52 protein-coding genes and 1 riboswitch (1 of these 53 running past the window's edge) are annotated in these 57,671 nt (G+C 70.1%); of the genes, 23 read left to right on the top strand and 29 right to left on the bottom strand.

Going from position 1 to position 57,671, the window contains the following annotated elements:
- Positions 1 to 148: 148 nt before the first annotated feature.
- Entirely contained in the window at positions 149 to 601 is a 453-nt protein-coding gene (locus UA74_RS08625; RefSeq protein ID WP_075739798.1) for a type II toxin-antitoxin system PemK/MazF family toxin, read from the top strand.
- Positions 602 to 1,022: 421 nt separating this feature from the next.
- Here UA74_RS08625 and UA74_RS08615 read toward each other — a convergent pair whose 3' ends face one another.
- From UA74_RS08615 to UA74_RS08585, 6 genes are all read right to left on the bottom strand, one after another.
- On the bottom strand, positions 1,023 to 3,182 hold the full coding sequence (locus UA74_RS08615; RefSeq protein ID WP_075739796.1) for a flavin monoamine oxidase family protein: 2,160 nt from the start codon (positions 3,180 to 3,182) through the stop codon (positions 1,023 to 1,025).
- Positions 3,183 to 3,333: 151 nt separating this feature from the next.
- Positions 3,334 to 4,470 carry a sensor histidine kinase gene (locus UA74_RS08610; protein ID WP_075739795.1) on the bottom strand — a complete coding sequence of 379 codons (1,137 nt, stop codon included), beginning with the start codon at positions 4,468 to 4,470 and terminating at the stop codon, positions 3,334 to 3,336.
- Positions 4,467 to 5,186, bottom strand: a complete 720-nt coding sequence (locus UA74_RS08605; RefSeq protein WP_075739794.1) for a response regulator transcription factor — start codon at positions 5,184 to 5,186, stop codon at positions 4,467 to 4,469. The genes UA74_RS08610 and UA74_RS08605 overlap by 4 nt, the downstream gene beginning before the upstream one ends.
- Positions 5,187 to 5,469: 283 nt before the next feature.
- A complete protein-coding gene (gene dxs, locus UA74_RS08595; RefSeq protein WP_075766051.1) occupies positions 5,470 to 7,458 on the bottom strand; it encodes a 1-deoxy-D-xylulose-5-phosphate synthase in 1,989 nt (662 codons plus the stop codon).
- Between the two features lie 397 nt (positions 7,459 to 7,855).
- On the bottom strand, positions 7,856 to 9,244 hold the full coding sequence (locus UA74_RS08590; protein ID WP_083683032.1) for a class I SAM-dependent RNA methyltransferase: 1,389 nt from the start codon (positions 9,242 to 9,244) through the stop codon (positions 7,856 to 7,858).
- On the bottom strand, positions 9,244 to 11,253 hold the full coding sequence (locus UA74_RS08585) for an APC family permease (RefSeq protein ID WP_075739793.1): 2,010 nt from the start codon (positions 11,251 to 11,253) through the stop codon (positions 9,244 to 9,246). Before UA74_RS08585 ends, UA74_RS08590 begins: the two co-directional genes overlap by 1 nt.
- Positions 11,254 to 11,883: 630 nt before the next feature.
- Here UA74_RS08585 and UA74_RS08580 point away from each other — a divergent pair.
- Entirely contained in the window at positions 11,884 to 12,549 is a 666-nt protein-coding gene (locus UA74_RS08580; RefSeq protein WP_075739792.1) for a potassium channel family protein, read from the top strand.
- Positions 12,549 to 13,229, top strand: coding sequence for a potassium channel family protein (locus UA74_RS08575; protein WP_075739791.1), 681 nt, complete (start codon positions 12,549 to 12,551; stop codon positions 13,227 to 13,229). The genes UA74_RS08580 and UA74_RS08575 overlap by 1 nt, the downstream gene beginning before the upstream one ends.
- Before the next feature lie 156 nt (positions 13,230 to 13,385).
- On the opposite strand, the gene UA74_RS08570 is transcribed toward UA74_RS08575, so the two are convergent.
- From UA74_RS08570 to dut, 4 genes are all read right to left on the bottom strand, one after another.
- Positions 13,386 to 14,186, bottom strand: a complete 801-nt coding sequence (locus UA74_RS08570; RefSeq protein WP_198042968.1) for a DUF3159 domain-containing protein — start codon at positions 14,184 to 14,186, stop codon at positions 13,386 to 13,388.
- Positions 14,183 to 14,563: an OB-fold nucleic acid binding domain-containing protein gene (locus tag UA74_RS08565; RefSeq protein WP_075739790.1), complete on the bottom strand. Its 381-nt coding sequence runs from the start codon at positions 14,561 to 14,563 to the stop codon at positions 14,183 to 14,185. Before UA74_RS08565 ends, UA74_RS08570 begins: the two co-directional genes overlap by 4 nt.
- A gap of 122 nt (positions 14,564 to 14,685) precedes the next feature.
- Complete coding sequence (locus UA74_RS08560) at positions 14,686 to 15,381, bottom strand: DUF3710 domain-containing protein (RefSeq protein ID WP_075739789.1); 696 nt, start codon at positions 15,379 to 15,381, stop codon at positions 14,686 to 14,688.
- A gap of 3 nt (positions 15,382 to 15,384) precedes the next feature.
- The gene (gene dut, locus UA74_RS08555; protein ID WP_075739788.1) at positions 15,385 to 15,888 is read right to left on the bottom strand and encodes a dUTP diphosphatase; all 504 of its coding nucleotides are present in this window, start codon (positions 15,886 to 15,888) and stop codon (positions 15,385 to 15,387) included.
- A 24-nt stretch (positions 15,889 to 15,912) separates the two neighbouring features.
- Here dut and UA74_RS08550 point away from each other — a divergent pair, with 24 nt between their 5' ends.
- Complete coding sequence (locus tag UA74_RS08550) at positions 15,913 to 16,503, top strand: DUF3093 domain-containing protein (RefSeq protein WP_083683031.1); 591 nt, start codon at positions 15,913 to 15,915, stop codon at positions 16,501 to 16,503.
- 124 nt (positions 16,504 to 16,627) lie between these two features.
- On the opposite strand, the gene UA74_RS08545 is transcribed toward UA74_RS08550, so the two are convergent.
- The gene (locus UA74_RS08545; RefSeq protein ID WP_075739787.1) at positions 16,628 to 16,930 is read right to left on the bottom strand and encodes a DUF4193 domain-containing protein; all 303 of its coding nucleotides are present in this window, start codon (positions 16,928 to 16,930) and stop codon (positions 16,628 to 16,630) included.
- A gap of 547 nt (positions 16,931 to 17,477) precedes the next feature.
- Between UA74_RS08545 and cei the strand changes: the two genes are divergently transcribed.
- Positions 17,478 to 18,188 (top strand): envelope integrity protein Cei, encoded by a 711-nt coding sequence (cei, locus tag UA74_RS08540; RefSeq protein ID WP_083683030.1) that lies wholly within the window; start codon positions 17,478 to 17,480, stop codon positions 18,186 to 18,188.
- A 525-nt stretch (positions 18,189 to 18,713) separates the two neighbouring features.
- Here cei and UA74_RS08535 read toward each other — a convergent pair.
- Positions 18,714 to 19,568, bottom strand: coding sequence for an inositol monophosphatase family protein (locus UA74_RS08535; protein ID WP_232237678.1), 855 nt, complete (start codon positions 19,566 to 19,568; stop codon positions 18,714 to 18,716).
- 156 nt (positions 19,569 to 19,724) lie between these two features.
- On the opposite strand from UA74_RS08535, the gene ppgK reads away from it, so the two are divergent.
- The 4 genes from ppgK to UA74_RS33405 all read left to right on the top strand — a co-directional run bounded on the left by ppgK (position 19,725) and on the right by UA74_RS33405 (position 23,605).
- Positions 19,725 to 20,486: a polyphosphate--glucose phosphotransferase gene (ppgK, locus tag UA74_RS08530; RefSeq protein ID WP_075739785.1), complete on the top strand. Its 762-nt coding sequence runs from the start codon at positions 19,725 to 19,727 to the stop codon at positions 20,484 to 20,486.
- Positions 20,487 to 20,680: 194 nt separating this feature from the next.
- Positions 20,681 to 22,084, top strand: a complete 1,404-nt coding sequence (locus UA74_RS08525; RefSeq protein WP_075739784.1) for an RNA polymerase sigma factor — start codon at positions 20,681 to 20,683, stop codon at positions 22,082 to 22,084.
- Between the two features lie 235 nt (positions 22,085 to 22,319).
- Complete coding sequence (locus UA74_RS08520; RefSeq protein ID WP_075739783.1) at positions 22,320 to 23,066, top strand: SDR family oxidoreductase; 747 nt, start codon at positions 22,320 to 22,322, stop codon at positions 23,064 to 23,066.
- A 359-nt stretch (positions 23,067 to 23,425) separates the two neighbouring features.
- Entirely contained in the window at positions 23,426 to 23,605 is a 180-nt protein-coding gene (locus UA74_RS33405) for a DUF7455 domain-containing protein (RefSeq protein ID WP_075739782.1), read from the top strand.
- A gap of 134 nt (positions 23,606 to 23,739) precedes the next feature.
- Here UA74_RS33405 and UA74_RS08510 read toward each other — a convergent pair whose 3' ends face one another.
- The 4 genes from UA74_RS08510 to UA74_RS08495 form a co-directional block, all read right to left on the bottom strand.
- Positions 23,740 to 24,903 carry an ROK family protein gene (locus UA74_RS08510; protein WP_075739781.1) on the bottom strand — a complete coding sequence of 388 codons (1,164 nt, stop codon included), beginning with the start codon at positions 24,901 to 24,903 and terminating at the stop codon, positions 23,740 to 23,742.
- Positions 24,904 to 24,911: 8 nt separating this feature from the next.
- Complete coding sequence (locus UA74_RS08505; RefSeq protein WP_083683027.1) at positions 24,912 to 26,351, bottom strand: sugar ABC transporter permease; 1,440 nt, start codon at positions 26,349 to 26,351, stop codon at positions 24,912 to 24,914.
- Between the two features lie 103 nt (positions 26,352 to 26,454).
- Positions 26,455 to 27,234, bottom strand: coding sequence for an ATP-binding cassette domain-containing protein (locus UA74_RS08500; RefSeq protein WP_075739780.1), 780 nt, complete (start codon positions 27,232 to 27,234; stop codon positions 26,455 to 26,457).
- 77 nt (positions 27,235 to 27,311) lie between these two features.
- A complete protein-coding gene (locus UA74_RS08495; RefSeq protein WP_075739779.1) occupies positions 27,312 to 28,433 on the bottom strand; it encodes a sugar ABC transporter substrate-binding protein in 1,122 nt (373 codons plus the stop codon).
- A 348-nt stretch (positions 28,434 to 28,781) separates the two neighbouring features.
- On the opposite strand from UA74_RS08495, the gene UA74_RS08490 reads away from it, so the two are divergent.
- A complete protein-coding gene (locus UA74_RS08490; protein WP_198042967.1) occupies positions 28,782 to 29,588 on the top strand; it encodes an FkbM family methyltransferase in 807 nt (268 codons plus the stop codon).
- Positions 29,589 to 29,867: 279 nt separating this feature from the next.
- Here the strand turns inward: UA74_RS08490 and UA74_RS08485 are convergent, their stop codons facing one another.
- Positions 29,868 to 31,616 (bottom strand): DEAD/DEAH box helicase, encoded by a 1,749-nt coding sequence (locus UA74_RS08485; protein WP_075743555.1) that lies wholly within the window; start codon positions 31,614 to 31,616, stop codon positions 29,868 to 29,870.
- Between the two features lie 271 nt (positions 31,617 to 31,887).
- Between UA74_RS08485 and UA74_RS08480 the strand changes: the two genes are divergently transcribed.
- Positions 31,888 to 33,234: a YihY/virulence factor BrkB family protein gene (locus UA74_RS08480; RefSeq protein ID WP_075739778.1), complete on the top strand. Its 1,347-nt coding sequence runs from the start codon at positions 31,888 to 31,890 to the stop codon at positions 33,232 to 33,234.
- A 104-nt stretch (positions 33,235 to 33,338) separates the two neighbouring features.
- Here UA74_RS08480 and UA74_RS08475 read toward each other — a convergent pair whose 3' ends face one another.
- Positions 33,339 to 33,602: a DUF3039 domain-containing protein gene (locus tag UA74_RS08475; RefSeq protein ID WP_075739777.1), complete on the bottom strand. Its 264-nt coding sequence runs from the start codon at positions 33,600 to 33,602 to the stop codon at positions 33,339 to 33,341.
- A gap of 39 nt (positions 33,603 to 33,641) precedes the next feature.
- Between UA74_RS08475 and UA74_RS08470 the strand changes: the two genes are divergently transcribed.
- The 3 genes from UA74_RS08470 (at position 33,642) to UA74_RS08460 (ending at position 36,474) form a co-directional block, all read left to right on the top strand.
- Positions 33,642 to 34,565 carry a pseudouridine-5'-phosphate glycosidase gene (locus UA74_RS08470; RefSeq protein WP_075739776.1) on the top strand — a complete coding sequence of 308 codons (924 nt, stop codon included), beginning with the start codon at positions 33,642 to 33,644 and terminating at the stop codon, positions 34,563 to 34,565.
- Positions 34,562 to 35,485 carry a carbohydrate kinase family protein gene (locus UA74_RS08465; protein ID WP_075739775.1) on the top strand — a complete coding sequence of 308 codons (924 nt, stop codon included), beginning with the start codon at positions 34,562 to 34,564 and terminating at the stop codon, positions 35,483 to 35,485. Before UA74_RS08470 ends, UA74_RS08465 begins: the two co-directional genes overlap by 4 nt.
- A 167-nt stretch (positions 35,486 to 35,652) precedes the next feature.
- A complete protein-coding gene (locus tag UA74_RS08460) occupies positions 35,653 to 36,474 on the top strand; it encodes a sporulation protein (RefSeq protein WP_075739774.1) in 822 nt (273 codons plus the stop codon).
- 207 nt (positions 36,475 to 36,681) lie between these two features.
- Here the strand turns inward: UA74_RS08460 and UA74_RS08455 are convergent, their stop codons facing one another.
- The gene (locus UA74_RS08455; RefSeq protein ID WP_075764176.1) at positions 36,682 to 37,008 is read right to left on the bottom strand and encodes a DUF3099 domain-containing protein; all 327 of its coding nucleotides are present in this window, start codon (positions 37,006 to 37,008) and stop codon (positions 36,682 to 36,684) included.
- Positions 37,009 to 37,188: 180 nt separating this feature from the next.
- Here UA74_RS08455 and UA74_RS08450 point away from each other — a divergent pair, with 180 nt between their 5' ends.
- From UA74_RS08450 to UA74_RS08440, 3 genes are all read left to right on the top strand, one after another.
- Positions 37,189 to 37,857: a lysophospholipid acyltransferase family protein gene (locus UA74_RS08450; RefSeq protein WP_075764174.1), complete on the top strand. Its 669-nt coding sequence runs from the start codon at positions 37,189 to 37,191 to the stop codon at positions 37,855 to 37,857.
- Positions 37,858 to 37,991: 134 nt separating this feature from the next.
- Positions 37,992 to 38,417 carry a D-aminoacyl-tRNA deacylase gene (gene dtd, locus UA74_RS08445; protein WP_075764172.1) on the top strand — a complete coding sequence of 142 codons (426 nt, stop codon included), beginning with the start codon at positions 37,992 to 37,994 and terminating at the stop codon, positions 38,415 to 38,417.
- A 275-nt stretch (positions 38,418 to 38,692) separates the two neighbouring features.
- Positions 38,693 to 39,667, top strand: coding sequence for a sigma-70 family RNA polymerase sigma factor (locus UA74_RS08440; RefSeq protein ID WP_075739770.1), 975 nt, complete (start codon positions 38,693 to 38,695; stop codon positions 39,665 to 39,667).
- 1,041 nt (positions 39,668 to 40,708) lie between these two features.
- Here the strand turns inward: UA74_RS08440 and UA74_RS08435 are convergent.
- Positions 40,709 to 41,176: a hypothetical protein gene (locus tag UA74_RS08435; RefSeq protein ID WP_232237677.1), complete on the bottom strand. Its 468-nt coding sequence runs from the start codon at positions 41,174 to 41,176 to the stop codon at positions 40,709 to 40,711.
- A 214-nt stretch (positions 41,177 to 41,390) separates the two neighbouring features.
- Between UA74_RS08435 and UA74_RS08430 the strand changes: the two genes are divergently transcribed.
- Positions 41,391 to 42,113, top strand: a complete 723-nt coding sequence (locus UA74_RS08430; protein WP_157434062.1) for a hypothetical protein — start codon at positions 41,391 to 41,393, stop codon at positions 42,111 to 42,113.
- A gap of 101 nt (positions 42,114 to 42,214) precedes the next feature.
- Here the strand turns inward: UA74_RS08430 and UA74_RS08425 are convergent, their stop codons facing one another.
- Positions 42,215 to 42,598 carry a VOC family protein gene (locus tag UA74_RS08425; RefSeq protein ID WP_075739767.1) on the bottom strand — a complete coding sequence of 128 codons (384 nt, stop codon included), beginning with the start codon at positions 42,596 to 42,598 and terminating at the stop codon, positions 42,215 to 42,217.
- Between the two features lie 192 nt (positions 42,599 to 42,790).
- Between UA74_RS08425 and UA74_RS08420 the strand changes: the two genes are divergently transcribed.
- From UA74_RS08420 to UA74_RS08410, 3 genes are all read left to right on the top strand, one after another.
- Positions 42,791 to 43,708, top strand: coding sequence for an SPFH domain-containing protein (locus UA74_RS08420; protein ID WP_075739766.1), 918 nt, complete (start codon positions 42,791 to 42,793; stop codon positions 43,706 to 43,708).
- 4 nt (positions 43,709 to 43,712) lie between these two features.
- Positions 43,713 to 43,955, top strand: coding sequence for a hypothetical protein (locus UA74_RS08415; protein WP_075739765.1), 243 nt, complete (start codon positions 43,713 to 43,715; stop codon positions 43,953 to 43,955).
- Between the two features lie 388 nt (positions 43,956 to 44,343).
- Positions 44,344 to 45,432 carry a 3-deoxy-7-phosphoheptulonate synthase gene (locus tag UA74_RS08410; RefSeq protein ID WP_075764170.1) on the top strand — a complete coding sequence of 363 codons (1,089 nt, stop codon included), beginning with the start codon at positions 44,344 to 44,346 and terminating at the stop codon, positions 45,430 to 45,432.
- A gap of 206 nt (positions 45,433 to 45,638) precedes the next feature.
- Here UA74_RS08410 and UA74_RS08405 read toward each other — a convergent pair whose 3' ends face one another.
- Together UA74_RS08405 and UA74_RS08400 are read right to left on the bottom strand one after the other, a co-directional pair.
- Complete coding sequence (locus UA74_RS08405; protein ID WP_075739763.1) at positions 45,639 to 46,109, bottom strand: hypothetical protein; 471 nt, start codon at positions 46,107 to 46,109, stop codon at positions 45,639 to 45,641.
- A 93-nt stretch (positions 46,110 to 46,202) separates the two neighbouring features.
- Positions 46,203 to 47,009 carry a sulfite exporter TauE/SafE family protein gene (locus UA74_RS08400; RefSeq protein ID WP_232237676.1) on the bottom strand — a complete coding sequence of 269 codons (807 nt, stop codon included), beginning with the start codon at positions 47,007 to 47,009 and terminating at the stop codon, positions 46,203 to 46,205.
- 253 nt (positions 47,010 to 47,262) lie between these two features.
- Here UA74_RS08400 and rpsT point away from each other — a divergent pair, with 253 nt between their 5' ends.
- Positions 47,263 to 47,523 (top strand): 30S ribosomal protein S20, encoded by a 261-nt coding sequence (rpsT, locus tag UA74_RS08395; protein WP_075739762.1) that lies wholly within the window; start codon positions 47,263 to 47,265, stop codon positions 47,521 to 47,523.
- Between the two features lie 314 nt (positions 47,524 to 47,837).
- Here the strand turns inward: rpsT and holA are convergent, their stop codons facing one another.
- Complete coding sequence (holA, locus tag UA74_RS08390; RefSeq protein ID WP_075739761.1) at positions 47,838 to 48,818, bottom strand: DNA polymerase III subunit delta; 981 nt, start codon at positions 48,816 to 48,818, stop codon at positions 47,838 to 47,840.
- A 379-nt stretch (positions 48,819 to 49,197) separates the two neighbouring features.
- A riboswitch (SAM riboswitch) is annotated at positions 49,198 to 49,327 on the top strand.
- Between the two features lie 11 nt (positions 49,328 to 49,338).
- Here holA and thrC point away from each other — a divergent pair.
- Positions 49,339 to 50,601 (top strand): threonine synthase, encoded by a 1,263-nt coding sequence (gene thrC / locus UA74_RS08385; RefSeq protein ID WP_075739760.1) that lies wholly within the window; start codon positions 49,339 to 49,341, stop codon positions 50,599 to 50,601.
- Positions 50,602 to 51,937: 1,336 nt separating this feature from the next.
- On the opposite strand, the gene UA74_RS08380 is transcribed toward thrC, so the two are convergent.
- From UA74_RS08380 to UA74_RS08360, 5 genes are all read right to left on the bottom strand, one after another.
- Positions 51,938 to 54,307: a ComEC/Rec2 family competence protein gene (locus tag UA74_RS08380; protein ID WP_075739759.1), complete on the bottom strand. Its 2,370-nt coding sequence runs from the start codon at positions 54,305 to 54,307 to the stop codon at positions 51,938 to 51,940.
- Entirely contained in the window at positions 54,304 to 55,278 is a 975-nt protein-coding gene (locus tag UA74_RS08375; RefSeq protein WP_083683023.1) for a ComEA family DNA-binding protein, read from the bottom strand. The genes UA74_RS08380 and UA74_RS08375 overlap by 4 nt, the downstream gene beginning before the upstream one ends.
- Positions 55,279 to 55,423: 145 nt before the next feature.
- Positions 55,424 to 56,284 (bottom strand): DegV family protein, encoded by an 861-nt coding sequence (locus UA74_RS08370; protein WP_075739758.1) that lies wholly within the window; start codon positions 56,282 to 56,284, stop codon positions 55,424 to 55,426.
- Positions 56,285 to 56,287: 3 nt separating this feature from the next.
- The gene (octT, locus tag UA74_RS08365; protein ID WP_083683960.1) at positions 56,288 to 57,115 is read right to left on the bottom strand and encodes a diglucosylglycerate octanoyltransferase; all 828 of its coding nucleotides are present in this window, start codon (positions 57,113 to 57,115) and stop codon (positions 56,288 to 56,290) included.
- 5 nt (positions 57,116 to 57,120) lie between these two features.
- Positions 57,121 to 57,671, bottom strand: partial view of a histidine phosphatase family protein gene (locus UA74_RS08360; protein ID WP_075739756.1) — the 3' portion only. It continues 64 nt past the right edge of the window; only the last 551 of its 615 coding nucleotides appear in the window; its start codon lies off the right edge, out of view; it ends in the stop codon at positions 57,121 to 57,123.

Raw genomic sequence — 57,671 nt, 5'->3', positions numbered from 1 at the left:
GACGACGCACCCGCAGAAGCAGGCGCGGTGGTGGTCGACGGCCACTGAGCACGAGCGGACCGGGCGGCCCATCCCCGCCAGAGCAGATCCAGCCCGGCCTGCGAACGAGTCGATCACCGTCTGGTCCTCCCCCTTTAGGGTGAGGCGCGTGACAGACGTCTATTCCGCTCGCCCCCATCATCTGCAGGGCGAGGTTCGCGAGATCCCGACCAGACAGGGCGCCACCAGGCTCGCCTATGCCCCCGACCTCGATGGAAAGGCCGATCCAGGCGAGATCGTCTGGACCTGGGTCCCCTACGAGGAGGATCCGAACCAGGGCAAGGACCGGCCGGTGCTGGTGGTGGGACACCGGGGCAGGCGGCTTCAGGCGCTGATGCTCTCCAGCAAGGAGCCCGACCACTGGGAGGAACACGACTGGTTCGAGCTGGGCGAGGGGCCGTGGGACCGCTCCGGCCGCGAGTCGTATCTGTGCCTCGACCGGCTGTTCGAGTTCGACGAGGACGACATCCGCCGCGAGGGAGCCGTGCTCGACGGCGAGCGCTTCGTCCGGGTCGCACTGGCCTTACAGCAGCGCTACGGCTGGGAGGCGGGCTCCGCCTGACGGCGCCCGTGCCGGGTTCGCCGGATCAGCGTGCCTGCCTGCCCGTCAGCGCTGCGAGCATCGCACGCAGACCGGCTAGGCCGGTGAACAGAACTCCCGAATCCCGGCCGTCCTGCGGCTGCGACGCAACGGCTGTGGTGCGGGCATGACCAGCCCGCGCACCGTCACCCGGTCGTCTCGCGTCCCGATCGGCACACCCGTTGCGCGACCGGCGTCTCAGGCGGAGGCGAGGAGGACTCCCGCGCATCCGAGCCGGGCAGTCGTCGAGTCGACTCCCCGCCGCCGTCGAGACGGCGGCGGGCTCCGTCGGGATCGCCTTGGTCCGCCGGGTTTCTCGCCTCGCCGACCTCGTCTGCACGATGCTCGTCGACGAACCGAGGGTGATCCGGCAGCCGGATCACCCTCGGATCAGCGCCGGGGATCAGCGGACCTCGCCGGTGTGCACCTCCAAGGCAGCGCGCACGGCCGACTCCAGTGCTCCCTCGATCCACGCGGGCTTGATCGAGGTGTGGTCGCCCGCGAAGTGCAGCGGCCCCTCGGGAGTCCGCACGCCTGCCTGGAGCCTGCTGAGCTGGCCGGGGGTGAGGACGGCCGCCTCACCGAACGCGTAGCGGTTGCGCAGCCAGCTCTGGGTCTGGCCCGCACCGGTGTAGAAGACCTCGATGCGGTTGCCGTGCACCGCCTCCATGCCACGCAGCGCGTAGACGTATCGCTCGTCGTCCTCCATCGAGTCCCATCGGGCGGCGTCGTCGGCCCAGACGTAGGCCGCGAGCACGACGCCGCCCGCGCTGCCCTCGATCTGGTGAGAGGGGTAGTAGATGAACCGGTTCGGGTTGTCCGTCGCCGAGCCGCCGCCGAAGACGTGGTCGGCAGGCCGGGTGTCGGGCTCGTCGGCCTGCCGGTGCCGGGCGTAGAACTCCTTCTGTCGTTCCGGGATCGCCGAGGCGTCCACCGAGCGCGCCGCACCGAGCCATCGGGTGGTGTCGGCCACCTCGGCGGTACGCGACTGATAGCGCCGATACAGGCCGGGGCTGATCGCGTCGAGCTCGCGCCGCCAGTCGTCCTCGGTGAACTCCCACCAGCGCCTGCTGAACTCCAGCAGCACCTTGGAGGCGGAGTCGTAGTGAATCTCGATGACGGCGCGCCGCTTGGTGTAGGACATCAGGGGCTCGACCTGGACGTGGCGCAGACTCGACAGCGGCAGGGTGACGATGGCGACGTCGGCGGTGAAGGCCTCCCGCTCCGGCAGGGTGTCCCCCGCGTCCGACTCGTCTCCCCCGGTCTCGGTCGTGGTCTCGACCCAGACGGCCGGACCGTCGGGTCCGACGTTGTCGGTGGCCGACTCGGGCCGCTGCGGGTCGTAGTACTCGATGCGCACCGCCCGTCGGTTCATCCGGATCTCGTCGACGAGTCCGGTCCGCAGCGCCTCGGGAAGCCGCCAGCTGCCGCCGTCGAGCTCCCAGTAGGTCGCGGAGGGACTGATCAGGGCGAGGCCTCGGAAACTGTGCACCAGGGACAGCGGGAGGCGTGAGGTGACGTTCTGGAGGGTGCCGATCGCATCGACGGTCGCGTCGCTCAGTCCTGCCTCCTCGCGCAGGTACCGGTCCATGCTGTGGCCGTCGAAGTCGTAGATCAGCCGCGCCCAGCCCTCGACCTGGTCGGCAATCGGGCGGTCGACCCGGACACCGTCCGGACCGAGATCGGAGTAGTAGTCGCGCAGCGGGTCGACGGCGGCGTCGAGCAGCGCCCCCGCCGTCCGGGGCAGGTCGGACGCGGGCACGCCGAACCCGCCGTTGATCCCTCGGGGGTCGGCGGCGTACTCGGACCGACGAGCCTGGACGCCGTTGGCGTCGAGCCAGGTGTTCGAGGCGGGATTCGGGGCGCGGAAGTCGGTGTTCACCGGTCCGCGTCGCCACACCTCACCGGTGTGCGACCGGTAGACGACGGCGGGCAGCGGGGCGTTCTGGTTGCCCGTACCCGGCACGACGTCGACGTTGAAGAACAGCCTCCGATGCAGGCCGAGACGGTCGGCGAGCGCAAGGGTCAGCGGGTGGAAGTCGGGCAGGCGCATCGCACCCGCCTCGGCGTACTGCCGGGGGTCCCGGAAGGGTGCGCCACCGCCGTCGGCGGCGGTGCGGAACGTCTTGATCCGCCCGCCGACGCGATTGGCGTTCGCCTCCAGGATGGTCACGCGATGCCCGGCACGCTTGAGCAGCGTCGCGGCGGCGAGGCCCGCGATGCCCGCTCCCAGGATCAGGACGTTCTTCGGCGCGGTCGTCCTGGGGAGGCCGTCGTCGATGAGGATCTTGAGGTATTCGAGCTTGAGGTCCTCGTTCTCCGGCCCCACCACCAGCAGGTCCCGTGCGACCTGCAGACAGCGCGCCCACTTCTCCGGATCATCCACGGGGGGCTGCATCCGAGCGGGCGTCCGTACGGCCGGTGTCGGGCCTCCGGTCTGCGGCTGGGCCGTAACCGGGATGCCTGCCATCACGCCGAGAGCGGGTACTGCGCCCGCCACGCCCGCCGCCTTCAGGAAGGAGCGGCGGCCCACTGCCTCGCCCGGCCGTCGTGCATTGCCCATGAGAACTCCTTGCGGCTCATGGTGTGTGATCGTCGATCACGAGGTCACCGTCAAGGTCATCGGACCCTGCGGACCCTGAGTGCACCGCGACCCCTCGTTCGCCAATATGCTTAGCTGAATCGAGTGACGGCATGATCACTTTCCGCAGCGCTCACGGCGCCACGGGGAGCGACACGCCGACCGCCATTCCTCCACCGGGGATCGCATCCACCGTTACCCGCCCGCCATGCGCGCCGACTGCCGCCCGCACGATCGACAGGCCGAGTCCGGCACCCGACTGCGCCGTCCGACCGGTGCCGCCCCGACTGAAGGGCTCCAACAGCTCGGTCACTCGTTCCGGCGACACGATCGGACCAGAGGCCGCGACCGTCAGCCGGGCATTCTCGGCATCGCTGTCGGCGTGCACCTCGATCCAGCCCTGCTCGACGTTGTGTCGCACGGCGTTCTCCAGGAGATTGCCCGCGACCCGCTCCAACAGCGCCGGATCGCCCATCACGAGCACCGGCTCGGTGTGCATTGCGACGCGCAGGCCTCGGGACTCGGCCTCGGCCCGCGCGGCCCGCCAGGCGCTCTCCACCACCACGGCCAGGTCGACCGGCTCACGAACGGCCAGCCCGACGGCATCCGTCTTGGCCAGCAGCAACAACGCCTCCACGAGCTGCGCGGCCCGTCGAGTGGCGTCTTGGACCACCCCTGCCATCCGACGCAACTCGGCGATGTCGGCGTCGCCGTCGGCCAGCGTGACGTCCAGTTCGGTCCTGATGACCGCGAGCGGGGTCCGCAGCTCATGACTCGCATTGGCCACGAATCTGCGCTGCGAGTCGAAGGCGGCCTCCAACCTGGCCAGCATCTCGTCGAAGGTGTCCGCGAGTTCGGCCACCTCGTCCCGAGCGCCTTCGAAGTCGATCCGCTCGCCCAGCGACTCGGCGGAGAGGCGCCGGGCCGTCGCGGTGACCCGATGCAACGGCGAGAGCACCCGACCGGTGATCGACCAGGCCAAGGTCAGCACCGCCAGCACGACGCAGAGGAAGGCCACGGCACCGACCTCGAGCACCTGTGCTCTGGCGTTGTCTCGCAGGATCGTGGCCAGTCTCGTCGCCTCGACGTCGACGCCGTCGACCCGGATCAACGTTCCAGAGGGGAACTGCGGCACCTCGGCGAGTACCTCGCCGACCAGCAGCCAGCCCAGCCAGAGCAGGATGCCGCTGACCGCGGCGACGAGCCCGGTCGCCAGCAGGGTGATGCGCGCGCGAAGTCCGAGTCCCCGCCTGCGGACCGCGCGCCTCACCGACGCAGCGGTCCGGAACCTGCCGCCGTGTCCGACCCCTCGGTCTTCTCACCGGCGGCGGTAGGCACCCGGTAACCCGAGCCCACCACCGTCTCGATCACGCCAGGATCGCCGAGCTTCTTGCGCAGGGTCATGACCGTGACGCGCACGGTGGTGGTGAACGGGTCGGCGTTCTCATCCCACACGCGTTCCAGCAGTTCCTCGCTGCTGACCACCGAGCCGCCCGCTGACAGCAGGACCTCCAGGACGCCGAACTCCTTTCGGGTGAGCTCGATCTGTCGTCCGGAGCGCGTGACGTTGCGCGAGGACGGATCAAGCTCCAGGTCCTCGGCGATCAGCACCGGCGGCGCGGCAGGCGTGGACCGGCGGCCGAGCGCGCGGACCCTCGCGACCAGCTCGGCGAAGGCGAAGGGCTTGGCCAGATAGTCGTCGGCACCCAGCGACAGACCCGCGACGCGGTCCTCCACCGCACCGCTGGCGGTGAGCATGATCACTCGCGTGATGGCGCCGGACTGCAGGATCTCACGACACAGAGCATCGCCCGACATGCCAGGCAGGTCTCGATCGAGGACCACGACGTCATAACGGGTGATGGCGGCCTTCTCGTGGCCCGACTCACCGTCGTAGGCGGTGTCCACCGCCATTCCTTCTCTCCGTAAACCCCTGGCGATCGCATCGGCCAGTGGCTGTTCGTCCTCAACGACCAGAATCCGCACCGCTCAACCGTGCCATACGAACCTGAGAAAGAGCTGTCGATCCCGCGTTGATTCTGGTCGTCGTCCATGCCTGCACCGCCGAACCGTCCCCCGTCCCGTTCGAGGACGGCGCGGCGACGGCCGAACCGCCGCCGCAGGAGGAGGGAGAGGCGGACCGGACGGGACGGCTGAGCACGGCAGGCACCGGCAGCGATCCCGGATGCGAATCCCGGGCAGGAACAGCTCGGGAGACCGCACCACCGACGGTCGTGCGGTCTCCCGAGTGATTGGAGGTGCTACGGCCTCAGAACTCGCGGGTGCTGACCGAGGAGACGGCGGCGTCGACGTCGCCCATCCGGTCGGCCGCCCACTCGGTGATCCGACGGGCGATGTCCTGCGCGGTCAGCCCCAACTCAGCCAACACCTCCGAACGAGACCCGTGATCGAGGAACCGCTGCGGGATGCCGATGTCCCGCAGCGGGACGTCCAGGTCCGCGTCGCGCAGCGCCGCAGCCAGCGCCCAGCCGACGCCGCCGTGGCGCCCGCCGTCCTCGACCGTCACCACGAGTCGGTGATCCCGAGACAGCTCCACCAGCTCCGGCGGCACCGGCGTCACCCACCTCGGGTCGACCACCGTGACGCCGATGCCCTGATCGGCAAGCCTGCGAGCCACCTCGACGCCCAGCGTTCCGAAGGCACCCACCGCGACGAGCAGGACGTCCGACCGGGGCCTGGTCGTGGCGGCCACATCGCCGTCGGAGGACCCGTCGGACACGGGATCGTCCGCCCCATCGCCCGCAGGCTCGTAGAGCACGTCGACCGAGCCGGTGCGTCGCAGCGCCGCCAGCTCCTCGATCACCGCGCCCTTGGAGAATCGAACGACCGTGGGCCCGTCGGAGACCTCGACGGCCTCGTTCAGCTCCTCGCGCAGGGTCACGGCGTCCCGAGGGGCGGCGACTCGAATACCGGGGATCATGCCGAGCATCGACATGTCCCACATCCCGTTGTGGCTCGCGCCGTCGGTGCCGGTGACCCCGGCGCGGTCGAGCACCACCGTCACGGGCTGGCGGTGCAGCGCGACGTCCATCAACAGCTGGTCGAAGGCCCGGTTCAGGAACGTCGCGTAGACGGCGACGACCGGGTGCTGCCCGCCCATCGCGAGGCCGGCCGCCGAGGTCAACGCGTGCTGCTCTGCGATGCCCACGTCGAAGCAGCGCTGCGGGTAGGCGGCGGCGAATCGGTCCAGGCCCGTCGGGCCCAGCATCGCGGCGGTGATCGCGACGACGTCCGACCGCTCCCGGCCGATCTTCACCAGCTCGTCGGCGAAGACCGAGGTCCAGCTGTTGCCCGAGGAGGTCGAGGTCGGCTCGCCGGTGACGGGGTCGATCGCCCCCGTCGAGTGCATCTGGTCGGCCTCGTCGTTCTCGGCGGGTGCGAAGCCGTTGCCCTTACGTGTGACGGCGTGCACGATCACCGGTCCGCCGAAGGCCTTCGCGCGACGCAGGGCGGCGTCCATGGCGCTGAGATCGTGGCCGTCGACCGGCCCGAGGTACTTCAGTCCGAGGTCCTCGAACATCACCTGTGGGCTGATGGCGTCCTTGAGTCCCCGCTTCGCGGCGTGCAGCCCCGCATACAGCGGCCCGCCGACCATCGGAATGCTCTGGAGCGTGCGCCTGCCGCTCTCCAATGCCCGCTCATAGCCGGGCCGCAGCCGCAGCGACGACAGGTGCTCGGCGAAACCGCCGATGGTCGGCGAGTAGGACCGGCCGTTGTCGTTGACGACGATGACGAGGGAGCGCCGCTGGCCTGCGGCGATGTTGTTCAGCGCCTCCCAGCACATGCCGCCGGTGAGTGCGCCGTCGCCGACCACGGCGACCACGTGTCTGCGCGCGCCCGCGAGCTGGAAGGCCTTGGCGAGGCCGTCGGCATAGGAGAGCGCCGTCGAGGCATGACTGTTCTCGACGAGGTCGTGCTCGCTCTCGGCCCTGGACGGATAGCCGGACAACCCGTCCCGCAGGCGCAGCCGGTCGAAGCCCGCCTGTCTACCGGTGAGGATCTTGTGCACGTACGCCTGATGACCGGTGTCGAACACCACCTTGTCGTGCGGCGAGTCGAAGACGCGGTGCACCGACATCGTCAGTTCGACCACGCCGAGGTTCGGTCCGAGGTGGCCACCGGTGCGAGACACCTTGGTCACCAGGAAGGACCGAATCTCCTCGGCGAGCTGCTCCAGCTCGCCGAGTTCCATTCGCTTGAGGTCGGCCGGGCCGTGCACGGACTCCAGCAGTGTCACCACTCCACCTCGCTTCGATACCGGTCGCCCACGGTGCGGGCAGCCGCGTCCTCAGGTCCGCTATGTGACCATGCGGCGCGGGACAGTCTACGGACCGGTAACTATCCCGGCTCTCACGGCCGTTCACCCAATGGGCTCGACGGATTGCACTCCGTCGTCAGAAAAGACGTTCTCGGGCGCGACTAGGTTGCCCCGATCGTGGAGCCTGCTCACGAATGTCGGCATTCTTGATCACTCAGGTACCGGCACCCGCAGGGCCGGGGGCCGACCCTGCGGGACACGGTCTGATCCCCGGCCGCTCCTCGCCGCCGGGCGAGAAGAGCCTGCCAGGGCGACCACCCGTCGCCCGCCTGTCCCGCACGAACGCAGGCCTGCCGCCGATCAGGCTGAATCCCGATCAGCCGGCCTGCTCCGCGCCTGGCTCCAGCAGCACGATGCACTCGACGTGGTGCGTCATGGGGAAGGCGTCGAAGGCCCGCAGCTGCCGCAGGCGGTAACCCGCCTCGGCGAACAGGCCGATGTCCCTGGCCATGGCGGCCGGGTCGCAGGCCACCAGGATCACCCTGTCGGGTCGAGCATCGGTGACCGCGCTGATCACCGCGCGCCCCGCACCCTTGCGCGGCGGATCGAGCACCACCACGTCGGGTCGACGCCTGGCGGAGCCTGCGCCTGCCGATCCCGACTCAGACGACGCGGCGGTGCCCGCCAGCTCCGACAGCATCGTCTCGACCCGACCCGCGTGGAACCGCACCTGCGGCTGGTCGGCCAAGGCCTGCATCCCGTCGCGCACGGCCCGCCGGGAGGACTCCACCGCCTCCACCGCCCCGGTGGGGCCCACCTGGTCGGCCAGCACCGAGGCGAACAGCCCAGCCCCGCCGTAGAGGTCCCAGGCGGTGCCGCCCTTCGGTGCGTCGGCCCACTCGCGAACGACGCCCGCGAAGACGTCGGCAGCCGCAGGGTGCACCTGCCAGAAACCATGCGCCGCGATCTGCCACTCGCGTCCCGCCGCCTGCTGGACAGCCGTGCCGCCGGTGATCTGACGTCCGGCGCCGCGCCTGCCTGGCGAGCCGGGCCCCGGTTCTGCGAGGTGAAGCCGGCCCAGCGAGTCGCTGGTGACCTCCAGCTCCGACCGCGCCCGCCATCGCCGGTTCAACACCTCGTCGAGCGAGCCGGGGACCGCGATCGGGCAGCTCTCCACGGGCACGATCCGATGGCTGCGATGAGCCCGCAGCCCCGGCCTGCCCCGGTCGTCGACGGCCAGCCGCACCCGACTGCGCCAGCCGAGCGGACCGCCGGGCAGTTCTTCCACGACCACCGCGAGCTCGATTCCCGCGATCCGCCGGAGCTGCTCGACGACGACCTGCGCCTTCAGCTCACGCTGTGCGGAGGGGGCGACATGCTGCCAGTCGCAACCGCCGCAGCCGCCGGGGCGGGCCACGGAACAGGGCGGCTCCACGCGGTCGGCGGAGGCCTGTTCGATCTGGACGGCGTCGGCCCGACAGAAGCTGCCGCCGTTGTCCTCGGTGACCGACACCACGACCTTCTCGCCAGGCAGGGCGTGTCGCACGAACACCACCCGCCCCTCATGACGTGCGACGCAGAAGCCGCCATGACCGGGGCTGCCGACCTCGACCTCGAAACGTCGTCCGGTCCAGTCGACCTTCGGCGGTCTGCTCTCGGGGTTCTGGGGTTCCTCGACACCCGCGGTCGCCGTGGTGCGCGCGGCGAGCTCGGGGCGTGCGGCGGACGAGACCGAGGCACCGGACGGCTCGGCGGAGAGGGTCATCAGTGGTCCCGCCGATCGTGTTCGGAATCAGGGACGTCCAGGCCCCGGCGAGCCGCGCCGGGGGCGGACGTCTTCTGGTCGGCGATGCGCTGAGAGGAGGCCAGCTGCCACGGGACGCTGGTCACCATGACACCCGGCTCGAACAGGAGCCTGCCCTTGAGACGCAGGGCGCTCTGATTGTGCAGGACGTTCTCCCACCAGTGTCCGACGACGTACTCGGGGATGAACACCGTCACGACGTTGCGAGGGTTGTCGGTTCGAATTCGTTTCACGTAGTCGAGCACCGGTTTCGTGATCTCCCGGTATGGGGACTCGACGACTTTCAGCGGCACCTGGAAGTTCTCCTCTTGCCAACGACGAGTCACGACGAGGGTATTGGCCTCGTCGACATTGACGGTAACCGCCTCCAACACGTCGGGGCGGGTCGCCCGGGCATAGGCGAGCGCACGCAGCGTCGGACGGTGGAGCTGAGAGACCAGCACGATCGCGTGGTTGCGAGACGGCAGCACCGTGTCGCCCTCGTGCTCCGCCAGTTCCGTGGCCACCCGGTCGTAGTGCCTGCGGATGGCCGACATCAGCAGGCAGAGCACCGCCATGGCGGCGATGGCGATCCAGGCACCCCGCAGGAACTTGGTGACGACCACCACGACCAGCACGATGGCGGTGGTGATCAGGCCCAGCATGTTCACCGCCTGTGCGCGCCGCATCCGCCGCCGCGCCGCCGGATCGGTCTCGGTGCGCAGCAGACCCCGCCAGTGCAGGAGCATCCCGCTCTGGCTCAGCACGAAGGCGACGAAGACGCCGACGATGTAGAGATGGATCAGGTCGGTGACCTCGGCGTTGAAGACGATCACCAGCAGGATCGCCGCCAGCGCCAGGAAGATGATGCCGTTGCTGTAGGCGAGTCGATCGCCGCGGGTGTGGAGCTGTCTCGGCAGGTAGCGCTCCTGCGCGAGGATCGATCCGAGCACGGGGAAGCCGTTGAAGGCGGTGTTCGCCGCGAGCACGAGGATCAGGCCGGTGACGGTCAGCAGGAAGTAGAAGGCAGGCGTGAACCCGTCGAAGACGGCGGCGGCGATCTGGGCCACCATGGTCCGTTGTTCGTAGTCCTCGGGCGCGCCGAGGAGCTGCGTCGCGGGATTCTCGGCGACCTTGACGCCGGTGAGGTGGGCGAGGAGCAGCAGCCCGATGAACATGCTGATCGCCAGGCCACCCATCATGATCAGCGTGAGCGCCGCGTTGTGGCTCTTGGGCTTGCGGAAGGCGGGCACCCCGTTGCTGATGGCCTCGACGCCGGTGAGCGCGGCGCTGCCCGAGGAGAACGCACGCAGCACTATCAGCAGCATCGCGGCGGCGGACAACTCGGTGGCGGGCGCTTCGAGGTCGAAGCCCGCGCTCTCCGCCCTGATGTCGTCGCCGTGGAGGGCCCGGAGGAGGCCGACGGCGACCATCCCCAGCATGCCGATGACGAAGGCATAGGTCGGTATCGCGAACAGCACCCCGGTCTCCCGGATGCCGCGCAGGTTCAACGCCGTCAGCACGACGATGGCCACCACCGCGAACTCGACCTTGTGGGCGGCGACGAACGGCACGGCCGAGCCGATGTTGGCCGCCGCTGCGGAGATGGACACGGCCACCGTGAGGACGTAGTCGACCATCAGCGCGCTCGCCACGACCAGGCCCCAACGCCTGCCGTGATTCACGGCGGTCACGACGTAGTCCCCGCCGCCGGACGGGTAGGCGTAGATGTTCTGCCTGCTGCTGGCGATCACTGCGACCATCACGACGACGACGGCGAGCCCGATCCAGGGAGTGAAGGCGTAGGCGGACAGTCCCGCCACGGACAGCATGAGCAGGATCTCCTCCGGCGCGTACGCCACGCTCGACATCGGGTCGGAGGCGAACACCGGGAGGGCGATCCGTTTGGGCAGCAGAGTGCGGGAGATCCGGTCACTGCGGAACGGACGTCCGAGCAGGAACCGTTTCGCCGCAGTCGCGAGCTTGGGCACGGGCTGAGCGTAGGCCGGAAGTCACCGAGAGGGCCCGATTCAGGGCCGGGCCGACGACGCCATGCGCCGAGAGGCTCGTACGCAGATCGCTGGGGTGCCCGGGACTCACAGCAGGCTCACATGGGCGATCACTCGACCGATCAAGAGGACGTCGCGGGCGACCGTCTCCTCCGCTGTCCACGCGACCGCCGCACCATGCTCCGGTCGAGGACTTCGTGATCACTGCCGCGGGCTGCCGACGCGACCATCCTCGAGCCCTTCGCCGGGAGCGGCGTGATCCGGCCGCACTCCGTCCCGCCGCCGATGCCGGCGCGCTCCGCGACGAAAGTCACGGAGTCACGGCTCGTTCGCTCGAGTGTGGCGGGCCGTCGTCGAGGGCAGGCCGGTCGGCAGCACAGGTGACTGATCCGCCGCCTCTCGAGAGTCCGGCACCGCCGACGACGACCGGAATGGCGGCATGGCGAGAGCCGTGCCGCCGTCGACGAGCCGACGGCACCGCCGGCCTCCCGCCGATCGGCGGCAGGCCGCTCGGCGCCGCGCTCGACGTCCGGCCCGCGCGGTGCCCCGGCTCGGCTAGGTGGGCGGCCCGACCGGCGGTAGCGTTCGAGGCGAGGCCGCGAGGGGGCACTGGTGCATGTCGTGATCATGGGATGCGGACGGGTCGGCGCGTCGCTGGCCACCGCGTTGGACCGGATGGGTCACACGGTCGCGGTGATCGATCAGGACGGGCGGGCGTTCCGCAGGCTGAACAGCGGGTTCGGCGGCAGCCGGGTCGTCGGGGTCGGCTTCGACCGAGCCGTGCTCGCCGAGGCGGGCGTCGACCGCGCCGCCGCCTTCGCCGCCGTCTCCAGCGGAGACAACTCCAACATCATCTCGGCACGGGTCGCCAAGGAGACCTTCGGCGTCGATCACGTCGTCGCGCGCATCTACGACGCCAAACGGGCGGCGGTCTTCGAGCGGATGGGCGTGCCCACAGTCGCCGTGGTGCCCTGGACCACTGATCGCTTCCTGCGGATGCTGCTGCCCGACGGCATCGCCACCGCGTGGCGTGACCCCTCCGGCACGGTCGCCGTGGTGGCACTGCCGCTGAACGAGGGCTGGGTCGGCAGGCGAATCACCGAACTGGAGCGGGCGACCGGCGCACGCGTCGCCTTCGTCATGCGGTTCGGCACCGGGGTGCTGCCGGATTCACGGACCGTCATCCAGGCGGACGACCAGGTCTACGTCGCGGCGCTGTCCGGGACCGTCACCGAGGTCGGCCAGGCCGCCGCCGTACCCCCGGAGGAGAACGACTGATGCGGGTAGCCATCGCGGGAGCGGGAGCGGTCGGTCGCTCGACCGCAGCCGAACTCGTCGAGGCAGGCCACGAGGTGCTGCTCATCGAGCGTGACGCGGCCAACGTGCTGCGCACCGGCCTGGAGCGGGCGAACTGGCTGGTCGCCGACGCCTGCGAACTGGCCTCGCTGGAGGAGGCTCGCCTCCAGGACTACCAGGTGGTCATCGCCGCGACCGGCGACGACAAGGTCAACCTGGTCGTGGCGCTGCTGGCCAAGACCGAGTTCGCCGTCCAGCGCGTCGTCGCCAGGGTCAATGATCCGCGCAACGAGTGGCTCTTCGACGAGGGCTGGGGCGTCGACCGGGCCGTCTCCACGCCACGCATCATGGCGGCGATGGTGGAGGAGGCGGTCGGAGTCGGCGACCTGGTCCGGCTGCTCACCTTGCGGACGGGTCAGACGAACCTGGTGGGAGTGACACTGCCCGGTGCCACTCCGCTGGCCGGGAAGCCGGTGCGCACCCTGCGTCTGCCTGCCGACGCCGCCCTGGTCGCGATCCTGCGGGGCAGCCGAGTGATCGTCCCGCAGCAGGACGATCCGCTCGAACCCGGCGACGAGATGCTGTTCATGGCCACCGTGGACGTCGAGGCGCAGATCCAGGAGGCGCTGCACATCACCCCGCAGGGTCAGCCTGCGCGCTGAGCGACTGGTCACCGCAGTCGGCGCCCGCAGCCGCAGCCCGGCGGCCTCGACCCATGGTGATCAAGGTGGACCGCCAAGGGCCGTGGCGAGCGGGCGACCGGCGCGACACGCGGGTTCTCCCGAACCTGGTTCGGCCTGCTCGGCGACAGGCGGCCGTCACTGCTCCGGTGTCGCCCGGCGTCCTGCATCAGCGGCGGTGTTCTGTGCCGCGTCGTCGACGACCGCCGCCGGGGACCCCTGCACGGCCGCCGCCTCGTTCTCGGCCTGCCGGGCAGCCGTCTGCTCGAGGATTCGACCGGATCGCCGCACGGCCCAGATGGTGACCAGGACCGCGATCGCGGTGAGCGGCGTGCCCATCGCGATGCGGGCCACCCCGAGCCAGCCCGTCTCGTCGGCGTCGTAGAGCTGGTTCTGCACGACATACCGGGCGATGAAGAAGACGGTCCACACGATCGTGGCGATGTCGTAGGGCAGGCGGGCCTTGGGCACCTTCCGCCAGGCGAAGCCGGAGCCGTTGAGCGCGGACCAGACCACGCCCACCAGCGGCCAGCGCACGAGCAGCGAGATCAGGAAGGCACCGCCGTAGATCAGACTCGCCCAGATCCCGAACAGGAAGAATCCCCGTGCCTCGCCCGTGCGATAGGCGATGAAGGCACAGATCGCCACGCCGAAGATGCCCGACACGGCGGGTTGGATGGTCTGCTTACGGACGGCCCGCCAGATCCCGATTCCCACCGCCGAGCCGACCGCTGCCCAGATCGCAGGCGTCAGGCTGGTGAGCGAGTTGATGAGAACGAAGACGATGACCGGGATGACCGAGGCGAGAAGGCCTGGAATCCCGCCCATCTGCTCCAGCATCGTCGGGGTGGGCGGCTCCTCGCCCTGGTCCTGGCTCGCGTACGTCCTACGTGCTCGGCCGTCATCGCCGTGCGTGGTCTGAGTTCCGGGTTCCGTCATCCGCTCGTCTGCAACTCGTAGTAGGGGTTGTAGAGCACCTTCTGCCCGTCTCGTTCCGAGATCCGCCCCCAGGCGCGCAGGGTTCGTCCCGGCTCGATGCCGGGGATGCGGCGTCGACCCAGCCAGATCAGCGTCACGCCCTCCGTCCCGTCGAACAGTTCGGCCTCCAACGTGGGCGTCGTGTCCGTGGGGCACAGCGCCACGGACCTGAGTCGACCGAGGACGGCCGCCTCCTCACCAGAGCAGCAGTCGCCGACCTTGCGACAGCCGGACGCCGCCGATCGACTGGCGAGTTCGTCCGCATCGAGCTGCTCCTCGTCGGAGGTGAACCGTCGAACCAGGCGACGCCAGTAGCCGTCACCCCGACTGGAAGTCATCGCACGCTCCAGTGCAGTAGCAGCGGACCGGCGTCCCGGTCCGCTTCCCAGCGTAACCACGAACCGGCCCACGAAAGACCAGCGTGACTCATCTGGGCAGATAACACCAACCATCCAGTGGCTCAGCGGCCGGCTTGCCTACGCTGAGCAATACCGGACTGCTCTTGATGAATCTGCGTCTGCTGGGTGCGTGCGGTCGCCTCCTGCTGAGCCTTGGCCTGTTCGAGATGACGAGAGAGCTGCTCTGGAAGGGTGATGGGCAGCGGCGTCCGCACCGGCATCGGGTTGGTGCCGCGGACCACGACCGTGTCGCGAACCACGTCGTACAGGACTCGAGCCAACTGCGGAGCGTGATCGGTCGGGCCGGTGGCGACGCCGCGCAGCAGCCAGCGAGGCCCGTCGACGCCGATGAACCGCAAGGTCACCTTCGGCGACGCCGCGATCAGTTCGGTGGACCACTCACCCTGCTCCTTGCGGACCCGCGTGCCGTCCTTGCCCAACTGCTCGGCCAGCTCGTGCTTCACCTCGCCCCACAGCCCCGCACTGCGCGGGGCGGCGAACGCGCTCACGGTGAGCCTGCCCATCCCGGTGACCAGGTGCACCGCGCGCACCGGTCCGGACGGATCGAGCTCGACCTGGAGCTGTGCGCCGCTGGGCACCGGAATCCGGACCGAGCCGAGATCCAGTCGGCTCAACTCGTCATTCGGCGCCTCGTGCTCGTCGAAGGGACCCGACTCGACGACGTCGGGCTCCTCCTCCGACGTCTCGTCGGCACCTCGGCCATGTCTGGACTCCCGACGGCGGCCCCAACCGAACATGTGTCAAACCTCCGTCTCTGGTCGGATGCCGGCAGGCCCCGACACGTCGAGCAGTGCATGTCCACCGGTCGAGCCGTAACCGCCTGCGCCTCGTTCCGAAACAGGCAGTCCGGCGACGTCGGCGACCTCACGGAACACCGCGTGCTCCACTCGTTGCACCACCAGTTGCGCGATCCGATCCAGCCTTCGCAGCAGGATCGGGTGACGTGGGTCGTGATTGATCAGGCACACCCTGATCTCACCTCGATACCCGGAGTCAATGGTGCCAGGAGTGTTGACCACGCTGAGTCCGACACGAGCAGCGAGCCCGGAACGGGGATGAACTAATCCGACGAAACCGACAGGCAGGGCGATGGAGACTCCGGTGCCGACCACGATCCGCTCGCCCGGCGCCAACGACACGTCGCTGGTCGTCACCAGGTCGACCCCGGCATCACCGGGCTGCGCGTATCGGGGGACGGGCACATCGGGATCGACTCTGGCCAACAACACCTCGACGGCAGCCACGAGCGGCGAGACTACTCTGGCCGCGTGACGGACAGCGCGGGTACGGCCCTCTCCGAGGTCGCGGCGACACGCGACCCCCACGACACGGTTGAATCGCTCTTCCGGGAGCGGCTGAGCGTGAGCTGGTGGGGCTGGCCACTGCCACTGCTCGGCGCGTCGCTGCTGGCGATGCAGGTGCACATGGGCCATCCGGGAGTCCGTGCCTGGCTGCCCTACGCGGTGCTCGTCCCGCTGGCCGTGGTCGGCATGGTGTGGCTCGGCCGCGTTCGGGTGGGGTTGGACAAGCAGGTGCTGCGAGTCGGTCGAGCACACCTGCCGCTGCGCTTCATCGGCGAGGTCGAGATCGTCACCAAGGACCAGAAGCGCAAGGCGCTCGGCCCGGAACTCGATCCGGCGGCGTTCGTGATGCATCGAGGCTGGGTGGGTCCGATGCTCTGGGTGGAGCTGACCGACCCCGACGATCCGACGCCGTACTGGCTGTTCAGCGTCCGGGACCCGGAACGGCTGCAGGCGCTGCTCGTGGCGGCGCAGCAGGCACAGGCGGACACCTTGACCGGCTCGCGGTCCGGCGACGACTCCGAGGCCGCCGATGACGGCACGACGCGACGTCCCTGATTCGCGACGCGGGGGGCAGACGAATACGGCACCGGAGTCCTGCCCCGGTGCCGTTGCCGTCTCGATCTTCTCTTCTTCTCTGACATCGCCGTCCCACGGGCGTTCCCGCCCGGGACTGCCGCCCTCAGAAGGCGCAGTCTCGGCAGACGTACTGGCCGTCCCGCTGGTTGGCGAGCCTGCTGCGGTGGTGCACGAGGAAGCACCGTGAACAGGTGAACTCGTCTGCCTGCTTGGGCAGCACCTTCACCGTGAGCTCTTCGCCGGACAGGTCTGCGCCTGGCAGCTCGAAGTTCTCGGCGCTGTCCGACTCGTCGACGTCGACTACTGCGGACTGCGCCTCGTTACGCCGTTGCTTCAGCTCTTCGAGCGAGTCCTCGGCGAGCTCATCGGCCTCACTACGTCGTGGAGCGTCGTAGTCGGTCGCCATCGTGTTTCACCCCTGCGATCAACGGAGACATGTTTCATGTCGCTGGAGAACGTCCCAGCTCCCCAATTCGTGCCCACCTCCGTCAGTGACGGAGGTCTCGATCCACCCGATTGCGGGTGACTCGGCGCTCGGAATCACTCCGATCCACCGCGACGATCCCACGCTGCGGAATCGCCTCGCCACCCGTTGTCATCGAGCTCGTCATACCGGGACGTCGCTGCCCCTGCGGCGGGGCGAGGGTAGCCCACGGTGAAGCGGATCGCGCACCGGGTCACCCAACGGGCCGCATCCGATCGCCGCCCGCGCCGCCACGAGGCGCCGCAAACCGCTCTCACCAGCGTGTTCCCGCATGACGCCGACCTCAACAACCTGAGGTGGCCGTGCATTCCCCGGCTACCGGACAGAGCCAGGACACGAAGTGAGGTCAAGGTCGACACGAACGGCCCAGCCGTGGCGCGCGAGCATTCGGCAGGACATAGGCTTAGGACATTCCGAAGCCCGCCCGCCCCCTGCGGCGGGCTCGCCTGAACGGGGAGGCCGGGAGACCGTGGCTGAGGGCAGCGCTGGTTCTGGTGGACGGGTGCCCAGGTACCGGCGACGGAGACCGCTTCCCGCCCTGATCCTTCTTGCGATCCTGGGCGTGCTGGCGGGCTATGTGTGGACCCAGGTGCTTGCTCAGGCCGATGACATCGAGGCGGCCACTCGGTGCAATCCACCCTCGGCGCTGGCCACCGAGGACGAGTCGGAGCCCGCACCCGAACCCGGTGACGTGCGCGCCAGAGACGCGCTCGATCGCACCGACCCGCTGCCTCCAGAACAGGTTCGCGTCTCGGTCGTCAACGCCAGCGGCGCACGCAATCAGGCGACGCTGGTGGCGACCGAACTGGCCGACTTCGGCTTCGCACAGGAGAACTCGCCCGCGAACGATCCGGTCTATCCGGCGGAGGACATGGCCTGCTACGGCCAGATCCGCTACGGCCAGAACAGTGCAGGCATGGCCAGGACGCTGAGCCTGGCGGTGCCCTGCGCGGAGCTGGTCGACGACGGCCGGGAAGGACAGCACGTGGACCTGGCGGTCGGCGACCGCTTCACCGAGGTGAGCCCCAACGCCCACACCCGGGAGATCTTCGACGTCCTCGCCGGCTGGCAGATGGAGCAGACCGGCGACGGCGGCGAACAGAGCGAGGGCGGGGGCGAGGGCGAGGTGCCCGAGGTCTCCGACGAGCTCCTCACCGCCGCTCGCGACGTGCACTGCTGACACCTCGCCGACCCGACACGGCAGGCACGACCAGTCGCATTCGAGGCCCGCGCGTCGGACGTGGCGCGGGCCGAGAACACGCACTCCCCGAAACGGGCGCCCTCGGGCGTGCTCGGCCCCATCAGACCCCTTCGGGTGACGAAGTAGCACCCGCCGGGGGACAGCGTCAGCCAGCCCTGCCCGCCGCCGACGACGGAGGCGGAGGCAGAGGCGGCGCCAGGAAGACGACGATGCTCTCGGGCCGATGGAATCCGCCGGGCTCTGCGGCTCCCCTGCACAGCTGAGGGGGACTGCCCTGCCTCGACGGCAGGCGGGGGCCGCGACGGTTCCGTGGGGCTCTCCTGCGCTTCGAGTCGCAGCGCTTCGAGCCGTCGCACTCGCGGGTACATCGGACGTGCCGCACACCCACGGAATGCCACAACGCCGCGAGCCGCACCCGCACGCTGTCTGCACCCGAGCGGCGGGCCGGACGGGCCGCACGCCCTCGGCGGGCGACACCGTCCGGACCGACGGCGGCCCTGCCGCTCAGACCCTCGCGAATCCCGCGTCGCCGATGGTCTTCCAGAGCTGGTCGGCGATGCCGGGGGCAGCGGCGAACATGAGATCGGCAGGCATGCCGTCCGCCGTCTCGGGCTCCACCGGCAGTCGGACGATCGCGCCTGCCTCCTCGGCGATCAGGGCGCCCGCCGCCCAGTCCCACCGGTTGAGCCCGTGTTCGACATATCCGTCCACCCAGCCCGCCGCGACCGCGCACAGATCGAGCGAGGCCGCGCCTGCTCGGCGGATGTCGCGCACCCTGGGCAGCAGAGCCGCGACCGCCCGTGCCTGCCGCTCGCGGCGGTCCACGGAGTAGGCGAAGCCCGTGGCCACCAGCGAGAGTTCGATCCGCGTGGCGGCGGAGACGTGGAGCGCCACACCGTTCAGCTCGGCCCCCTCCCCGAGCGCGGCGCTCCAGACCCGCCCGGTCATCGGCTCGACGACCGCGCCCGCCACCGACCGCCCGCCCAGCTGCGCGGCGACCGAGACCCCGAACCAGGGAAAGCCGTAGAGGTAGTTGACCGTGCCGTCGATCGGATCGAGGACCCAGCAGAGCCGGTCGGGCTCCGGGGTGCCGCCGCCCTCCTCCTCGCCGAGGATCGCATCGCCGGGCCTGCGCAGGGCGAGCTCGTCCCGGAGCAGTCGCTCGGCGGCCCGATCCGCCTCGGTCACGACGTCGGTGCTGGTGCTCTTGGTCTCCACCCCGCCCGAGTAGACGCTCGGACCGCCTCGCAGGCTCCGGGCCAGCTCGGCCGCGTTGCCCGCCACCTCGATCGCGATGCGACGCAGCTCAGCCGGGCTCGCCGATGGAATCCGATGTTCGTCTTCTCCTTGATGTGCCACCCGTCCATCCGACCACATCACGGCGACGACGGCGCCGGACGCGGCAGAGGCAGGCGCACTGCCTGCGCCAACTGGCTCACCACAGACTCACCATCCTCAGGGATTATGTCCTAAGGTCTCCCCACCATTACTGAATCGAGAAGGAAGGACCTCGGGATGGGCGGCGCTACCCGCGGTTTCGGCATTGACATCGGCGGTTCCGGGATCAAGGGATGTCTGGTCGATCTGGAGGCGGGATCTCTCGAGGGGGAACGACTGCGTATCCCCACTCCACAGCCGTCCCGGCCCGAGGCCGTGGCCGAGGTGGTCGCGGAGATCACCACGGCCTTCAAGTGGGAGGGGCCGATAGGCGTCACGCTGCCCTGCGTCATCGCCGACGGCATCGCGCGCAGCGCGGCCAACGTCGACGACGCCTGGATCGGCACCGACGCCAGAGCCCTGTTCGCGAACCGCCTGGACCGGTCCGTCGACGAGATCGTCGTGCTCAACGACGCCGACGCGGCGGGAACCGCCGAGATGATGCTCGGGGCGGGAGTCGGCCACCGCGGTCTGGTGGTCGTGCTGACCTTCGGCACCGGGATCGGCAGCGCCATGTTCCTCGACGGCAGACTCGTGCCGAACACGGAGTTCGGCCATCTGGAGGTCGACGGCTTCGACGGGGAGAAGCGCGCCGCGGCGTCGGTCAAGGACGACGAGGACCTCACCTACGAGGAGTGGGCCAAGCGAGTCGACCGCTACATCCACGCGTTGGAGAAGGTGATCTGGCCGGACCTGATCATCGCGGGCGGCGGTGTCAGCAAGAAGGCCTCCCGCTGGCTGCCGCTGTTGGACGCGCGCACGCCGATCGTGGCGGCTCATCTGAAGAACGACGCGGGCATCGTCGGAGCCGCCTCCGCCGCCTGCAACGGCGACGATTAGGCGGCCTACGACGCATGATGCGCCCGTCTGGGGGCTCGCACTGAGTTCCCCAAGCCGGATATGTCGTTACAATGGAACGCATACCCGGCCAGCTGCCCCCAGTGAGCTGGCAGAACGGGTGATTCCCCGAACATCTGGCGGCCGAGGTTCGCGACCTGCGGCCTGCCGTGATCGATCGTCGCGAAAGGGCGTACGTGGCAGCCGCAGAAACCGCAACCCGACGCTCCAGCTCCGCCGCCGCAGGCGGCGCCAAGTCGACGACGGCCACGCCGGCGCAGGCGGCCGCGAAGCTTGACGCCGACTCGGCCGCGAAGAAGCCGACCCCAGTCAGGAGGACCTCGACGACCAAGTCGGCGGGCGGGACTTCCAAGGCCCCGGCGAAGAAGGCAGCGCCGGGCACGAAGAAGGCACCCGCAAGGACCACCACCACTCGGGCCAAGAAGGGCTCCGCCAAGGGCGAGGAGCCGAACGAGGGCATGGAGCTCGACGAGGCCGTCGAGCTCGACCCGGCGCCCGGCAGCGACGACCTGGTCGAGGTCGCGGCGGATCTCACCGACGACATCACCGAGGTCGAGGCCACCAGCGAAGAGGTGGCCAAGGCCAACAGCAGTGACTTCGTCTGGGACGAGGAGGAGTCCGAGGCCCTGCGTCAGGCACGCAAGGACGCGGAGCTCACCGCCTCGGCCGACTCGGTTCGCGCCTACCTCAAGCAGATCGGCAAGGTGGCGCTGCTCAACGCCGAAGAGGAGGTCGAACTCGCCAAACGGATCGAGGCAGGCCTCTACGGCGCCGAGCGGCTGCGCAAGGCCGAGGAGGAGGACGAGAAGCTCTCCCCCCAGATGCGGCGCGATCTGCGCTGGATCGTCCGGGACGGCGAGCGGGCCAAGAGCCACCTGCTGGAGGCCAACCTCCGGCTGGTCGTCAGCCTCGCCAAGCGCTACACCGGCCGAGGCATGGCGTTCCTCGACCTGATCCAGGAGGGCAACCTCGGTCTGATCCGGGCCGTCGAGAAGTTCGACTACACCAAGGGCTACAAGTTCTCCACGTACGCCACCTGGTGGATCCGGCAGGCGATCACGCGAGCGATGGCCGACCAGGCACGCACCATCCGGATTCCGGTGCACATGGTCGAGGTCATCAACAAGCTGGGTCGCATCCAGCGCGAGCTGCTTCAGGACCTGGGCCGAGAGCCCACGCCGGAGGAGCTCGCCAAGGAGATGGACATCACGCCCGAGAAGGTGCTGGAGATCCAGCAGTACGCTCGGGAGCCCATCTCGCTGGATCAGACCATCGGCGACGAGGGTGACTCGCAGCTCGGTGACTTCATCGAGGACTCGGAGGCCGTGGTCGCGGTCGACGCCGTCTCGTTCACCCTGTTGCAGGACCAGCTCCAGTCCGTGCTCGCCACGCTGTCCGAGCGGGAGGCAGGCGTGGTGCGCCTGCGGTTCGGCCTGACCGACGGTCAGCCGCGCACGCTGGACGAGATCGGCCAGGTCTACGGCGTCACGCGGGAGCGCATCCGGCAGATCGAGTCGAAGACGATGTCCAAGCTTCGGCACCCGTCCCGGTCCCAGGTACTTCGCGACTACCTGGACTGATCGGACGGCCTGCCCGGCCAGGACGAACCGGAACAGAGCAACGACCGCGGCTCCGAGTCGACTTCGACTCGGAGCCGCGTCGCGTTCGGCGCCCCGTCCGATCGCATGCCTGCTCGCCCCCGCGCCCCCTCGTCGGACCCGGTCGCCGAACATCCCCGCCTCGTGTCGCGCAGAAGCGGGGACCGACCGTCGCGAGTACGGCGAGTCACCCCAAGCCGAACGCCGGAGGATGCGGATGAACCAGGTCACGATCGTCACCGGCGGCGGCCGGGGAATCGGTGCGGCGACGGCCCGCAGACTCGGCGAGGCCGGTCATCGCGTCTGCGTGGGTTACCGACAGGACTCGCGGTCCGCCTTCGAGGTCGTGGCCGCCGTCGAGCGGCACGGTCAAGCGGCGTGTGCGGTCCGCGTGGACACCTCGATCGAGAAGGACGTGGAACGGCTCTTCGACGAGGCCACGGCGATCCTGGGGCCCGTTACCGGGCTCGTCAACAACGCCGGGGTGACCAGCACCGTCGGGCCGCTGGCCGAGCTGGATCCCGCCGCGCTCCGTCGAGTGTTGGACGTGAACGTCACGGGCGTCATCCTGTGCGCACGCAGGGCGGTGCGGGACATGTCCACCGAGCGAGGCGGCAGGGGCGGCGTGATCGTGAACATCTCCTCGGCCGCGGCCACGCTCGGCAGCCCCGGTGAGTACGTCCACTACGCCGCGGCCAAGGCCGCTGTGGACGCCTTCACCCTGGGGTTGGCCAAGGAGGTCGCGACGTCGGGAATCCGGGTCAACGCGGTGGCTCCGGGAACCGTGCACACCGAGATCCATGCGTCGTCCGGGGTGCCGGACCGGGCGGATCGGGTGGCCGCACGGATACCGATGGGGCGCGCGGGACGGCCGGCGGAGATCGCCACGACCGTCGAGTGGTTCTTCACCGAAGGCGCCTCGTATGTCACCGGCGCCGTCCTGCGGGTGGCGGGAGGGCTCTGATCAGCGTCCGATCGAGAACGACGGGCGACGACTGTAACCTATTCTGACCTGCCGGTCTTTATCTCGAATCGGGGATGAAGGCCCCACCGACCCACCGAAAGTCGACTGTGGGTGACAATCACGACACTCGCAGTGATTACTCGGGCAGACGCTAGGCCATCCGGGAAACGAAGGCTGCTGCAACCGGGTGTTAAGACGTGATCCGGCTCGCCGCGAGGCGCGGGAACACTGACGAGACGCCGAGCGTCTGTAAGAGTGGGTGGCAGCGAACACCACGGCCCGTCCATGACGGGCCTGCGGTGGACGCGGCAGGCCCGACGGCGTCGGAACCCCCGACCCGGGACGGAGGGAGAGGCAACATGACAGGAACGCTCACCCGCCCCGAGCTCACCGCTGCAGACCGCTGCGACCGCTGCGGGGCGGCAGCCCAAGTTCGCGCCGTCCTCCCCTCGGGTGGCGAGCTGCTCTTCTGCGGCCACCACGCGAGGGAGCATGAAACGCGTCTTCGTGAGCTGGCAGCCGACATTCAAGACGGCTGATACTCACTGCCGGATCTCGATCGCTCCGGGCGGGGTACCCACGACGGGTCCCCGCCCGGACTCATGTCCCCAGGTCTCAAGGTCCGCGTCGTCTCCCCTCGCCCGCTCTGCGGCCAGTCTGACCGGCCCGGCGGTCAGCTCGCCGCTATGACCCGTTCGAAGGCGAGTTCGGCCGCACCGAGCAGGCTCGCCTGGCCACCCAGCTCGGCGGGCCGGATGCGTACGGACCTGGCGGCGGCCCGGCCGACCAGGCTCCGGTCACGTGCTCGAGCCTCCACCCCCGCCAGCAGGTCGGGGGGCAGTGCGGCGAGCAGGCCGCCGAGCACGACGAGCTCCGGGGCGAGCAGATTCACGAGGTTGACCACTCCGACGCCGAGCCAGCCCGCGTACTCGTCGAGCCTGCCGTGCATCGTGTCCTGCTTCTCCGCGATCGTCCGCAGCTCGGCGACCAGGCGCCGTCGGGAGGCGTCGGCAGGCAGACCGAGTGCCCGGCTGAGGGCCTGTTCGCCCACCTCGGTCTCCCAGCAGCCTCGGCAGCCGCAGTAGCAGAGCCGCCCGCCCGGCCGCAGGACCATGTGTCCCACCTCGCCGACGTGACCGGTCGAGCCGCGCAGGGGCAGTCCACCGGTGATCACGCCGCCGCCGACGCCGATGTCGGCAGACAGGTAGACGACGTCGCCGACGCCCCGCGCCGCGCCGCGCCGGTGTTCCGCCAGGGCTCCGAGATCAGCATCGTTGCCGACCGCCACCGGAAGGTCGAGCGCCTCGCCGAGCAGCGTCCCCAGTGGCACCTCGGTCCAGCGGAGATTCGGCGCCTCGTGAACGAGCCCGTCGGCACGCCGCACGATGCCGGGCACCGACACCGCGACCTCGGCGGGTCGCAGACCGCCCAGGCTCAAGGCCTCCGCCACGGCGGCCACCCGTTCGATGACCACCGTGGGCTCGGTGTCCCCGCGTTGGACGGGACGGTGCCTCCCGACCAGGATGCGGCCGCCGAATCCGACGAGCGCGACGGTGATGCGCTCCACCGCGACGTCCACCGCCAGCACGCACAGCGACTCGGGCCGAGGCGAGACCAGCAGCGAGGGGCGGCCCGCCGTTCCGTTCGGCGCCACCGCCCGCTCGGTGACCAGTCCGGCAGCGGCCAGCCCGTCGACCAACGCCTTGATGGTGCTGCGGTTGAGGCCCAGCTCCGCGGCCAGCTCGGTGCGACTGCCGGCACCGAGTGTGTGCAGTCTGCGCAGCAGGGTGCTGCGATTGTGCCTGCGCACGCCGTCCGGACGGGCTCCGAGTGCCATGGGATCGACTACCGCCCCACGGCGGCGGCTCGTCGACGGGAGACGGCGTCGACGCTGGCGGCGAGCAGCAGTACCAGGCCGGTCACGATGGAGACCATGGCCGCCGACTGGCCGAGGAGGCCCAGGCCGTTGTCGATGGTGGCGATGACGGCACCGCCGATGACGGCGTCACGGACCCGGCCCTTGCCGCCGAACAGCGAGGTTCCGCCGATCACGGCCGCACCGACGGCGAAGAGCAGGGTGTTCCCGCCGCCTGCCTGGGGATCGACCGAGCCGACCTTCGAGGAATAGATGATCGCGCCGACGGCGGCGACGGTGGAGCACACCACGAACACGCTCATTCGCAGCTTCGCGACGTCGATGCCCGCCCGTCGCGCGGCCTCCCGGTTCCCACCGATGGCGTAGAGGTGCCTGCCGTACCGGGTGCGGTCCAGGACGAAGGTGCCGAGGACGAGCAGCACCAGCACGATCGGCACGACGTAGGGAACGCCTGCGATCTGGATGGTCTCGCTGTTGGACCGGTTGATCGTCAGCAGCCAGGTGGCCGACGCGCCGAGAGCGAGCACGGCGCCCACTCGCGTCAGCACCAGCGGCGTGGGCTGGGCGACGAGATCATGACGAAGCCGGTTGAAGTGGCGGATGAGCAGCAGCGCCGAGTATCCGCCCGCTGCGAGGACGAAGAGCAGCCAGCTTCCCCAGATCGGCAGATTCCCGTTGGCCACCGAGAACATCACGTCGTTGCGCAGCCCCAGCGTGCCGCCCTGGCCGATCAGCTGAAGGACCACGCCGCCCCAGGCGAGGAACAGCGCCAGGGTCACCACGAACGCCGGGATGCCGACGCGGGCGACGAGGAAGCCGGTGATGCAGCCGATGGCGGCGCCGACGCAGATCGCGAGCAGCATCTCCAGCCACGGGTTGGCAGGCACGCCCAGCAGGACCAGGAGCAGCCCGAGGATCGCCATGGCCGCGCCTGCCCAGACCCGCATCACCAGGGCGAGTACGGCGGCGACGACCAGCCCGCCGCAGAAGACGGCGAAGACGGTGCCGCCCATGGCACCGAGCAGGTTGCCGCCCTCGACGAGGTGCAGGGCCATCACGGAGGCGGCCACTCCGGAGGCGGTGCCCGCAGACAGATCGATGTCGCCCATCAGCAGGACGAACACCAGGCCCATGGCGATCACCGCGGTGCCCGCGCCCTGGCTGAGCAGGTTCGCGAGGTTGCCCAGGGTCAGGAATCGGTCCGAGAGCAGCGCGAAGACGACGAAGAGCGTGGCCAGTCCGAGTAAGGCGGGCAGCGCACCGAGCTGGCCGCCGCGCAGCCGGGAGACATAGTCACGCAGCGCCCCTGCGGTGTCCCGTCGGGTGGTGTCGATGCCGAAGCCCTCGGCTGGCTGGTCCGTCGTGGTCGAGGCCGGGCTGGTAGACGAGGAGGCTGAGCCCTCTGTCATGTCGTCATCCTTGCGCGATGAGGGCGCCGCGCTGGCGGCGCTGCCGTGGTCGAGTGGCGAGGCAGGCTCGCGGGTCGACGACCCGCGTCCGGCAGGCTGAGATTCAGAGCGCGACGTTCTCCGGGCGACGCAGTCCGATGTCGCCGGATCGTCCTGCGGTGATCAGCTCGACCACCTGGCTGTTGTTCGTCTCCTTGACCGGCAGCTCCGCGACGAGCCTGCCCAGGTACAGGGTGGCGACCCGGTCGGCGACCTCGAAGACGTCGTTGAGGTTGTGGCTGATCAGGACGACGCCGAGACCCTGTTCGGCGAGCCTGCGGACCAGATCGAGCACTTGGCGGGTCTGGGCGACGCCGAGGGCGGCGGTCGGCTCGTCGAGCAGCACGACCCGGCTCTCCCAGAGCACCGCCTTGGCGATGGCGACGGTCTGGCGCTGACCGCCGGACAGCGAGGCCACCGGCGTACGGACCGAGGACACGGTGCGCACCGAGAGAGCCGACAGCGTGCTGCGCGCGGCCTTCTCCATGTCCGCCTCGTCGAGCAGGCCGCCGCGCAGCCGCTCGCGGCCGAGGAACATGTTCTGCACGATGTCGAGGTTGTCGGCCAGCGCGAGGTCCTGATAGACGACCTCGATGCCCAGCTCGGCCGCGTCCTTCGGATCGTTGATCCGCACCGGCCTGCCGTCGAAGAGGATCTCGCCGGAATCGATGGGGTGGATGCCCGCGATGGACTTGATCAGCGTCGACTTGCCCGCGCCGTTGTCGCCGACCAGCGCCGTGACCTGGCCGGGACGGACGACGAAGTCCACGTCGTGCAGGACGTGCACGGGTCCGAAGCTCTTGTTTACCGCGCGAAGTTCCAGGATCGGATCGCCTTCGGCCACGCCGACACACCTTTCGAGCCGTGAGGGAAGCCGCCGGAGGCCGCGCGTCGCGGCCTCCGGCGAGGATTGAGGACGGATCAGGAGATGCCCTGCTCGGAGCAGGCGTCGGCCACCTCGCCCGCGCAGAGGTCCTCGACCGACACCCATTCGTCGTCGACGACCTGCTGGACGTTCTCGCTGGTGACCAGGACCGGGTCGAGCAGCACCGAGGCGACCTCACGATCTCCCTCGGTGTCCGTGCTGACGTCGGAGGCCAACGCGTCGGCGGCCTCGGTATCGCCCTGGGCCAGCGGAACGGCCAGGTCGACCAGGGCCTGCGCCTCGGTGAAGACCGGCTTGTAGACGGTCATGCACTGGTCGCCGAGCAGGATGGACCGCAGTCCCTCCGGTGAGGCGTCCTGGCCAGTGACCGGCACCTCGCCCGCCAGACCCGCCTGCTGGAGGACCGTGATCACCGCGCCCGCCAGGCCGTCGTTGGCGGCCACGACACCGTCGACCTCGCCGCCGTTGCTGGTGAGGATCTGCTGGAAGGTCCGGCCGCCGACCTGGTTCTCCCACTGGTCGATCGGCTGGCTCTGGACCAGTTCGTACTCGCCCGAGTCGTACAGCGGCTGGAGGATCTCGCGCTGCCCCTCCTGGAAGAGGGTCGCGTTGCTGTCGGTCGGCGAGCCCTGGATCTCGATGATCTGCGCACCAGACTGGTCACCGAGACACTCGACGAGGCCCTCACCCTGCAGCCTGCCGACCTGGGTGTTGTCGAAGGACACGTAGTACTGGGCGTTGCCGCCGAGGGTGAGCCGGTCGTAGTCGATGGTGGGAATGCCCGCGGCCTCGGCCCGCTGCTGGACGGCCGCGCCGCTCTCGTTGCTGAGGTTGGTCAGTGCGAGGACGTCGACTCCGCGCTGGATCATCTGATCGGCGATCGTGGAGAACCGCTGGATGTCTCCCTGAGCGTTCTGGACGTCGGCCTCCACGCCTGCCTCGGCGAAGGCGCTCTCCAGATACGGCTTGTCGAAGCCCTCCCACCGGGCGGAGCTCTCCGTGTCGGGCAGGATGACGCCGACCACCAGGCCGGTGTCCGCCGCTCCGCCGCCGGTCGAACCGGTGTCCTCGGGCGTCTCGGACGCCTGGTTTGCCCCGCAGCCTGCGAGGACGAGAACCAATCCGCTGGTCAAGGCCAACATGCTCCTGACGCGCATGGCCTCCCCTTCTCTTCGTCGAGTACCGAGCGCAGCAGATCCTGCACTGAGGGTGGGGAAATGTTGTGCGCCACAACGTAACCCCCGAACGAGTGATAGGGAACACGTACGTGCCAGCAATCTGGCGAAGTCAGATCACGATCTGGCAAAACTCGACGCGATCAGCGGACGCGACTCACCCAGTTGGGGTCGAACCGCACAACCAGGACACGACAGTTGCGCCGGACGACCATGCGGCGGAGGCACGTCGCCTACGCTCTCCGTACGGTCCGCAGCAGCCCCGCACACGGCGGGCCCGACACCCTGCTTCCTCCAGATGCGTTCGGCAGCGAGACTCCGGAGACCAGATTGAGTGACCCAGCACCCCGCCTGCGGCCGGTCCCGCCCCTGCCGGAGAACTCCGGCGCCTTCGTGAACGGCCGGACGAGAAACCTCGTCAGAGTGCTGCGGTGGTTCGCGGGCCGGACGTCCTTCGTGGAGAAGGAGATCCTCGGTCTCGACGCGGTCGTCCGCCCGGGAGACACCTGCCTGGACATCGGAGCGGAGTACGGTCTCTACACCTATCAGCTGCTGCGACTCGTGGGTGCCCAGGGTGTGGTGCACACCGTCGAACCGCAGCCGAGCCTCGTCAAGGCCCTGCGGGTGGCGTTGCGCGGGCTCGGCGCACGCAACGCCCAGGTCCACGCGACCGCCGTCGGCGCGGACTCCGGCGCCGGTGTGCTCAGCCTGCCGCGCCGCAACGGGCTGCCGGTGCACGGACGTGCCTTCCTCACCACCGGCGCCAAGAACCACGGCCCGAACGCGGAGTTCGCGTCCAACCGGCCGATCCGAGTGCCTGTGACCACCGTCGACGAACTGTGCGCGCGTGAGGGTCTGTCCGAGGTCCATTTCATCAAGGCCGACGTCGAAGGCGCGGAACTGGCCCTGCTGGACGGAGCAGGCCGCGTGCTCAAGGAGAACCGGCCCGCACTGCTGCTGGAGATCGAGGACCGGCATCTGGCCAAGTTCGAGCACCGCGCCGAAGATCTCGTGGCCAGGCTCGCGACCCTGGACTACGTCCCCTACGTGTGGGAGGACGGCTGGCGGAAGACCGAGCAGGTCACCGAGCAGCACCGCAACTACCTGTTCACCGCGCGCCCCATCGCCGCCCGCTGATCCACCAGCACCGAAACGGCGGTCTGCCTCGCGCCCGCGCTGAATCGGCAGGCGGCAGCCGTCTCCCCCGACCCGGCTCAGGGGAGACGGCTCGGCTCTTCGACGCGCTCGGCGGGAATCCCGGCGGTCAGACTGGTCCCGTTGACCGCCGTCGCACGCCGACTCGCAGTCTCGCGACCGCACCGAACATCGGCACCGGCTCGAACACCGGCCGTCGACCGTCGGCACGCACGGTCAGGAGGCGACAGCGTCAGGAGGCGAAGACAGTGCCGCCGCGACTCACCAGGAACGCAGAGTCGCGATGCGCTCTTCGAGCTGATCGATGGTGGCCATCGCGGTCGGCGGTCCGCCGCAGTACTTGCGCAGCTGGTTGTGGATCGCCCCGTGCGGCTTCTTGGTCCGGTGGTGATACAGGGCGACCAGTGTGTTCAGTTCCTTGCGCAGTTCGGCGAGCCGCTCCGTCGTGTTCCGGCTTCGCGCAGGCGCCGCGGGAGCCGGGGCCGCCGCCTTCTGAGCCTGACGGGCGGCGGCGGCGTCGAGCTGCTGTTCCTGCCGCTGCCGCAGCAGAGCCCGGACCTGATCCGGTTCGAGCAGTCCCGGCAGCCCCAGGTAGTCCTCCTCATCGGAGGTCGCGGCGAAGGCGGCCGTCCCGAACGACGAACCGTCGTAGATGAGCTGATCCAGCTCTGCCTCGGCGCCGAGGGAGGTGAACGCCTTCTCCTCCTCGCCGGGCTCGTCGCGCTGCCGGTTGGCCTCGGCCAGCAGTTCATCGTCCCAGCCGTTCTTCTCCCGATGCGGCTTGCCGATGACGTGATCCCGCTGGGCCTCGAGCTCGCTGGCCAGGTCCAGCAGCACCGGGACGCTGGGCAGGAACACGCTCGCCGTCTCCCTGGCCCCCGGCGGACCCGCCTTGGGCTTGCGAGCCCGGACGAACCGACCGATCGCCTGTGCGAAGAACAGCGGCGTCGAGGCGCTCGTGGCGTACACACCCACCGCGAGCCTGGGGACGTCGACGCCCTCGCTGACCATCCGCACCGCGACCATCCACCGGTCGTCGGAGAGGGAGAACTCGCCGATCCGGCTGGAGGCCTGCGGATCGTCGGACAGCACGACCACGGGCTCGACCCCCGTCATGGTGGCGAGAATCTTCGCGTAGGCCTTCGCCGAGACGTGATCCGAGGCGATCACCAGGGCGCCCGCGTCCGGCATCCCGCCTGCCCGGAGCTGGGAGAGCCGGGTGTCCGCTGCCTGCAACACGGCGGGAATCCATTCCCCCGCCGGGTCGAGCGCGGTACGCCAGGCGCGAGCGGTCTCCTCGGCGCTCAACGGCTCCCCGAGCCGGGCGACGTACTCGTCCCCCGCACTGGTACGCCAGCGAGCCTCACCCGAGTAGGCGAGGAACAGCACCGGCCGGACCACGCCGTCGCGCAGCGCCTCGGCGTACCCGTAGGAGTGATCGGCCTTGCTGCGCGGGGAGCCCTCGCCGTCCGGTTCGTAGGTGATGAACGGGATCGGCGTGTCGTCGCTGCGGAACGGGGTCCCGGTCAGGCCGAGCCGTCGAGCCGCCGGGGTGAAGGCCTCCCGGACGGCGTCGCCCCAGGACTTGGCGTCGCCCGCGTGGTGGATCTCGTCGAGGATCACCAGCGTCTTGCGCCGCTCGGTGCGCACCCGGTGCAGCGTCGGATGGGCCGCGACCTGGGCGTAGGTGACCGCGACGCCGTCGAGGTCCGCCGAGCTGGCCCCGGCCGCGTTGCGGAATGAGGAGTCCATCGCGATCCCCGCCGAGGCGGCGGACTGGGCCCACTGATGCTTCAGGTGCTCCGTCGGAGTCACCACGGTGACCCGCTCGATCACGCGATCGGCGAGCAGCTCGGCGGCGATGCGCAGACCGAAGGTGGTCTTGCCTGCTCCCGGAGTCGCCACCACCGTGAAGTCCTGCGGTGAATCCCGGAGATACCGGGTGATCGCCCGGCGCTGCCAGGCGCGCAACGGCCGCTCACGCGGATCGGCCGCAACCGGCGGATCCATGGTCGAGGAGACGACGAGGCCGTCCGACGGCGAGTGAGCCACGAGGTGCTGCACCTCCTTGCTGGGCGGGCGAGTCCGACTGCGGACAGACGAAGGCCCTCGTGACGGAGACTCCCGCGACGGCGTCGGGATCTCGAAGAGGGCAGCCGGCAGTTTACCCGTCTACGGTGTCGTCCGGCCGCCACCACGCAGCCATCGCACGGTCGGCGACTCGCCGAGCGGACGGCCGGTGATCGGCGGAGACAGTCGATGAACCATCCTGGACATCACCATGGACCAGGTCGACGACACCGACGCTGAGCAGCAACGCGACGGGACCGCCCGAGGACGTACCCGACTCGCCACGCTGTCCCGACGGACGCTGCGCCGAGCCTGGGAGGACGACATCGGCGCGGAGGCGGCCGAAGCCGCGTTCTGGTCGACGCTGTCCCTGCCGCCGCTGCTGCTCGGCGTGCTCGGCAGCATCGGATTCGTCGGCGGCTGGTTCGGCCCCGAGGTCGTCGCGGAGGTCCAGGCCCAGATCCTCGCGTTCTGTGCACACGTCTTCAGTCCGACGCTCGTCGAGGAGATCATCGCCCCGACCGTCACGGACATCCTGACCCAGGGCAGGGGCGGCATCGTCTCGCTGGGCTTCCTGACCTCGCTGTGGGCAGGCTCGTCGGCGATGGCGTCCTATATCGACGCCGTCACCGTCGCCTATCAGCAGTACGACGTCCGCAATCCCGTCTGGCAGCGGATGGTCGCGCTCCTGCTCTACGTGGCGGGCCTGTTCATGGCGATGATCACGCTGCCGGTGCTGGCGCTCGGACCCGATCTGCTCATCTCTCTGCTGCCGGACTCGTGGCAGCCGGGGATCAACCGGCTTGGCGACTGGATGTACTACCCGATCGCCGGACTGCTGCTCACCCTCACGATCACGACGCTCTACAAGGTCGCACTGCCGCGCAAGCCGCCGTGGCACCGAGGGCTGCCCGGCGCCGTGCTGGCCGTGGTGGTCTTCCTCGCCGCCGGGGTCGTGCTCCGTCGCTACATCGCCTGGGTCTCCGACACCGGCTACAGCTACGGAGCGCTGAGCGCGCCGATCGCCTTCCTCCTCTTCACGTTCTTCCTCGGCTTCGCCATCGTCCTCGGCGCGCATGTCAACGCGGGCATCGACGAGTTGTGGCCGCCCCCTCCCACGCATCGAGAACGGCAGCGCAGACGACAGGAACAGTTCGACCGCGTCACGACCCGGCTGCGGCTGGAACGAGGCAGGCAGGCCTGGCGCCGACGGCATCGCGTACCAGGGCCGTGGGAGATGGAGCAGGCGACGTCGCGACAAGGCGAGTCGGGCGACCGCGCGCCGGGAGCAGGCGGTTCGGCGACCGCTGTGAGTGGCGACACGAGCGATCGGGTCGAGGCGGGACGGACGGCCGGGCCGCTCGGCACCGTGCCGGCCGAGGAGACGTCCCTCGATGCGGTGCCGACGCAGGCCGCGCCCGCCTCCACAGACGTCATCGCTGCGCGGGCCGCCGTTGCGGACCCGGTCGACACCGAGCCCTCCGTTGCGGACGGCACGACGGAGCCGGGTTCCACTACGGCCACGAGACGGGTCGACCCCGGAGACCGTGCGCCCTGACGTGGGTCGGAGACGCCGTCGCCCGGCCGAAACCCCTGCTGCGACGTGTCACCACCTGCGTGGCAGCCGGGCCGCGACGACGGGCCGAGTCCGGTCCGGGTGAGTCAGTCCTTGCCGCCGGGCGGCAGCGACTCGAAGACCTTCTTGCAGTCCGGGCACACCGGCGAACCGGGCTTCGGCGATCGAGTGACGGGAAACACCTCACCACACAGCGCCACCACGTGCGTGCCGGTCACCGCGCTCTCGGTGATCTTGGCTTTGCGCACGTAGTGGAACATCTTCGGCGTGTCGTCGCTGGTCGTGTCGACGCCTTCCGGGCGGGTGTCGACATCGGGGAGCGTCTGCGTCGGAGTACTCACATCGTCCATGATGCCCCAGGCAACCGGCCACGGACTACAGGAGGCGTTGTGACACCGAGGCAACTGGTCGTGAATGAGGAGGTCGCCGACGCCCTCGCGCAGGGACGGGGCGTGGTGGCACTGGAGAGCACCCTGCTCGCGCACGGCCTGCCCGCAGGTCGGAACAGAGCAGTCGCAGCCCGGCTGGAATCGGTGATCCGCACCGTCGGCGCGGCACCCGCGACCATCGCGGTGCTCGACGGCGTGGCCAGGATCGGGCTGTCCGACTCAGAGCTGGACCGGGTCTGCGACCCTGCCGCCGACCTGGTCAAACTGTCCCGCCGTGACCTGGGTCCCGCACTGGGCCTGCGCGGCAGCGGGGCGACGACGGTGGCCAGCACTGCCGCGCTCGCCCACGCGGCGGGCATCACCCTGTTCGCGACCGGCGGCATGGGCGGTGTGCATCGTGGCGCGGAGACGAGCTGGGACGTCTCGGCCGACCTCGACGTGCTGGCGTCCACACCGGTGACGGTGGTCTGCTCGGGAGTGAAGTCGATCCTGGACATCCCGGCGACCCTGGAGGTGCTGGAGAGCCGTTCGGTGCCCGTGCTGTCGTACCGCACCGACAACTTCCCTGCCTTCTACCTGCGCGACTCCGGCCTGCCCTCGCCGTGGCGGGTGGACAGCCCTGAAGCGGCGGCGGCCGTCGTGGCGGCCCACCGATCGTCGGTCTCCGGCCGCGCGGGCGTGGTGTTGGCCAACCCGATCCCCGCCGTGCACGAGATGCCGCAGAGCCTGCACGAGGAGCTGCTGCGCAGCGGCCTGGAGCTGCTCGCCCAGCGAGGCGTGCACGGCAAGGACGTGACGCCCGTGCTCCTGGAACACTTCCACGACGCGAGCGAGGGCGTCAGCCTCGACGCCAATGAGGAGCTCGTGGTCTCCAACGCCGAGCTGGCGGCGGCGGTCGCCGTAGCCCTCACGGATTCGCCATGACGATCCAGCCCCGCGTGGTCGTCGTCGGCGACGCCGGACTGGACGTGGTCGCCTCGCATCGAGAGCCGCTCGCCACGGGCGGCGACACGAGGGCCCAGGTCAGGCTCACGGCAGGCGGCGCAGGCGCGAACACCTCGGTGTGGCTGGCCCGCTGCGACGTGGAACCGCTGCTGGTCGCCAGGGTCGGCGACGATTCGGCGGGCAGGCAGGTGGCGGCGGAGCTGACGGCGGCGGGCGTGCGGTGTGCCTTCACCGTGGACCCGGCTGCGGCGACCTGCTGCGTCGTCGTGCTGGTCGACGCCTCCGGCCAGCGCACCATGCTGCCCGACCGGGGCGCCAGTGCCCGAGTCTCCCCCGATGACCTCGATCCGGGGCTGCTCGACGGCGCCGCAGGCCCTAAGCCCGCACATCTGCACCTGTCGGGTTACCTGCTGCTGGATCGCACGTCTCGTCCGGCAGGCGTGGCCGCACTACGGGCAGCCAGGGCAGCAGGCCTGACCACCTCGGTGGATCCCCAGGCGGGGGCGTTGTTACGGGCCCAGGGGACCGAGGACTTCCTCGCCGCCATCGCAGGCGTCGATCTCCTGTTGCCCAACACCGACGAGCTGGCGGCATTGACGGGCTCCACCGAACCCGAGTCCGCCCGCGCGCTGCTCGATCAGGTCGGCGCCGTGGTGGTCACGACCGGCGAGACCGGAGCGACCTGGATCGACGCCGACCGACAGGTCTCCGTCGAGGCGCCTTCGGTCGAGTGCGTGGACTCCACCGGCGCAGGCGACGCCTTCAATGCGGGCTTCCTGAGCAGCTGGCTGCGGGGCGCGGCACCGGACGACGCCCTGCGGGCGGGGGTCGACATGGGCAGCAGCGCGGTCCGGCAGATCGGCGCCCAGCCGCCGGCCGCCGCCTGCTCGACGGCCTGACGTCGGCGTCCTCCCCCGCAGCCACCTGCCTGCCGCGCGGTTCCCGTCGTCGATCAGGCGTCGATCTCGCAGCTCACCCTCCCTCATCCGATCGGGGGATGAGAAGATCGCGCCCGGCAAGGGCCGACGGCGAGGTCGGGGCGGCCCACGCAGGCGGAGGGGATTCCATGCTCAAGAAGGTGCTGGCCACGTTCGGACACGGTGGGGCGACCGTCGAGGTACTGCCCTCGGTACCGGAGGTCGCCCCGGGCGAGACCGTGCAGGGCGGGGTCCTGCTCCTGGGCGGCCAGACCGCCCAGGAGCTGGGCTCGCTGTCCGTCGACCTCGTCGCCGAGGTCCACATGGCGGAGAACAGCACGCTCGATCCCGCAGCGCATCCCACCGTCACGCTTCCCCTCACCAAGGTCGAGATCGGCAACCGGCGCACGATCGCGCCCGGTGAGTCGGTGATGGTGCCCTTCGAGATCGTCCTTCCCTGGGAGACGCCCATCACGATCAGCCGAAGCGGCTACCTCAGCGGAATGGCGGTGGGCATCCGCGCCGAGGCCGACCTGGTCAGGACGTTCGTCGATGCGGTGGCGATCGCGCCGATCGTGGTGACGCCGCTGCCCTCTCAGCAGCGCATTCTCGACGCGATGACCAACATCGGCTTCGTGCCCAAGGCCGCCGACCTGGAGTACAACTCGCTCCGCGGCGTGGAACAACAGCTTCCGTTCATCCAGGAGATCGAGTACGAGCCGCCGATGGAGTTCGTCGAGCACCTGCACGACGTCGAGTTGACGTTCGTCGCCCGAGCGCAGGACCTCCAGGTGGTGGTCGAGGTCGACAAGCGGGTTCGGGTGAGCAAGAGCGAGGACACCACGGCTCGGGGCGAGACGACCATGGGCGACTTCTCGCTGAGTCACACCGAGTTCGACACGGTGGACTGGGAGGACCGGCTCCAGTCCTGGCTCACGAACGTGGCGAGGACGCCTGCGATCCTGGCCTGACCGAGATCCGAGGTCTCGAGGTACTGCCGCGATGCCGTGCGTCGACGAGGCCGTCGCCTGATTCGACGACGCGGCCCGCCAGGGTCGGCATCGCGGCAGACGCGGGAGCAGGCTGCGGTCCGGCTGCTGGTGCCGGACCGCACTCCGGCAAGTCCTCGGCAGTCGGCGCCCGGGGCACGTGGTCGGGGTGCAGGCTCGGCCTGCTGCTCAGTCGGCGGAGTCGATCACCGGGTGGCTCGTGCCCTCCACCTCGCGGGCCGTCCGACGGAACCGGTTCACGTCCTCCCGCTTTCGCGGCGGCGCGTCGTTCGCGATCAGCACGGCCATCCACGGCAGCGGGATGGAGAGCAGCAGGAATCCGAGGGCAAGCCACCAGATCTGATAAGTCAGGGCCGCGGCGATCACGCAGGCCAGCCGTACCGACATCATGATCGAGTATTTTCGCCGTCGTCTGGCGTGCTCGGCCTCATGAGACGGAGCCGCCTCAGTGATCAGAATCGGGCCGTCGCCCTGGTCGGATGCGCTCACGGTCATCACCCCTGCTTCAGCCGCCATCGTGCCACTCCGGCAGCCCACGGGTCAGACCGGACCACGCCGTGACGCACGTCACCGGCGACGGGGCGCACGAGGGACTCGACTTGGGTGAAGATCGAGGGTCGATTCCCGGCGGTGACGATGCCGACGATCAGGACCGAGGACTGAAGGAGAGATCAGGTGCTCTACGGGCTGACGAAGGGCGTGCTCGCGCCGCTGCTGCGGTGGGTGTTCCGCCCTCGGATCGAGGGGCTGGAGAACATCCCGGCCACCGGTCGGGTGATCCTGGCCAGCAACCACCTCTCCGTCATCGACAGCCTGATCATCCCGCTGGTCGTGCCGCGCCGCGTCTCGATCCTTGCCAAGGCCGAATACTTCGAGGCCACGAGCGTGGGCGGCAGGCTGCGGAAGTGGTTTCTCGGCAGCCTCGGTCACATCCCGGTGCGGCGCGGCAACGGACGGGCCGCCAAGGACGCACTCGACCAGGCCGAGCAGGTCCTCCGCGACGGCGGGGCCTTCGCGATCTATCCCGAGGGGACCCGGTCCAGCGACGGCAGGATGTATCGAGGACGTACCGGGGTGGGTCGACTGGCCTTGAGCACCGGAGCCCCGGTCGTCCCCGTCGCGTTGAGCGGCACCGAGCAGGTCCAGCCGATCGGCAGGCGGCTGCCGAGGATCAGGCCGGTCACCGTGCGCTTCGGCCCGGCGATGGACTTCTCCCGCTACGACGGAATGGCGACGTCGGTTCCGATTCAACGCTCGGTGACCGACGAGGTCGTCTACCGCATCCTCGAGTTGTCGGGCCAGGAGTACGTGGACAGCTACCACCGTCAGGCCGACGCGGCCTAAAGCGGCGCCGGAAGCCCCGGAGGACGGCCGTCCGACGTGGTCGAGGTGATCCGACCGATCGGGCGGCCTGCCCGAGGCCGCGTCCGCCCCGCGGACAGGGCGATCGCCGACCGAAGTGACGAGAGGGGTGCGCGGTGCGCGCGGTGGTGTCGAGGGTCACCCTGGCGACGGTTCGGGTGGGCGACGAGGTGGTGGGAGCGCTCGACGAGCCTGGTCTGCTCGTCCTGCTCGGTGTCACCCACACGGATGACATTTCGCGATCGGTCACGATGGCGACGAAGCTTCACGAACTCCGAATCCTGGACGGCGAACGATCCTGCGCGGACACCCGCGCGCCACTGCTGGTCGTCAGTCAGTTCACCCTCTACGGAGAGACCAGGAAGGGCCGCAGACCCTCGTGGAGCGCTGCGGCCGGGCCGGAACAGGCACGGCCGCTGGTCGATGGGGTAATCGCTGAACTGCGACGACGTGGCGCCCGAGTGGAGTCGGGCCGGTTCGGCGCCGCCATGGCGGTGGAGAGTGTGAACGACGGACCGTTCACCGTCATCGTCGAGATCTAGGGGCCCAGGCGGGCTCGACGACCCGACGCTCGGCCACGGTCAGAACTTTCTCTCAGGCGATCCTCAGGCACGGACGAGCAACCGCTGTGATGACGACGACGTCTTCTCACTGTGCGGCTCGGGAACGAATCCAGCCCCGAGCACGTTTGCCATATAGCCGACGTTCCGAATCCACGACCCGATCAACCGGCGCCCTGGCAAGGCGCTCCGCGGCGCTCCAACGCTGCGGCGTCCTGCCACAGTTTGCCGACATCCCGTGACAGGGAGGGAAGTCCATGACCATCCCGCAGACCATCCCTACCGCCGAAGCCTACGCCGAGGCCGACCTCGACGCACAGGGCCCCGCCGCCGACCTCGTACGGGTGTACCTCAACGGGATCGGCAGAACAGCGCTGCTCACCGCTCAGCAGGAGGTCGACCTCGCCAAGCGGATCGAGGCAGGCGTCTTCGCCCAGCACATGCTGGACACCGCGAAGCGCCTCTCCCCGGCGCGGCGGACTGACCTGCGGGCGCTCGTGCGGGACGGTCACCGAGCGAAGAACCACCTGTTGGAGGCCAACCTCCGGCTGGTCGTCAGCCTCGCCAAGCGCTACACCGGCCGAGGCATGCCGCTGCTCGACCTGATCCAGGAGGGCAACCTCGGCCTGATCCGGGCCGTCGAGAAGTTCGACTACACCAAGGGCTTCAAGTTCTCCACCTACGCGACCTGGTGGATCCGGCAGGCGATCACCCGAGGCATGGCGGACCAGGGCCGGACCATCCGGCTGCCCGTTCACCTCGTCGAACAGGTGAACAAGCTCGCCAGGATCAAGCGGGACCTGCATCAGCGACTCGGCCGAGAGGCGACGCACGACGAGTTGAGCGAGGAATCCGGTATTCCCGCGCACAAGGTCGGCGACCTGCTCGACCACTCGCGTGACCCGGTGAGCCTGGACATGCCGGTCGGGGCCGAGGAGGACGCGCCGCTCGGCGACTTCATCGAGGACTCCGAGGCCACCGACGCGGAGAACTCGGTGATCTCCGGGCTGCTCCAGGACGACCTTCGCCGTGTCCTTGGCACGCTGGACGACCGTGAACAGCATGTGATCCGGCTTCGTTATGGCCTCGACGACGGCCAGCCGCGCACTCTCGACCAGATCGGCCGCAGCTTCGGCCTCTCGCGAGAGCGGGTTCGCCAGATCGAGCGTGAGGTGATGGCCAAGCTCCGGCAGGGCGACCGCGCTGAGCGGCTGCGCGCTTACGCGAGCTGACGGCGCCGCCGCATCACCCGAACGGCCGCGTTGACTTGTGATTCACATCACGGCACTGTTTTGTACGACAACGTGAGCGGGGGCGGTCGGCCGTGTGCCGCCCGCTGCCGCGTCCTTCCGGGAGGTCGGACCCGTCGGGGGCGGGTCCGACCTCCCGTCCACGTGTACCGGAGACGCCCGAGCGGACCCCGCCGCACCGAATCGCACCAGGGGACGCGCCAGGCAGTGCCGGTGCGCCGCGCTGGTGCACGGCGCCAGGAGGTGCCCGTAGTCCAGGGCCTGCCTCTCCCCGCGACTTGCCGGGCACCAGCCATGTGCGCTGTGCGTCGGCGTGCCGGAGCAGCTGAGGCCACCGGCACCGGGCACAGCGATCCACGCCGGGTTCGCTTCGGCGGTGGGCTCGCACCAGCCCGCGGCAACAGGCGCTGAGAGCCCCGAACGGCCCGGAGGCGGCCTCGTCTCGCGTACAGGCAACCAAGCCCTACCGCGGGCGAAGCTGACCGGTCGCGGCGACAGGGCGGAGACCGCCAGGAGCGGACCAGCAGCACGGTGCTGCGGGACCTCCTGTGACGTGGGCACCGTCCGGAGCCGTCTCGGTGACGGCCGTGGTCGATGCCCGCGTGCGAGCCTGCCGGGACGGCCGAGGTCCCCTGGAGCCGGTGGCAGGCGACCACCGCTGCGCAGAGTGCTCCCCGTCTGCCGCACCCGACCAGTCAGACAGGCATCGGGGGCACGCCTGGACGAACAGGTGACTCGGCCCGCCTCCGTTCGGCGAGACGCCCCGCGCGCAAACGCCGTCACGGAGGACGTCACCCTGGCTCAGCGGTCGATCTCCTCCCCAGCCAGCGCCCGCTCGACGAGGCCGACGACGACAGTGCACGGCGCCGCTGATGCGGCGTCGGGGGTCCTGCGGAACCGGTTCCGGCAGCAGAACGGCGGCGAGTTCGGCACCCGCCGCCGCACAGCACAGTGCCCGGCCCCGCGTTCGCGGGACCGGGCACCTGCTGGGGGGCTGGTCAGTTGGTCATCGGAGCCGATCGCTCAGCTCGCCTCGAGGATCACCGTGCGCTCGCCGATGGGCTCGGCGAGCTCGACGCTCACCGGACGGATGCGGATGTCCATGGTGCACACCGCCTCTTCGCCGGGGCCGGTCTCGACGAGGGCGATGGTGACCGACTCTGCGGTCTCCTCCGCCAGTTCGGCGCTGACGACGGTGCAGCCGCCCTCCTGGCCGTTGGCACCGACCACGGTGCCGTCCTCGCTGGTCCACACCTCCACCGGGTAGTCGTCCGGAAGCGCGGAACTGTCCACCCGCTCGGTCGCGACCGGTGCAGCGTCGGCGGGCGCCTCCTCGATCGGTGGGATCTCGGGCGAGGACATGTCCCGGCTGTTGGACTCGGTCGTCTCGGCTTGCTCGGCCGAGGGCGTCCCGCCGTATCCGACATCGTCTCCAGTATCGGCGCACGCGGAGACTGCCAGAAGCAGGACGCCCGCACTCACTGCATTCATCAGGCGTCTCATGCCTCTAGGACGGACCCCGGGAGACCGCCGGTTGCTCCGAATGCGGTGGTTATCCGTTCGTTATGCAATCCGGCCGGGGTGCGATCCGGCATCGTGGGCCGGGAACGACCACAGAGACCGCGGCATCTGATCAGACATGAACAGCGACCGACGGCATCCTCCTCTCTCGGCTCGCCACCGTCGCCACCTCAGGCTCGGCAGCGTGCTGACGGCCGTGCTGCTGACGGCCTCCTGCGGGTTGTTCGGCTCCGGCCCGCAGGCCTGCGGCTGCGCGCTCCCGCCCGACGACAGCGAGGTGATCCCGACCGTGCAGCGGTTCGCCCAGGCGCTCGCCGAGGACGACTCGGCGGCGGTGCGCGAGTTGCTGAGCCCCGACGCGCAGGCGCCTGCTGCGGACGAGCAGGCGAGGTGGACGGCGCTGACCGACCCGGCCGCGCGCTGGATCGTCGTGTCGGATCACGCCATGAGTTACGACGCGGAGACCGCATGGCTGGTGTTGGGCACGCTTCCCGGCGGGCCGTGGGTCACGGCGGTCGTCCACGACCGCGCCACGGGCGATCCCGGCACCGTGGATCCGAGCAGGCAGGCCGGTACCCCCGCCGAGATCCTGCATGCGGGGTCCGCTCCCGTCGTCGTCCACCCGGACGACGACGGGAGCGGCATCGTCCTGCTCGTGGACGGCGACGGAAGGCTGGCACCGCTGGAGCCGCTCAGCTCCCATCCGCCGCGGCATCTCGTGGAACAGGCCAAGCTCGACCATGAACAAGGCGAGGATGCGGCCGAGGAGTGGGAGCGCCCCGAACTGCGCGAACGGAAGTGGATTCACACCGGAGAACCGCTGGCACGGGGCGACTACACGGTGATCGCGATCACGAGCCTGGCCGACGGCTGGTCGACGGGAGCCTCGACGTTGACGATCGACTGAGCCGCAGGACTGCTCGACGGCCGCAGCGGTCTCACATCGCGCCGGACGTCCCGACCGCCGGAGAAGGCGTAGGGAGGCCTCGGAGCCTGCTGCCCTACGGCCTACTCGGGCGTCCGGGCGTCCCGCCGCAACGGATGGTCTGGCGGAATCTCGACCAGGACGATCCGCATCCCGTCCGGGTCCTCGATCCAGGCCTCGTCGAGGCCCCAGGGTTCACGGCGGGCATCCCGCTTGATCTCCAAGCCGCCCTGCCGCAGTTCGTCCAACGTCGCCGCCAGGTCTCGGACCTGGAGCCACAACGACTGATCGGGGCTCGCACCCCCGCCCCCTTCGCCGGAGACTTCCAGCAGGCCGGTGCCCAGGAAGAACACGGTGCCCACCGCGAACTCGCGGTGAATCGCAAGACCGAGGGTGTCGCGATAGAAGGCGACGGTACGAGCACGGTCCACCGGCCGCACGAGGATCCGACCGCTCAAGACCTCCATCGCCTGCCCCTCTCGTCTTCCGCCCGCTCGGATGCACCCGCGTCCGAGCCTGCACCTGCCGGCGCTGAGCCTCCCAGCGTCGCATGATCGGGTAGACACGACCAGCGCTGTAGACGAGCGTCCGTCCACCCCCGTAGAAATCTGATATCAGTTTGCTATAGTCGGGGCAGTCAAGGACAACAGGAGAACACGATGACCAACACGACCTCGGCAATCGATCAGGTGGCCATGCCCGCCCCGTCGGTTCGCGAACAACGCGCCTTCGTGCTGCCGGGCGGCCTCATGGCATGCCTCGGTCTCATCCTGCTCGCCGCAGGCGTCACCGTGGGGATCATGGGGATCAACGACCAGAGCGGCCTGCTCATCGGACTCGCAGTCGGAATCCTGCTCATCGGAATCATCGTCCTCGCGGGCCTGATCATGGTGCAGCCGCGCGAGGCGCGCGTGATCCAGTTCCTCGGCCGCTACACCGGCACCGTCCGCGACGACGGCCTGCGCTGGGTCAATCCGCTCACCACCCGCACCAAGGTGTCGACCCGAATCCGCAACCACGAGACGACCGTCCTCAAGGTCAACGACGCAGACGGCAGCCCCATCGAGATCGCCGCCGTGGTGGTCTGGCATGTGGAGGACTCGGCGCGGGCGATGTTCGAGGTCGACAGCTTCGTTCGCTTCGTCCAGACCCAGACCGAGACCGCCGTTCGACACATCGCGACGAGCTACCCCTATGACAGCGACGACCCGAAGAGCACGTCGTTGCGGGAGAATGCCGAGGACATCACCGAGCAGCTGTCGACCGAGATCGGCGTGCGCGTCGAGTCGGCAGGCGTGCGAGTGATCGAATCGCGCCTCACCCACCTCGCCTACGCTCCCGAGATCGCCCAGGCCATGCTGCAGCGTCAGCAGGCGGGCGCGGTGGTGGCGGCACGGACTCGTATCGTCGAAGGCGCGGTGGGCATGGTGGAGATGGCATTGGACAAGATCGCCGAACAGGGCGTCGTCGAACTCGACGAGGAACGGAAGGCAGCCATGGTCAGCAATCTCCTCGTAGTCCTGTGCGGCGACCGGTCCACCCAGCCGGTGGTCAACGCGGGCTCGCTGTACCACTGACGCCGTGGCGGACCGCAAGAGCTTCCTACTCCGTCTGGATCCGGCGGTGCACGACGCGCTGGTGCGGTGGGCGAACGACGATCTGCGCAGTGCCAACGCGCAGATCGAGTTTCTCCTCCGCCGGTCGTTGACCACGGCCGGCCGACTGCCCAAGGACGCAGGGAAACCCGCCCGACGCGGCAGGCCGCCCAAGAAACAGACCGAGACACCTCCGCAGGCTGCTCCCGAAGGAGAGCCGGAGAAGTGAGCCCGGCGGCACCCAGGCCGCCGGGCTCCCTCTCGTCGACGGCACCTCGGGCAGACCGTCAGCCGTTCCACGACGTGCGCGGCGCACACCGCGCTCGCCCCCACGGCTGCCCACCCGCCGTGACCAGGAACGACGACGCTCCGATGAGTGGATCGACCCGGCACGCAAACTCGGTCCTGCACGTCCGGTAGCATCGCCGCCGTGCAGCGCTATTGGTGGTTTACCGAGCCGGCCCTGGATGGGCCGGGCGGCGAGACCACGCGCTGACCACAACCCCATCCAGAGCCGGCGAACAGGGATCTTCCGCCCTGTTCTCGCGTGCACTGCCCACTGACGGCAGGCCGGCTCTGATGTCGCAAGGGGTGCGGTCTGCGGAAAGGCGTCGATCATGACCAGCACGCTTCCCTCCACCTCGGATCTCATTCGAGATCGACACATCGCCGAGATCCGACCGCTGGTCTCTCCCGCGCTGCTGCGCGACGAACTGCCGCTGAGCGACCAGGCCGCGCAGGTGGTCACCGACGGCCGCGACGAGGTGATCAACGTCCTCACGGGCCGCGACGACCGTCTCCTCGTCGTCGTCGGGCCGTGCTCGGTGCACGATCCCGCAGCGGCCCTGGCCTACGCGCGTCGGCTCGCGGCGCTGGCGGAGACGGTTCGCGACGACCTGCGCATCGTCATGCGGGTCTACTTCGAGAAGCCCCGCACCACCCTGGGGTGGAAGGGTCTGATCAACGATCCCGACCTGGACGGCAGCTTCCAGGTCAACAAGGGGCTGCGCCTGGCCCGTCGGCTCCTGCTGGACATCCTCGAGCTCGGCCTGCCCGTGGGCTGCGAGTTCCTGGACCCGATCACGCCGCAGTACATCGCCGACGCCGTCAGCTGGGGATCTATCGGGGCACGGACCGCACAGAGCCAGGTGCACCGCCAGCTCTCCAGCGGGCTGTCGATGCCCATCGGCATCAAGAACGCCACCGACGGAGACGTCCAGGTCGCGGTCGACGCCATCGCCGCCGCCGGATCAAGCCACGTCTTCACCGGCATCACCGACGGCGGGCTGGCCGCCATCCTCCGCACCACCGGCAACCCCGACTGCCATGTGGTGCTGCGGGGCAGCACCGCCGGCCCCAACCACGATGCGGAGTCCGTCGCCTCGACGACGGCCCTGCTCCGTGCCGCCGGGCTGCCCGAACGGACCGTCATCGACGCCAGCCACGGCAACAGCGGGAAGGACCACCGCAGGCAGCCTGTCGTGGCTGCCGAGGTGGCCGGGCGGCTCGCGGCGGGCGAGCACGGCGTCGTCGGCGTGATGCTGGAGAGCTTCCTGGTGGCGGGCCGCCAGGATCTGGCCCCCGGCAGGGAACTCGAGTACGGCCAGAGCATCACCGACGCCTGCATGGACTGGGAGACGACCGAGTCGACGCTGCGCGGGCTCGCCGCCGCCGTCGCCGAGCGCCGATCGGCCAGGCGCGGCTGACCCGGAGCGGTCTCTTCCGACCCCGGCCGATCGGGCTGATCAGGGGTACGTGCGTTGCGGATGGGACAGAGGCGACGCGGGGAGAGCGAGACGGGAGCCGACGTCGCGGAGGCGGCTGGGCGGCGGGGTCAGGCAGGCCGCGCACGCTCGGAGTCAGGTTCCGGTCTCCCTCTCCCCCACGCCGCTCACGTGAAAGGCCGCAGGGCTCAGACGAGCCCTTCGAAGGCGTCGTCGAGATAGGCGCCGAAATCGGGGCCGCTGCGGTTCGCCAGCACGTGTCGCATCCACGCCGCGCGCTCGTACCCGATCACGGCCAACTCCCACACCTGCGCCACCAGCACCTCACGGATCTCGGAGAACTCCTCCGGCCGTTCCACCGACGAGCGGAACGACCGCTGCCACAGTTCATGAGAACGCATCCACCAGTCCACCGACACCACGCACTGGTCCCGTGAGTCGTGGGCCATCAGGTAGGCGACACCGTGCGCGCCCTGATCGCCTCGGACCGACGCGAGGACCTCGACGGCGCGCGCGACACCCGCATCGACCAACTCGGCCCTCGGATATCGCGAGCCCTCGGCTATGCCGTAGCACTTGATCCGCCACCCACCTGCCTCCTCGATGCCGAGGAAACGAACCGGACGCGGGGTATAGGACGTGTCTGGCCGAGACTGCACGCGGCCATCTTCTGGCCATGGGCACCGCTTGTCGACCTCCCGGCGGGAACCGATACCGGACCTATGCGAGCGGGCGACGAACAGGCGAGGGAGTCAGGTACCGAAGAACAGCCGAGCGCCGAGCGTCAGGGCCATCGCGGCGACCACCGACAGGAAGACCTTGCGCACGAAGGTCGAGCCTCGGCTGGTCGCGAGCAACGCTCCCGAGACGCTGCCGGCGATGTTGCACACAGCCATCACCAGCCCGAGCCCCCACAGAACCTTGCCTGCCGGGATGAAATAGCAGAGCGCCCCCAGATTGGTGGCGGTGTTGACCAGCTTGGCCGTCGCCGAGGCGTGTAAGAACGCGAAGCCCAGCAGCCCCACCAGCAGGAACACCAGGAAGGACCCGGTGCCCGGCCCGGCGAGCCCATCCCAGAAGCCGATCGTCATGCCGCCGAGTCCGGCGAGCAGGATCTGCACACGCCGTCCGAAGCGCGGCGTCTCGACGGACCCGAGCGAAGGCTTGCGCCAAGTGTAGATCCCGACGGCGACCAGCGCGAAGAGCACGACCCCGTTCAACACCCGCCCCGGCAGCAGATTCGCGAACGCGGCACCGCCGACCGCTCCGCCGAACGCGATCGACGCCATCGGCACGGCGGTCCACCAGTCGATGCGAGTCCGCCGCGCATAAGTGGGAACCGCAGACGCAGTGCCTGCGAAGGCGGCGACCTTGCTCGTCGCCAGGCTCAACAAGGTGTCTCCACCCGGCATGATCAGCAGCAGGGCGGGCAGCTGAATCAGCCCGCCACCGCCGACGATCGCATCGACCGCGCCCGCAGCGAACGCGGCGACGCACAGGAACAGCAGTGCGGCCATCGACACGTCGGCGAAGCCAGGCCAGTCGAGAGGGTTGAACACCCGTCGAGCCTACGGAGCACGACCATCGCCGGAGGGGCCGCGCGGCGCGAGAATCGTCACAGCGTTCTCGCAGGTCGGCGGGCGACAAAAGCCCTGATCCGGGGCTGTTAGACTTCGCCGTCGTGCCGTGTGGCATTCCGCTATGGAGGAAGGCTGCCAGCGACCGTCGAGCCTCGTCGCTCACGGGTCATCCCGGCAGCGCCACGACGAACGCGGCACGACAGAACACACATCGAGACCGAGGGGTTGTCGCGTGGCGAACATCAAGTCACAGGTCAAGCGGATCAAGACCAACGAGAAGGCCCGGCTGCGGAACAAGTCGGTGAAGTCCTCGGTCAAGACCGCGATCCGCAAGTTCCGCGAGGCCGCCGACGCCGGTGACAAGGCCAAGGCCGTCGAGTTGAGCCGTGAGGCCTGCCGCAAGCTGGACAAGGCCGCGAGCAAGGGCGTCATCCACGCCAACCAGGCCGCGAACAAGAAGTCGGCGATCGCGCAGCGCGCGAACCAGCTCTGAGCCGTCCCGGAAGGGCTTCGGCCCGCAAAGACCTCCGGTTCCCGACGGCGCTGTGAACGAGTCGCCGCCACGGCACCGGAAAGACGCGGGGCAGGTTTCAGCACCATCGGAAGGACGTCTCGGGTTGCCCGAGGCGTCCTTTCTGCGTCCGGCCTGGTCACAGCCATGACAGGTGTCATCGCTGGCCGTGTCGGCACCGTCGCGGGAGTGCGGTGCGCTGAACGTCGGCAGTGAGGCCCGGCTGTGGGCTCAGGCGGCTGCCGAGACCGTTGCGGACGAGCTTCGACCACCCGCCCGTCGCCGAGGGCGCGGAGTCAGTGCCGGGCGCGGGCGTCGATGATGCCGAAGACCGCGCGTTCCAATGCGTAACTCGCGTCGGCCGCCTGCCCCTTGACCTCGCCGTTGAGTCGGGCGACCAGGTGCATCGCCTCGGCGAGTCCGGCCTCCTCCCAACCGCGAACCTGGGTACGCACCTTCTTGATCTTCCACGGCGGCATGCCCAACTCCCCCGCGAGCTGGAACGGGTCGCCGTTGCGCGCCCCGCGCACCAACGCGATGCTGCGCACGGCGTCGGCCAGGGCGTCGGCGACGAGTACGGCGGGCACGCCGAGCTGGAGTGCCCACCGCAGCGCTTCGAGCGCACCGGCTCGATCGCCGGTCACGGCCTTCTCCGCGACCGCGAACCCGGTCACCTCGGCCCGGCCCCGGTGGTAGCGGCGCACCGTCGCCTCGTCGATCGGCCCCTCGGTGTCGGCGACGAGCTGAGTGGCGGCGGCGGCGAGTTCTCGCAGGTCCGACCCCACCGTCTCGACCAAGGCGGTGACCCCGCCGGGATCGATCCGTCCGCCCACCTGGCGAACCTCGTTGCGAACGAAGTTCTCCCGCTCAGCGGCTCTGGTGATCTTCCCGCACTCCCGGACGTCCGCGCCCGCCTTGCGGAGGGTGGCGGGAAGCTGCTTCGCGAGTTTGGCCCGACCACCGCCGGAATGGACCACGACCAGCACGATCCCGTCGTCGGGCTGCGGCCGATAGGAGACGAGCGCTTCTGCGAGTTCCTGTCCGGCATCCTGCGCGGCGTCCACGACGACGACCCGCCCTTCCCCGAACAGCGACGGGCTCACCAGCTCGGTGAACCGGGGGAGGGTCAGTTCGCCGGCCTTGACCCGCACCGTCTCGGTCATCGGGTCGACCTGTCGCGCCGCCTCCGACGCCGCCCGCACCGCACGCTCGACGAGCAGCTCCTCCTCACCGAGGACGAGCTGAACCGGAGCAGGTGGGGCGACTCGCGTGTTCACCCGCTCATCCTGGCACGGGTCCCCGACCGACCTCCGTGGAGTCGAGTCCGGCAGCCGGCGACCGGCCAGCCGCGACCTCGGTGTCGGAGCGGGTCCGCAGACCCCGGCGGGGCGGCGCGGTCCTCCGGGGTCGGGAAGGACCTCGTCGCAGTACAGCCGAGGTACGGACGTGGCATGTCCGACGTCGGCGCCGCGCTGTGCTCGCCGCTCGGGTCTGCCCTGGTCGGCAGCCGGGATTGCACCTGGTCAGTCGGACCGCCCGCTCGTCGGCCCGGCTCGACGTCCCCCAGGGCACCTCCGAGGCTCGGCGGTCCCACACCTCGGACAGAGGGTGGTTTCGACCCGTTTCGATGCCCTAGGGTTGGTGACACAACTGAACACTTCATCCAGAGGGGTAGAGGGTCCGGCCCTGCGAAACCCCGGCAACCGGCGTCGACAGCCCGGCCGCGTCCAGCGGCATTCGACGATCACGGTGCCAATTCCGGCCCGCGCTGCGGGAAAGATGAGGAGAGGCCTCGCGATGACGACGACCCTGCGCACGCCCACGAACGCCACGCTGGACCTTGGTCCCGCCGCCGCCCTGTCCTGTCGGGAATGCGGGAATCGAACTCCGCTGGCCGCCGAGTTCGCCTGCGCCGAGTGTTTCGGGCCGCTGGAGGTGGCCTACGAGTTCGGCAGGATTCGCCGGGAGGACATCGAGGCCGGGCCTCGATCGATCTGGCGGTATCGCGGGCTTCTCCCGGTGCCCGCCGACGTCGACGACCACGCCAACACCCAGCCAGGCCTCACCCGACTGGTTCGCGCCGATCGCCTCGCCGCCGAACTGGGGTTGAAGAACCTGTGGGTCAAGGACGACACCGGCAACCCCACCCATTCGTTCAAGGACCGCGTGGTCGCCGTGGCACTGGCCGCCGCCCGTGAATTGGGCTTCCAGGTCTTGGCCTGCCCCTCCACCGGCAATCTCGCCAACGCCGTCGCCGCCGCGGCGGCCAGGGCGGGCTGGCGGTCCATCGTGCTGATCCCCTCCTCCCTGGAGCGGGCGAAAGTGCTGACGACCGCCGTCTACGACGGCGCGCTCATCGCCGTGGACGGCAACTACGACGACGTGAATCGACTCGCCACCGAGCTGGCCGCCGAACACGAGGACTGGGCGTTCGTCAACGTCAACGTGCGGCCCTATTACGCCGAGGGCTCGAAGACACTCGCCTTCGAGGTCGCCGAACAACTCGGCTGGCGGCTGCCAGAACAGATCGTCGTGCCGATCGCCTCCGGGGCCCAGCTCACGAAGGTCGACAAGGGCTTCCAGGAGCTGGGGACGCTCGGATTGGTGGAGCCCACGCCCTACCGCGTCTTCGGTGCCCAGGCGACCGGCTGCTCGCCGGTGTCGGCCGCGTTCCGAGCGGGCAGCGACGTGGTGCAACCGGTGCGTCCGGACACGATCGCTCGCTCGCTGGCGATCGGCGCGCCCGCCGACGGGCCCTACGTGCTGGACGCCGTACGGCGGACGGGCGGAGCGATCGAGGACGTCAGCGACGACGAGGTGGTGGCGGGCATCCGCCTGTTGGCCCGGACCGAGGGGATCTTCACCGAGACCGCAGGCGGGGTCACCGTGGCCACGACGAAGAAGCTCATCGAGGCGGGCAAGCTTGATCCGGAGGCCGAGACCGTACTGCTGATCACCGGCGACGGGCTCAAGACGCTCGATGCCATTCAGGACCATGTCGGTCCCAAGGCCACGGTGCCGCCCTCCTCGAAGGCAGTGCACGAGGCACTCGGGTACTGACGACCGGAAGCCTGTGCCGAAGCCGGACAGTCGCGCCGTCGGAGTGCAGACAGTCGTCTCCCCTCCGACGGCGCGCTAACGGCGAGGCCTGTTCCCGCCGTTCCGCCGAAGTCCTCCGGCTGGAGTGTCTTCAGTCGGGGCACCTCACGGCAGTTCGGCGCGGTGCGTCTAAGGCGGTGCCGTCCAGTCGGTCCTCTCTGGGCTTGGCGAGCAGACCCTGCACGTGGGGCCGGGCGCATTCGGCCAGGGCGGATTCGGCGGGACGAATCGGCCGGGCGCAGTCATGGAATACGTGCCGGGTCGACGCCACAGGCGAAGTCGGCGGCGAATACCGGTCCTCCGTCTCCGCTGCGATCGGGATTCGCGGGCGCGGTCGCTCGGTCCGGTCCGGAGCAGGACCGCAGTTCAGCTCCATCAGGCGCCGCTGAACTACCGGCGCCGCCCCGCTACGCCGGGGCAGGCGGCTGCCGTCGGTCGCCGCGTCTCTCCGTGGCGCGGCGATGGACGTCGGCTGCCGAATGACGGCCCGGGACGAGAAACCGCGTCTGTGTGAGCGGCGTCTGCATCTGCGGCGCCCGTGTGTGCGGCGGCAACGCCCACTCGGTGAGTGGCAGCCACGTATGCGGCGACGCCAAGCCGTCACACCCCCGGCCCAGCGGCATCGGACGTGATCGACGACCCGGTCAGGTGAACCGGACAGCGGTACCCCAGCACCGGGTAGCGCCGGCTGGCAACGGCGCGCGGCAGGCGGCATCGCCCGTCCATGACGTGGCCGACTCCGGCGCCGCGCTGAGATGCAGGCTCACATCGACCGGCCTCGTGCCGCACGGAAATGCGGCGGCGGCCGAGACCGAGACCGCCGGGGTTGTCTCCCTCCCTCCCCCTCCCCCTCCCCACCCGCCCGCCTCCACCTCCGCCCTTCCCGTTGGTTCTGCGCCGTGGCGGTTCGTTCCACCCGCCTGCCGCGTCGGCAGGCAAGACTCACCCGGCGCGCCCGCCGGGTGGCAGGTTCTGCCGTGGCATCGGCACCCGCCGGATGGCGGGACCGCCCAACTCGGCATGGGCGGCCATCCGATGTACGGCCCGTCGAGTGTCAGTACCCGAAGCCCGGCGCCCGCCGGCGGCGCCACGTCATGTCCGGGGACGACCCGAGTCGGTGCCCACGACGTCAGGGCAGGCCCAGTCGTTGTCGTCCTGTTCTCCGGCGGCGCCTGCCTTCCAGCCACCCGCCGAGCGACGCGGCGTCCCTTCTCTCACGCAGGTGGGCAGGGCAGACTGCCTCGGAGCAGCCTGCAGAGGATGCACGCTGCCGGGTCCGGCCCGAGCCGGGCACAAGCTACGGAGTGCTCTCCACCGCTCTCCTGACGACGGCCTGGTCACCGTCTCGAACCACCACGGCCACGTCACCGCCGCGATCGGTGCGCAACACCACGGCCCCTAGAGCCGACAGCTCCTCGACCACCGTGGCGCTCGGATGCCCGTAACGGTTGTCACCTCCCACGCTGATCAGAGCTGTCCGGGGCCGGACCGCCGCGAGAAACCTCGGTGAGGTGTAGCGCGAACCGTGGTGCGGCACCTTGAGGATCTCAGCGCCGACATCTGCCCCCGACCGCAACAGCTCGGACTGTCCGGCGAGTTCGATGTCGCCGGTCAACAGCACCCGGCCCGCCGGCGTGGTCGCCCGAAGCACCAGCGAGTTGTCGTTCACCTCCGTTCCCGATTCCGCGTCGACCCTCGATGAGGGGTCCACCGGCCCCAGCACCTCCAGGAGGAGATCGCTCCACGCCAGTCGACGCCCGGCCTGCAGCTCGACCACCGGTACGTCGGCCGCTGCCGCTGATTCCCGGACCCTGGTGTGCGCCCAGTCGGGAACGCGTACCGGGCCGAGAGCGATCGCCCCGACCTCCCGGCCGGTCAACGCAGAGGTGAGTCCCCCGACGTGATCGGCGTGAAGATGGCTCAGGACGATCAAGGCGATCGACCGCACCCCCAGATCGCGGAGGCAGGCGTGCACCGCCCCGGTGTCCGGTCCGACGTCCACCAGGACCACGCGACCCGGCTCTCCGGTGGCCAGCACGACCGCGTCGCCCTGCGCGACGTCACACGCCACCACCGCCCAGTCCTTCGGCGGCCAGCCCGGCGAGACAAGCCTGGCAGGCAACAGGAACAGGACCGTCACCAACAGCATCGCCACCAGGAGGACACGGACCCGCCGGAAGCGCACGATCAGCACCAGGATCAGCGCCAGCACCGTGAGCAGCACCCCGCCCGTCACGCCTGAAGGCCAGTCGATCCGGGCTGCCGGGACGGCAGCGGCGTGCCTCCCGACCAGGATCAGCCACCACACCTCCGGCCCCGCCAGATACACGAGCAGCTCGGCGGTGCCCAGATGAAACGGCGAGACCAGCGCCGCCAACACCCCGAGCAGCGTCGCGGGCGCGACCACGGGAGCGGCCAGGAGGTTCGCCAGGATCGAGATCAGACTCACCTCACCGGACAGCCCCGCGATCAACGGCGCCGTCGCGACCTGCGCCGCCACCGCGACCGCAAGGGCCTCGGCGACACCGATCGGCACTCCCCGATCCCGCAACGCCCCGGCCCAACCGGGCGCCAACAGCACCAGGCCGGCTGTCGCCGCCACCGACAAGGCGAAACCCGGATGCGTCGACAGTTCAGGCAACACCAACAGCAAGGCGATCACCGTGCCTGCCAGCGCGGGCAGCGCGCAACGCCGCCTGCCCAACACCAACGCAAGCAGGGTCACCGAGCCCATCGCCGCCGCCCGAAGCACGCTCGGCTCCGGTCGAGCCAGGATGACGAAACCGACCAGCGCCACGGCTGCGGCCACTGTGGACGGGACCGGCCCCAGACTCACCGCCCGGCAGAGCAGCAGCACCGCCCCGCACAGGATCGCGAGGTTCGCCCCGGACACTGCCGTCAGGTGAGTCAGGCCTGCCGCTTGGAACTCCTCCTCCACCTGCGGAGACTGTCCCCCGGTGTCACCGACGACCAAGGCGGGCAGCAGACCCGCCGGATCAGGGTGCAGCACCTCCGCCGCCGTGCGCAGACCGCCGCGCACCGTGTCTGCGGCGCTCTGCCACCACGAGACCGGCCCGATGTCGAGCGGCGGGCCGCGTACCCGAAGCACCGCCACCGTCAGATCACCGGGACGAGGCGGCAGCAACGCTCCCTCGGCGGTCACCTGTTGGCCCGGCAGCAGCGCCGACCAGCCGGGGTCGTCCGCGAGAACGATCAGTCGCCCACGCGTGTCGCGACGCTGTCCGTCGAGCTCCATCGCGGCCAGCCGGGCACGAACCAGCAGCCGCCCATCACCTGGATCGCCCGCGTAGCCCGCCGTCATCAGTCGAGCCGGGTCGTCGGTGAGCTGCATCCGCACCCGCGCCTCGTCGCCTCGTTCCGCGGCCTCCCGCAGCGGGTGGGCACTCGCATGGCGTTCCCGGACTCCTACCCCGACGGCCGCCGCAGCAGTCAGCAGGCCCGCCGCCAGCACGCCCGCCGTCATGCGTCGTGCGACCCGCACCCCGTGACGGGCACAGAGACCGCATCCGAGCATCACCAGACAGGCCAGGGCGCCGAAGCACGCTGCGGCGAGGTGGCCCGCGTGGATGCCGACCAGGGTCACCGCCCACACTGACAGGGCGGAGGGCACCAGCCGGAGATCCCGTCGTGCCGTCGGCCTCATCATGACGTCACCAGGTCTTTCAGCCGTTCATAGCGCGTCGGACCGATCCCGTCGACCTCCCGCAGATCCTCGACCGAGGTGAAACGGCCGTGAGCGGCCCGCCAGTCGACGATCGCCTGCGCGGTGACCGGACCGACGCCGGGAAGCGCGTCGAGCTGGGCGGCGGACGCGGTGTTCAGATCGATCGGTGCGGACCCCGCCGATGCCTGAGCGGCTCCACCGCCCACCCCGCCGCCGATCACCCCACCATCGACCTCGGCCCCCGGCGGAGCAGGCGCGTCGACGTGGATCTGCTCGCCGTCCGCCAAGGCTCGAGCGAGATTCACCGTGTCGAGATCGGCATCGGGGTGCGCACCACCCGCCGCCGCGACCGCATCAGCCACCCGAGCAGGAGCAGTCAGGGTGACCAGGCCCGGGACGTGGACCCGCCCGACCACGCTGACCACGAGCTCCGCCGCAGGCGCAGGCGTGGCGCTCGTCGACACCACCGCCGACTGCCCCGGTGATCCGTCCGCGGCCGACACACCGGACGCCGCGAGAGGCAGCGCGGGAAGCCGCTCCTCCGTCGGAGCGGGCCGCCAGAGCAGCCCGATCAGGACGACGGCCACGGCGATCACGGCGACACCACCCACCGCGAGCGCGCCGGATCGGCCCGGGTCCAGCCTGGCCGATCCGATGCCTGCCGGGACCCAGCGTCGAACGAGTCTGCCCAGCCGCCGTGGCGCGGCAGGCGGCCCGGCCCGTCCCATGCGGGTCGGACCGGGGTCGCTGCGGTGTCTGCCGCCGCCCGCCGCGACCAGTGGGGCGTCGGAGACCGGACGACGTCCTACGGCGCCGGGTCCGGTGGGACCTCGCGCGGGAGCACTCCCGCCGACGGCCGGAGTGTTCGCGCAGTCGTCCCCCGTGACGATGACGTCGAGCCGTCGTCGTGGGTCGGCGCAGGTCGGCCTGCGTGCCGTCGTCGAAACAGCCATGACGGCACCGTATGCAGGATGCGGTGGCGGGGCGGGGTTGCAAGATCAAGATGTGGATGGCTGGAGCGCTGTGGACAACTCGCCGGGAGCGACACGCGAAAAGGACGAGGCGACGGACGTGGGGCGTAACGTCGGTGGGTCGGGGTCAGCTTGCACCGTCGGGTCCGCCGGGAAGCACGACGGCCCCGAGCACGCCGGGGCCGGTGTGCGCGCCCACCACCGCGCCGAGCTCCGAGATCAGGCAGGCGCGGCAGCCGGGCACCCGCTCCTCGATCCTCGCGGCCAGCTCCACGGCGCGCTCCGGCGCGTCGAGATGATGCACGGCGACACCGGTCTCCCCCGAACCGGCCGCCTCGGCGACGTGGTCGACCAGCCTGGTCAGCGCCCGCGCCGAGGTGCGAACCTTCTCCAGCGGCACGATGCGCCCGTCGTCGACGTGCAGCAGGGGCCGCACCGCCAACGCCGTGCCAAGGAACGCCGCCGCCGTGCCGATGCGACCACCACGCCGCAGGTACTCGAGGGTGTCCAGGCAGAAGAACGTCCTGGTGCGGGCGGCCGTCTGCCCGGCGACCCGCGCCACCTCGTCGCCCGTCGCGCCCGCGCCCGCGGCGTCGGCCGCCACCAGGACCGCGAAGCCGAGTCCCATCCCGGTGGAGCGGGAGTCGATCACATGGACCCGATCGGAGCCGATCTCCTCGGCCGCGAACCAGGCGGCGTCCCAGGTGCCGGAGAGATCCGAGGACAGATGCACCGAGACGATCTCCTCCGCACCGTCGCGCAGCAGCTCGCGATAGACGGCGGCGAACTCGACCGGGGTCGCGCGGGAGGTCGTGACCTGACGGTGCGCCCGCAGGTCGTCGGCCAGTTCCGCTGCGCCCATGTCGACGCCGTCCCGCAGCGACCGCCCGTCCACCAGCACGTGCAGGGGCACCACCCGCACACGCCTCCGCTCCGCGAACCCCTCCGGAAGGTAGGCGGTGGAGTCGGTCACCACGGCCACGGTCACGGTTTACCTGGTGACCCGAGTGGCAGGCATCTGCCGGTCGTCATGATCCGGATCGACACCGGTCGCCTCGTCGGCGGCCTGCTCCGCGGCGGGCCCGTCGGCAGAGTCGCAGGCAGCGCCCGCGAGCAGCAGTTCCGCCACGGCGACGCCGACGTCCTGATGGGCCTGCCAGCCCCAGTGCATCCCGTCGGGATTGCCCAGACCCGCGGCGAGGTGCGCCGTCACCAGCGCGGGCAGGTCGAGCAGCGGAGTGTCGGTACGCGAGCCCCAGGTCCGAACCGCAGCGACGGCCGGGGCGTGACCGGTGTGGACCCCGGCGTACTCGGCGGCCCGATGCACCGAGGGAAGCATCCCGATCACGGTGACGTCCGGGCGGAGGGCTGTGACCGCGGCTCGGCAGTCCTCCAGGTAGCGGACCGTCAGCCTGGGCGGCAGCGCCACCGGCCTCCCGCCGAGCATCCTGGCCAGTCCCGGCTGCAGACGGCGATAACCCGCGCGGACGCGACGTCGCAGACCGTCGGGACGCAGATAGCGCATGCCCTCCCGCAGCACGGTCGGCAGCGGAGAGGGCAGCGTGTCCATACTGCCCACCGCCAGGACCACCGCCCGCGCATGCGGCAGCGCGGCCCAACACCTCGGGTCACGGGTCAACGCCCACCAGGCATCCCGTGCCGTCCAGCCGAGGCCCGCGACCAGTTCGGCGCGCGTTCCCAGCCGCGCCGAGGCGACGTTGGGCCACAACCCCGGCTCGTCGGCCGGGTGCGGGCCTCGGGGACCGTGGAAAGTGAGGGAGTCGCCCAGCACCAGCAGCGTTCCCCTCGCCGAGTCCACCGGACTCACTCGACGACGCCTGCGTTGTACTGACGCAGTCGCCACCGCAGACCGTCGTCCGCCCGCCGTTCCAACACCGTCCAGTGGCAGTTGCCGATGCCGATGAGCTGCGGCCACTGCGCCGGACTCAGGCCGAGCAGCCTGCCGGTGAGCGCGACGATCAGCCCGCCGTGCGCACACAGCATCGCGGTCCCCGTGCGTTCCGCGTCGAGCTCGGCGACCACCGCTTCCGACCGTTCCGCAACCTGAACCCGGCTCTCGCCGCCGGGTGGGCCCCACTGCGGGTCCTCCCGCCACCGCGTCAGACCGCCGGGCCAGCCCTCCTCGACCTCGATGCCGCTCAGGCCCTCCCAGTCACCGATGTGCGTCTCCCGCAGCCGGGTGTCGACCCGAGTGTCGATCCCGGTGATGGCGTGGAACGCCGCAGCCGTGTCCGAGGCGCGCCGCAGATCGGAGGTCACCACGACGCCCGGCTCGAAACGGACCAGGGCGGGCGCCGCCCGCCGCGCCTGGGCACGCCCCTTCTCGGTGAGGTGCGTGTCGAGCTGTCCCTGCA

Origin of the sequence: Actinoalloteichus fjordicus, from assembly GCF_001941625.1 — a bacterium.
Classification (GTDB): Bacteria; Actinomycetota; Actinomycetes; order Mycobacteriales; family Pseudonocardiaceae; genus Actinoalloteichus_A; species Actinoalloteichus_A fjordicus.
This window is presented reverse-complemented; position numbering and strand designations above follow the sequence as displayed.

Excerpts from the sequence above, each read along its gene's own strand:
- UA74_RS08505 (WP_083683027.1), bottom strand. The coding sequence starts at position 26,351 with ATGACAGAGGGCTCAGCCTCCTCGTCTACCAGCCCGGCCTCGACCACG.
- UA74_RS08495 (WP_075739779.1), bottom strand. The coding sequence starts at position 28,433 with ATGCGCGTCAGGAGCATGTTGGCCTTGACCAGCGGATTGGTTCTCGTC.
- UA74_RS08375 (WP_083683023.1), bottom strand. The coding sequence starts at position 55,278 with ATGGCTGTTTCGACGACGGCACGCAGGCCGACCTGCGCCGACCCACGA.
- UA74_RS08420 (WP_075739766.1), top strand. The coding sequence starts at position 42,791 with ATGACCAACACGACCTCGGCAATCGATCAGGTGGCCATGCCCGCCCCG.
- UA74_RS08520 (WP_075739783.1), top strand. The coding sequence starts at position 22,320 with ATGAACCAGGTCACGATCGTCACCGGCGGCGGCCGGGGAATCGGTGCG.
- UA74_RS08575 (WP_075739791.1), top strand. The coding sequence starts at position 12,549 with ATGCGGGTAGCCATCGCGGGAGCGGGAGCGGTCGGTCGCTCGACCGCA.
- UA74_RS08475 (WP_075739777.1), bottom strand. The coding sequence starts at position 33,602 with ATGGACGATGTGAGTACTCCGACGCAGACGCTCCCCGATGTCGACACC.
- UA74_RS08545 (WP_075739787.1), bottom strand. The coding sequence starts at position 16,930 with ATGGCGACCGACTACGACGCTCCACGACGTAGTGAGGCCGATGAGCTC.
- UA74_RS08455 (WP_075764176.1), bottom strand. The coding sequence starts at position 37,008 with ATGACCGTGAGCGCATCCGACCAGGGCGACGGCCCGATTCTGATCACT.
- thrC (WP_075739760.1), top strand. The coding sequence starts at position 49,339 with ATGACGACGACCCTGCGCACGCCCACGAACGCCACGCTGGACCTTGGT.
- UA74_RS08380 (WP_075739759.1), bottom strand. The coding sequence starts at position 54,307 with ATGATGAGGCCGACGGCACGACGGGATCTCCGGCTGGTGCCCTCCGCC.
- UA74_RS08510 (WP_075739781.1), bottom strand. The coding sequence starts at position 24,903 with ATGGCACTCGGAGCCCGTCCGGACGGCGTGCGCAGGCACAATCGCAGC.
- UA74_RS08435 (WP_232237677.1), bottom strand. The coding sequence starts at position 41,176 with ATGAATGCAGTGAGTGCGGGCGTCCTGCTTCTGGCAGTCTCCGCGTGC.
- UA74_RS08410 (WP_075764170.1), top strand. The coding sequence starts at position 44,344 with ATGACCAGCACGCTTCCCTCCACCTCGGATCTCATTCGAGATCGACAC.
- UA74_RS08440 (WP_075739770.1), top strand. The coding sequence starts at position 38,693 with ATGACCATCCCGCAGACCATCCCTACCGCCGAAGCCTACGCCGAGGCC.
- UA74_RS08570 (WP_198042968.1), bottom strand. The coding sequence starts at position 14,186 with ATGACGGAACCCGGAACTCAGACCACGCACGGCGATGACGGCCGAGCA.
- UA74_RS08565 (WP_075739790.1), bottom strand. The coding sequence starts at position 14,563 with ATGACTTCCAGTCGGGGTGACGGCTACTGGCGTCGCCTGGTTCGACGG.
- ppgK (WP_075739785.1), top strand. The coding sequence starts at position 19,725 with ATGGGCGGCGCTACCCGCGGTTTCGGCATTGACATCGGCGGTTCCGGG.
- UA74_RS08465 (WP_075739775.1), top strand. The coding sequence starts at position 34,562 with ATGACGATCCAGCCCCGCGTGGTCGTCGTCGGCGACGCCGGACTGGAC.
- UA74_RS08425 (WP_075739767.1), bottom strand. The coding sequence starts at position 42,598 with ATGGAGGTCTTGAGCGGTCGGATCCTCGTGCGGCCGGTGGACCGTGCT.
- UA74_RS08485 (WP_075743555.1), bottom strand. The coding sequence starts at position 31,616 with ATGGATCCGCCGGTTGCGGCCGATCCGCGTGAGCGGCCGTTGCGCGCC.
- UA74_RS33405 (WP_075739782.1), top strand. The coding sequence starts at position 23,426 with ATGACAGGAACGCTCACCCGCCCCGAGCTCACCGCTGCAGACCGCTGC.
- UA74_RS08590 (WP_083683032.1), bottom strand. The coding sequence starts at position 9,244 with ATGACCCTCTCCGCCGAGCCGTCCGGTGCCTCGGTCTCGTCCGCCGCA.
- UA74_RS08615 (WP_075739796.1), bottom strand. The coding sequence starts at position 3,182 with ATGGGCAATGCACGACGGCCGGGCGAGGCAGTGGGCCGCCGCTCCTTC.
- UA74_RS08560 (WP_075739789.1), bottom strand. The coding sequence starts at position 15,381 with ATGTTCGGTTGGGGCCGCCGTCGGGAGTCCAGACATGGCCGAGGTGCC.
- UA74_RS08460 (WP_075739774.1), top strand. The coding sequence starts at position 35,653 with ATGCTCAAGAAGGTGCTGGCCACGTTCGGACACGGTGGGGCGACCGTC.
- UA74_RS08480 (WP_075739778.1), top strand. The coding sequence starts at position 31,888 with ATGGACCAGGTCGACGACACCGACGCTGAGCAGCAACGCGACGGGACC.